The organism is Desulfofundulus sp. JL263-se (assembly GCF_056316025.1).
Map to the genome: position 1 here is coordinate 1,998,698 of NZ_CM149993.1, position 57,671 is coordinate 2,056,368.

Sequence of the window (57,671 nt, forward strand, 5' to 3'; positions counted from 1 at the left end):
GGGAAATGACCTTAACAGCTTGGCAGAACTGGTAGAAAAGATTCACGGGCTTGGATACAAGCAGCTGGTTATCGATTCCGGAAGTCGTGAATTAAGCAAGGTACTGGCTGACCAAACACAAATACGGCGTCAGGCTTTGCGCAGGTTCCGTCCTTTCGGCTATCCTACCCTGACTGTGGTAACCAATGAAGATCCCATCCAGGCAGTTGCAGAGGCAAGTGTTTGTATCGCTAAGTATGCCGGCATAGTTGTTTACCCATCTGCCGATCCGGCTGAAATTTTACCATTGATTACCTTACGCCTGAATATTTATACCGACCCACAAAAGCCCATAGCTGTTGAATCTAAGGTTTATGAAGTTGGCACACCGGATGAAAATTCACCGGTATTTATTACAACTAACTTCTCCCTCAGCTACTTCTGCGTACAGGGCGATGTTGAAGCAGCCAGAATTTCCGGTTACATCCTCCCTGTTGACACCGACGGCATTTCCGTCCTGACCGGATGGGCAGCTGGTAAATTTACTCCTGAAAAAATTGCTGAAATGCTAAAAGAAACCAATATGGAGGAGAAAGTAAAGCATAAGACTGTAATCATCCCCGGAGGCGTTGCTGTTATGAGCGGAAAACTGCAAGAAATTAGTGGGTGGAACGTAATGGTTGGCCCACGGGAGTCCTCCGCAATTCCCAGCTTTATTAAGCAGCGCTGGAATGTTAGCTAATTATTAACTTCAGCGCATAAAAACCCTGTTCCAAAAATGCAGAAATATATGCAATAAGCTTCGGAAAGGATGTGACGATATGGCATTTAATATAGCTGTAGCCGGAAAAGGGGGTACAGGGAAAACCACTCTGGTTTCACTGATCATCAGGCAATTAATTAAAAACGGTAAAAAACCCGTTCTGGCTGTAGATGCAGACGCCAATGCCAATTTAAATGAAGCATTAGGTATGGAAATCGAAGATTCCATCGCTGAGATTCTGGCAAGCTTATATAATGCCACCCAATCCCTGCCAGCCGGTATGACTAAGGACCAATACATGGAATACCGCATCCATGAGTCTTTATCAGAAGGAGATGATGTAGACCTTCTGGTTATGGGCGGACCTGAGGGACCAGGGTGTTACTGCTACGCAAATAACTTACTCCGCAACTATATGGCAGAACTCAGTGCAAACTATCCCTATTTGGTAATGGACAACGAGGCAGGCCTGGAACATCTCAGTCGCCGCACTACCCAGAACGTAGACCTCCTTTTCGTAACCAGTGACGCCAGCGCCCGGGGAATTCGTTCGGCCAAGCGTATAAAAGAACTGATAGATACACTTAAGCTGGATATTAAACAAATTTATCTGGTAGTGACCAAGGTGGAACAAAATACTATAGAACCCTTAATGCCTGAAGTCGAACGTACCGGCTTGAAGTTAGTGGGTACCATTCCATTAGACAATCAGGTTTACGAATATGACCTTTACAGCAAGCCATTAATTGACCTGCCGGATAATTCACCTGTGGTAAGCGCAGTTACAAATATATTGAGAAAAACCGGAGTCCTATAATAACAGCCTTGCCTCTTTAAATGAAAAAGATTTATGTGTTAGCAGAAAGGAGCGGAACAAATGCCTGTTAACATAGTTAAAGAAAAATGGACCAGCAATGTAGGAGAAGTGGTCCTGGGTACAGAACCCAATGTCGTAAAAGTAGGCGGCGAAAGCACATTGCCTTTCCTGCACTTCGAAGGCGAAATACCCCACAGGCCTGTTTTGGCCCTGGAAGTGTGGGATATGGAACCCACAGATTGGCCTGAGCCAGTGAAGGAGCCCTTTGCCGATGTCTTATCGGATCCCGTGGCATGGGCGAAAAAGAATGTTGAGTATGGTGCCGATTTGGTGGCCTTGCGTTTAATAAGTGCCAACCCTGATAACAAAGATACCAGTGGTGAACAGTGCGCTGAAATTGCCAAAGCTGTAGCAGAGGCCGTAAACGTTCCTCTTATCATTCTGGGCTGCGGCTCGGAAGAAAAAGACGCCGAAATCCTTCCGGCAGTAGCGGAAGCCCTTTCAGGCAAGAACTTCCTGCTCGGCCCGGCCACAGAAAATAATTATAAGACAATTACAGCTGCTTGCATGGGGCACGGGCACAACATCATAGCCGCCAGCCCACTGGATATCAACTTAGCAAAGCAGCTTAATATTTTAATTACTGAAATGAACATGAGCCCTAACAAAATCGTTATTGACCCGCTGGTCGGCGCACTGGGCTACGGAATAGAATATGCTTATTCCATCATGGAACGCGCCCGCCTCGGGGCACTTATGGGGGATAAAATGTTATCCATGCCCGTAATCTGCACCGTCGGACAAGAAGCATGGAAGACTAAAGAGGCTAAAAGTCCGGAAGAAGAAACTCCCGAATGGGGAGAGCAGAAGAAACGGGCTATCCTTTGGGAAATAGTTACAACCGTCGCCTTTGCCCAAGCAAGTGGTTCCATCTTTGTACTCCGTCACCCTGAATCCGTAAAACAATTAAAGGTTCACTTTGATCAACTCATGAAGAGTAATGAGTATTAAAATAAAGGGGAGGCTACAATATGATCCTTATAGGTGAGCGGATTAACGGCATGTTCAAAGATATTCGGGAAGCCATCCTGAACAGAGACCCCGAACCTATTAAGCAACATGCCATCAAGCAATATGAAGCAGGTGCACGTTACCTGGATATTAACACTGGCCCCACCGTGGACCCCAAGGATCAGCCCGCGGTTATGGAGTGGCTGGTTCAGGTTGCCCAAGAGGCCTGCCCGCTACCATGCTGCATTGACTCTACTAACCCCGATGCCATTGAGGCTGGGCTCAAAGTTCATAAAGGCAAAGCGATAATAAACTCCACTACCGCCGACCAGCATAAAATGGACCGGTATATTCCCCTTGCTGCAAAGTATAATGCGGCAATTATCGGCCTAACCATGAACGAAAAGGGAGTACCGAAGAGTGCCAGCGACCGTATCGCCCTGGCCATGGAGATTGTAGTAAACTGCGACATGCATGGCGTTCCTACCGATGACTTATATATAGACCCCCTTATGTTACCCTGTAACGTGGCCCAGGAACACGGCGTCGAGGTATTGGAAACATTGCGCCAAGTTAAAACCTTGGCCGACCCTCCTCCTAAAACAACCATGGGGTTAAGTAACGCTTCCCAAGGTTGCTCAAACCGCCACTTAATTAATAGAACATTCCTTGTTATGAGTATGGCTTGCGGACTTGATTCCGCCATTGCTGATGTTTATGATCCCCTACTTATAGAAGAAGTAGCAGCAGCCAGGATTTTATTAAACCAGGATATCTATTGCGATTCTTTTGTAAAAACTTACCTCCAAAGGTAAATATAAAAAAGGGCAGTTACCCTTAGAGGGGGCTCTGCCCTTTTTTATACACCATATATGGCGTTTTTCACGACCTTTTAAAAGAATTGACAGTCAAACGGAGAAATATTATACTAGGTACAAGATGTGATTATCCTGGTACCGTAGCTTTACATACAGTCCGTTCAGAAACATTCGTATTTTCAGCAATACAGCAGCGGAAATTACTAAAGAAAGCTCTAATCAATTCAGTACCTTCCTTAAATTCAATTATTTAATTAAATTTTAACTTAAACAATAAAGCTCCTTTCTAGCATTATTTGCACCACACTTCACATCATAAAAGTCCCCTTCAATTACAGTAGCAAATCCCCATTTATTCCAGCAGTTATTTTATTTTTGCACCGGGAGCAGTCACATCAGTTATATTATAATTTATCATAATTATTACTTTTTTAGCCAGAAGGCGGAATATTTTTAGATCCCCTTTGACCCCCAATTTTAGGAGGACGGATGTGATGCTAAGATGAGTGCCACGAAACCTGATAAGATTGGTGCTGTATTGGTAGTTGGTGCTGGTATTGCCGGTATACAGGCATCCCTCGATCTGGCCGAATCGGGTTATTATGTATACCTGGTTGACAAAGCACCGGCCATCGGCGGGACTATGCCCATGCTGGACAAGACATTCCCTACCAACGATTGTTCCATGTGTATTTTATCTCCCAAGCTGGTAGAATGCGGCCGGCACTTGAACATTGAAGTCATTACCAACGCCGAATTAGTAGACCTGCAAGGTGAACCGGGTAACTTTAAAGCCACCATCCAAAAATATGCCCGGTATGTTGACCCGGAAAAATGTACCGGCTGCGGATCTTGTGCTGAAGAATGTCCTGTTAAAGTAGACGATGAATTTAACCAAGGGCTGGGCAAGCGCAAGGCCATTTACAAACTTTATGCCCAGGCATATCCCAACGCCTATGCCATTGATGCAAGCAAGTGTTTAAAAATTAAAAAGCCCAAGGCCTGCGGTAAATGTTTAGAAGTCTGTCAAGCAGACGCAATCAACCACGAGATGCAAGACGAAACCATCGAAATTGAAATAGGCTCCGTCATTTTATCTCCAGGCTTTGAAAAGTTTGACGCTTCCAAGCTGGAATACTACGGCTACGGTAAGTTTGCCAATGTAATTACAAGCCTCGAGTTTGAGCGCATCTTAAGTGCTTCCGGACCTTACGGAGGTCATTTGCAACGTCCTTCCGACGACAAGGAACCTGAGAAAATTGCATGGATACAATGCGTAGGTTCCCGTAACTGCCGGGAAGAGCACGGCTATTGTTCATCTGTATGCTGCATGTATGCCATTAAGGAAGCCGTAATTGCCAAAGAACATGCCAGTTATCCCCTGGAAACAACTATTTTCTACATGGATATGCGCACCTACGGCAAAGATTTTGAAAAGTATTACGAAAAGGCTAAGAATGAACAGGGAGTCAACTTCATTAGATCCCGCATTTACGAAGTAACCGAAAAACCTGATAACAGCGGCAATCTTTTGATTCGCTATGCTGACGAAAATGGTACCATACATTATGAAGAGTTTGATCTCGTAATTCTCTCCGTTGGTCTGGAACCACCAGCTAATCTTGTTGAACTGGCAGACAAGCTGGGACTAAACCTGAACCAGTTCAATTATTGTGAACCCCAAAATCTTACCGGCGTAGAAACCAACAAGCCCGGCATTTATGTTGCCGGTGCATTCAGCGGGCCCAAGGATATTCCGGAAACAGTCATGCAGGCCAGTGCAGCTGCGGCCAATTCCGGGGCAATCCTGGCAGCGGCCCGGGGAACTATGACCAAAACCAGGGAATTCCCGCCGGAAAAGGACGTAGTAGGGGAAGTTATCCGTACAGGCGTTTTCGTCTGCCACTGCGGTATTAATATTGGAAGTGTAGTTAACGTTCCTGAAGTTGTTGAATTCGCTAAAACGCTGCCCGGCGTTGTTTACGCTACCGAAAAGTTGTATGCCTGTTCTCAAGACACTTCAGCCCAAATTAAGGAAGCCATCGAGGAATATAATCTAAATCGTGTAGTTGTAGCTTCCTGCAGTCCAAGAACCCACGAGCCATTGTTCCAGGAAACACTGAGGGAGGCCGGCCTTAACCCGCACCTGTTTGAAATGGCCAACATCAGGGACCAGTGTTCCTGGGTACACATGAATGAACCTGAAAAGGCAACGGAAAAAGCCAAGGACCTTATAAAAATGGCTGTGGCCAAGGCGGCTCTCCTCCAGCCCATCCAGGGCTCTGAACTGGGAATGAACCACGATGTGCTGGTTATCGGAGGCGGAGTCTCCGGTATGACTAGCGCACTAACCTTAGCAGAACAGGGCTATAAGGTTTACTTAGTTGAAAAAGAAGATAAGCTAGGCGGCATTGCCAACCGCATTCGCTACGGAATGAAGGGTGAAGACGTTCAAGCATATCTGGCAGATTTAATTCAAAAGGTAAATAATAACCAGTTAATTACCATATTTACCGGCACCAACATCAAAAACGTCACCGGATTTGTAGGTAACTTTAAAACTACATTAAGCAACGGCAATGAAATTTCACACGGGGTAACCGTTATCGCCACCGGGGCAGAAGAATATCAACCTAAGGAGTACCTTTACGGTAAGAGTGACCGGGTAATGACCCTCCTTGAATTAGAAGGTGCTTTGGCCGACGGCGATAGCAAGGTTACCGGTGCCAAGAATTACGTATTTATCCAGTGTGTTGGTTCCCGGGATGAGGAACGCCCTTACTGCAGCCGCATTTGCTGCACCAAATCTATCAAACTGGCCCTGAAGATAAAGGAAGCTAACCCTGATGCCAATATCTACATCTTATACCGGGACATTAGAACTTACGGCTTCTTTGAGGAAATGTACAGGGAAGCCCGCAGGAAGGGTATCATCTTTATACGTTACTCCCAAGAAAACAAGCCCGTTGTGGAGAATGCCGACAAGGGCATTAAGGTGACCGTAACCGACCATGTATTGGGAATTCCGGTAGTTATTGAAGCTGATGTGGTTGGTTTGGCAGCTGCAATTGTTGCTCCGGAAGAAAACAACAGCAAGCTCAGCCAGTTCTTCAAGGTTCCCATGAACCAAGAAGGATTCTTCTTGGAAGCTCATATGAAGCTTCGTCCTGTGGACTTTAGTACCGAGGGCGTATTCATGTGCGGACTGGCACATGGCCCCAAGAACCTGGAAGAAAACATTTCTCAAGCTAAGGCCGCAGCTGGAAGAGCTTGCACCCTTTTGGCCCGGGATACAGTTGCAGTGGAAGGCAAGTGCGCAGTGGTTAATAAGAGGAAATGTACCGGCTGTGGCACCTGTGAATCGGTATGCCCGGCACAAGCAATTTCCGTTGACGAAAAAGAAAAAGTAGCTGTTGTAAATGAGGCTCTGTGCAAGGGCTGCGGAGCATGTGCTTCCTCTTGTCGGTGCGGAGCGTTAAACGTCAAGGGATGCACCAACGAACAAATCGTAGCTATGATTAATGCGCTGTAGCAACTGGGGAGGGAAAACAGAGAATGGAAAGGGAACCTAAAATAGTGGCGTTCCTTTGTAACTGGTGTAGTTATGCCGGCGCTGACCTGGCAGGTATAGGCAGGATGCAATATCCTCCCAACGTCCGGGTTGTACGCATACCATGTACCGGCAGAATTAACCCATTGTTTATAATCAGTGCGTTGCGAAACGGTGCTGACGGCATTCTTGCCTCCGGGTGACATCCCGGAGAGTGCCACTATGTTAGTGGCAACCTGGTTGCACGGAGGAAGTTTGCTTTACTCAAAAACCTCTTGGAATACATGGGAGTGGAAGAAGGTCGTATAAACTTCACATGGATTTCGGCTTCTGAAGGTGCCCGTTTCGCCGAAGTAATTACTAAAGTAACCGAAAAAGTTAAGCAACTGGGCCCGAACAAAGGACTGGTTGCAAACGAATCGGGGTGTTGCGGATGCAAGGAATAGCAACTGCAGTCCAAAATGCGGCGAAAAAATTATTAGAAGAAAATAAAGTTGACTTGGTAATCGGCTTTGCCAAGGGCAGCCTGCCCCTCCGCAGTACTCCCGTCTTCATACGCAAGCCGGAAGATGCGGATAAGTTAACATGGAACTTAAACTGTGAAAATAACTTGGCTAACTATCTAAGAAAAAAGGACCAAAAAATAGGGGTAGTGGCAAAAGGCTGTGACAGTCGCTCTATTGTGGCTTTAATTAAGGAAAACCAGGTTAACAGGGAAAATCTATATATTATAGGTGTACCGTGCAATGGTATGGTTGACCGTAAGAAGATTGCAGAACTTTTAGAGGGCAAGGAACTTTTAGAAGTAGAAGAAAAGGGAGAAACCCTGGTACTTAAAGGGCGGGATTTCAATAAAACCGTTAATATTTCCGAAGTTCTTCATGGGTCGTGTAAAGCTTGCCGCCACAAAAACCCGGTAATTTATGATGAAATGATAGGAGAACCTGTTCCTGAAAAAACAGATGATGACTTTTCCGATATTAAGGAGTTCGAAGCAAAATCTATTGCCGAAAGGCGCAACTACCTTGTCGGGGAACTAAGTAAGTGCATTCGCTGCTACGCTTGCAGGAATGCCTGCCCGATGTGCTACTGTGAGGAGTGCTTTGTGGACTGTTCCACTCCTGAATGGATAGGTAAAAGTGCTACCAATGTTCAAGATAACCTTTTATTCCAGGCTGTTCGGGTATTTCACAGTGCCGGCCGCTGCGTAGACTGCGGCGCATGCGAACGCGCCTGCCCCATGGGTATTAATCTAAGCATTCTTACCCGTAAGCTGGTCAAGGACGCCAAGGAATTCTTCGGAGCCGAGGCAGGCGTAAACATGGAAGATAAGCCGGCCCTCTCCACTTTTGAATTGAATGACCCACAACCTTTTTTGGTGAAGGAATGAGGTGAAAATATATGATAATAACCAAAAAAGATATCGCAAATTTCCTGGACAGCCTAAAAGCCAATTATCAAGTATATGCACCCGTAAAGCAAAATCATTATGTAATGTTCAAAGAAATCACCTCCGGCTCAGATGTCTTATTGGATTATAGTAATTCCAAGATTCCACCTAAAGGGATTTTATTTCCTCAATCTGAAGAACTGTTTAGTTACAAGGTAGATAAACAAGGTGCTCAACTGGAAGAAAAAATCGACAGCCAGAAAAAAGTAATTTTTGGGATTCGTCCTTGTGACGCCAAAAGCCTGGCTTTACTAGACAATGTATTCAGTAATGATAAATATCAGGACCCTTATTATGTAACCCGCCGTAAAAACACCGTGCTGGTAGGGATAGGATGTAATGAGCCCCAAAGCACCTGTTTCTGTACATCCATCGGTGGCGGGCCCTTTGACACCAGTGCCTTGGACCTGCTTCTGACAGATGTAGGAGATAAATATGTAGTAGAGATTATTACAGATAAAGGTAAAGAACTACTAAGTGATGCCAATTGTGTCGAAGCAACTGATACTGACAAAGAGGCTGCCTCCAGAGCAAAGAGCAATGCAACCCTTATTAATGCTATCAATATAGACGGTCTTAAGGCTAAATTGGACGTTAATTTTTACGACGAAATTTGGGATTTTATATCTGAAAAATGCTTGGGTTGCGCTGCTTGTACCTATTCCTGTCCTACATGCCACTGCTTTGACATTGTGGACGACGCCGTGGACACCAATGGATGCCGTGTTCGCAATTGGGACTCCTGCATGTTCCCGTTGTTTACGTTGCACGGTTCCGGCCACAACCCGCGGCCCAGCGGCAAAGAACGTTTCCGCAATCGTATTATGCATAAATTTAAATACTTCGTGGATAATTTCAATGCCACGGCCTGCGTAGGTTGTGGCAGGTGCATCCAAAACTGCCCTGTAAACTTGGATATCCGGGAAGTTTTGGCGGAGATTAAGGCGTCGGAAGCGAGGTCGGTAAGCTAATGAAGAATCCATATCTGCCGCTACCAATGAAACTGGTTAAAAATTTTACAGAAACTGAGGATAAACTTATTCATACTTTTACTTTCGAATTTCTCAGCGAAGAAGATGAAAAAAGTTTTACCTATACACCCGGCCAATTTGCTGAAATATGTGTTTTTGGTAAAGGAGAAGCACCCTTTGGCATCGCCTCATCCCCAACCGAGCCAGGTCACTTAAAGTTCTCAGTTGCTAAGGTAGGGGTTGTGTCCACAGCTCTTCACTTAATGGAAGAAGGAACTATCGTAGGAATACGCGGCCCACTGGGTAATAATTTTCCCATTGAAGAATTAAAAGGTAAAAATATTGTTATCATAGGCGGGGGTTTTGCTTTTACCACCTTACGTGCCCTTACCACTTATATACTACACCCCGATAACCGCGGCGATTTCGGTAATTTAACCGTAATTTACGGTGCCAGGAATCCTGGTCTCTTACTCTACAAGGATGAGTTGGCCGAATGGGAAAAGCGCTCCGATATAGAACTTGTTACTACTATTGACAGGCCGGTGGAAGGTTGGAACGGCAAAGTAGGTTTTGTTCCTCAGGTAACCGAAGAGGTGGCACCTAGTGCGGATAACGCCTATGCCATCATCTGCGGTCCTCCAATTATGATTAAATTCACCATACCAGTACTGGAAAAGCTAGGATTTAAGCCCGAGTACACCATAATGTCGCTGGAGAACAGAATGAAGTGTGGAATCGGCATGTGCGGCAGGTGTAACGTTGGAAATAAATATGTATGCAAAGACGGTCCTGTTTTTACCAGAGCTCAACTTTTAGAGTTGCCTAACGAATACTAAAACACGGAGTTAATTGTAAGGACAGACTATTCCATTTTGAGTTGAAAGGAATAGTCTGTCCTTACAAAAGAATAAATTTATACTAAAAACACCGTACTGTAACGGTGGACTCCAAATGAGAGGGTGGATGTGGTGCCATGAGTGCTGATAAGGTCGGCGCCGTAATGGTGGTTGGTGCAGGAATTGCCGGAATACAGGCATCTCTTGACCTTGCCGAGTCGGGCTACTATGTGTACCTCGTAGAACAATCACCGGCCATTGGCGGGACCATGCCTATGCTGGACAAAACATTTCCCACCAATGATTGTTCCATGTGTATTCTTTCTCCCAAGCTAGTTGAATGCGGAAGACACCTAAACATTGAAATCCTTACGTGCTCCGAAGTGACAGAAGTAACAGGAGAACCTGGCAATTTTAAGGTTACGGTAACCAAGCACCCCAGGTACGTTGATATTGACAAGTGTAAAGGCTGCGGAGACTGCGCCGGAGAATGCCCGACCAAAACCCCGGATGAATTCAACCAGGGCTTAAACAACCGCAAGGCCATTTACAAGCCTTATGCCCAGGCATACCCCAACGCCTATACCATTGATGCAAGCAAGTGTTTAAAAATTAAAAAGCCCAAGGCCTGCGGTAAATGTTTAGAGGCCTGCCAGGCGGATGCCATTAACCACGACATGGGAGAAGAAATAGTTGAATTAAATGTCGGTTCTATCATTTTGTGCCCCGGCTTTGAAAAGTATGACCCGGCCCAATTGGAATATTATGGCTACGGGAAATATCCCAACGTACTTACCAGCCTTGAATTTGAGCGGATTCTTAGTGCTTCAGGCCCGTTCCAGGGACATCTAGTAAGACCCTATGATCATAAAGAACCCAAGAAAATAGCTTGGATTCAATGCGTTGGCTCCAGAAACGTACGGGAAGAGAAAGGTTACTGCTCTTCCGTATGTTGCATGTACGCAATAAAAGAAGCAGTTATTGCCAAAGAGCATAGCGAGGACGACCTGGAGACAACCATCTTCTACATGGATATGCGGACTTACGGTAAGGGATTTGAAAAATATTATGAAAGGGCTCGTAATGAACACGGAGTTAAATTCGTGCGCTCACGGATTTTTGATATTTCTGAACTGGATGACGAAAGCAAAAATTTAGTCATTAGATATGCTGATGAAGCAGGGACCATCCACTACGAAGAATTCGACCTGGTAGTCTTGTCCGTAGGCCTTAAACCTTCAGAAAGTGTAATTGAGCTGGGTAAGAAACTGGGCCTGGACCTTAACAATTTCGGTTTCGCAGAAACCGAGCCTTTAACTGGTGTAAATACATCAAAGCCTGGCATTTACGTTGCCGGTGCCTTCGGCGGGCCAAAGGATATCCCCGAAACGGTAATGCAGGCAAGCGCTGCTGCTGGGGCATCTGTGGCTCTTTTAGGTGACGTCCGGGGAACCGCTGTTAAGGAAAAAGAGTTTCCGCCGGAAAAGGATACCAGCGGTGAAGAGCCACGTATAGGGGTATTTGTCTGTCACTGCGGTGTTAACATTGGAGGCGTGGTTAATGTACCTGAAGTTGTAGAAATGGCCAAGAGGCTTCCTAACGTTGTCTATGCCGGTGAATTCCTCTACGTTTGCTCCCAGGACAGTCAGGCAGCCATTAAGGAAGCCATTGAAGAACACAAACTTAACCGGGTAGTCGTCGCCTCCTGCAGCCCCCGCACTCACAAGCCGCTTTTCCAGGAAACCATACGGGAAGCCGGTTTAAATCGTTATTTATTCGAAATGGCCAATATCCGTGACCAGTGTTCGTGGGTCCATATGAATGAGCCGGAAAAGGCCACTGAAAAGGCGAAAGACCTGGTTAAGATGGTGGTTGCCAAAGCAGCCCTCCTCGAACCGGTGAGGCAAATATCCGTGGGAGTAACCCCCAAGGCATTAGTTATCGGCGGAGGCATATCCGGTATGACCAGTGCCCTAAGCCTTGCTGAACAGGGCTATGACGTGCACATCGTAGAAAAAGCTGCTCAATTGGGAGGTAATGCCCTTCGCATTAAGCAAGGTTTCCGGGGCGAAAATGTTCAGGCATTCTTAAGCGAACTCATTGAAAAGGTAAAATCCAATTCCAAGATTCAGGTTACCACAGGTACCGAGGTAACCGAAGTGTCCGGTTATGTGGGCAACTTTGTAACCACCCTGAGCAACGGTAAAAAAGTAGAACACGGCGTAACGATTATTGCCATTGGCGGACAGGAGTATAAGCCCACAGAGTACCTTTACGGTAAACATGACGCCGTATTTACACAACTGGAACTGGAGGAGGCCTTGACGGCAGGCGACTTACGACTTAAAGAAGCCCAAAATATTGTTCTTATTCAGTGTGTGGGCTCCAGGGAGCCCGAGCGGGCATACTGTAGCCGCGTTTGTTGTAACAAGTCCGTTAAACTGGCCTTAAAACTTAAAGAAATTAACCCCAGTGTTAACGTATTCGTTCTTTACCGTGACATCAGGACTTACGGCTTTAACGAAGAAAATTACCGCGAAGCGCGCAGAAAAGGAGTTATTTTTGTCCGCTACAATACCGATAATAAGCCTAAGGTTGAGACCAGCGGGAGCGGTTTGAAAGTTACCGTTATCGACCACGTTCTCGGTGAACCCATTATCATTGATGCGGACGTAGTCGGTCTGGCAGCGGCAATATTACCGCCTGAAGACAACATCAAAATGAACCAACTGTTCAAGGTGCCTCTCAACGAAGACGGCTTCTTCCTTGAAGCTCACATGAAGCTGCGTCCCGTGGATACCGCCGCTGAAGGTGTGTTTATGGCCGGTTTGGCGCACGGGCCCAAATCTCTGGAGGAAAACATTGCCCAGGCAAAAGCTGCAGCGGGTAGGGCCGCCACCATTTTAAGTAAGGGTTCCATCGAATCCTCCGGCGTTGTGGCCGTTGTTCAGCCGGATAAGTGTGCAGCATGCCTTACCTGTGTCAGGTTGTGCCCCTTCAACGCGCCGCGGATTAACAATTACGCAGCAGAGATCCAGCCGGTTATTTGTCAGGGATGCGGCACCTGCGCCGGCGAATGTCCCAATAAAGCAATTACCTTGCAGAGTTATAAAGATGTTATGCTCATGAACATGGTTAACGGGTTGTACAAGGAGGTGCTTTAGGGTGGCGGAATTCGAGCCGAAAATTGTAGCCTTTTGCTGCCATTACTGAGCATACTCGGCTGCGGACCTGGCAGGTTCGATGCGACTCCAGTATGCTCCTACCGTAAGAATTGTTGAAATGCCGTGCTCAGGCACCATTGATCACCGCGTAATCCTACAAGCTTTTGAAGATGGTGCGGATGGGGTGTTTGTAGCCGGTTGCATGGAAGGCGATTGCCACTTTTTAAAAGGAAACATTCGCGCCAAGAAACGCGTGCAACATGTTAAGAAAATTCTGGATGAAATTGGCTTCGGCGGGGAACGTTTGGATTTCTTTAACCTGTCCGCCGCCCAGGCACAGCGGTTTGCCGAAATTGTTGCGGAAATGACCGAGCGCATCCGTAAACTAGGACCCAATCCCCTTAAAAATTCTACCCAGAAAGAAGGTGGCGCAGCTTGATTATTGCCCAACAAAAACCTATACAAGACATTGCCGAGATGATTAGTGATTGCAAAAAGGTATTGCTAGTTGGCTGTGCCGGTTGCGTTACCGTTTGCCTGGCAGGGGGCGAAAAAGAAACAGAAGTACTGGCAGCTGCCCTGCGCATAAAGCGCAGGATGGAAAACAACCCCTTAGAAACAGTCACTTACGTGGCCACTCGCCAGTGCGACCCTGAATATATAACATCTTTGGATAATTATGTAAAAGACGTGGATGCAATTATCTCCTTGGCCTGCGGTGTTGGGGTCCAGTACGTTGCCGAACGTTTCTCCGATAAATGGGTGGTACCCGCACTGGATACCAAATTTATCGGTGGATCGATTGTTCATGGAGAATGGGAAGAGCGCTGTGGTCTCTGTGGCGACTGCATTCTACATCTTACCGGCGGCATTTGCCCCATTATCCGTTGTTCCAAGAGTATTTTGAACGGACCCTGTGGAGGTTCCCAGTACGGGAAGTGTGAAATCAGCAAGGATGTGGACTGCGCGTGGCACCTTATCTACGAGCGCATGAAGGCTTTGGGTAAGTTGGATAAAATAATGAAATACCAGCCTCCCAAAGACTGGTCCAAGTCCCGTGACGGCGGTCCTCGAAGAGCTACCAGGGAGGATGTGATGATAGATTGAAAACTGAAAGCAAGCTGGAAAAGCTCTTAACCAAGGGTGAATTTGTTGTTACGGCAGAAATTGGCCCACCAAAACATGCTTCAGCAGAGGGCATAATACATCATGCTGACATGCTAAAGGACTATGTTGATGCCACAAATATAACAGACTGTCAAACTGCCATTGTGCGCCTGTCAAGCATAGCCAGTGCTGTGCACGTATTGAGTAGAGGCGTGGAACCTATTGTCCAGATGACCTGCCGTGACCGAAACAGGATTGCCATACAGGCAGATTTGCTTGGTGCATACAGCCTCGGTATGAGAAATGTACTTTGCCTTTCTGGTGACCATCAATCGTTCGGTAATCATCCAACCAGTAAAAATGTGTACGACATTGATTCCATACAGCTTATCCACCTGGTACGCAGAATGCGCGATGAGAAAAAATTCTTCTGCGGTGAAGAAATCAAAGAACATGAACCTCGCTTTTTTGTGGGAGCAGTGGCAAACCCCTTTGCCGATCCCTTTGAATTCCGCGTGGACCGCCTGGAAAAGAAAGTAGAGGCTGGGGCTGAATTTATTCAAACCCAATGTATATTTGACATGGAGCGCTTCGAGCGGTTCATGGAAATGGTTCGCGAACGGGGCATCCATGAACGCGTATATATATTGGCCGGTATAACCCCGATAAAGAGCTGGCGTGCTGCCAAGTACATCGGTAACAATGTCAGTGGTATGATTGTTCCTGACGAACTGGTAGAGCGCCTGAAGAACGCCGAGGATCAAAAACGAGAGGGAATTGAAATTGCCATTGAGCAAATTAAATACATTAAAGAGAACGTTAAAGGCGTTCACGGGGTTCACATTATGGCCATTGCATGGGAAGAAGTCGTTCCCGAAATTGTTGAGCGTTGCGGCTTGTATCCCAGACCTAAAGTTGACTAACTGTAAAAACAATTCTAAAGATCAACCCCCACGGTTTAAAACCCTGGGGGTTCTTTTTTCTTCCTAAACTTTAATTACTTGTAATATTTTTTTGCATTTTGAAAATTGAATTATTATTTGTTATTTTTACTTGACATTTTTAAAGTAATGCAATATATTTGTTAACAATAAAACGATATTAATTCAGGATTTACCCTCTTCTTTTGGAGTCACCCCAAACAGTACTTAAAAAAAGTTAACTAATTAATTAAGTTTTTTATGTTTCCTAAAGCCTGAAAGTTTTAAACTACCCGACTAAAGTTTAACTATTTAAAAAAGATACAAAAAAACCTAGAGTTTTAATATCAACTCAGGTTAATCGTGAGAAAACCAAAATATCAACTTCACTTTTATTGCACGAACGTGAAGGGGGCCTTTCTTTATGGAAAAAGCCGAGAGAAAGTTCCAAAAGCTTCAAGAAATTATTGACAAGTACGAAGGAAAAGTCTCCCACCTGATTTCTATCTTGCAAGAAGTACAAGGAGAGTACCGCTACCTCCCCGAGGAAGTTCTTACTTACATCGCCACTGTCATGAACCTTTCTCCGGCAGCGGTTTACGGAGTAGCCACCTTTTATGCGCAATTCTCCCTGGTTCCAAAGGGTAAATATATTATCCGGGTATGTGACGGCACCGCCTGTCACGTCCGCGGTTCCGGTCCCATTAATTTTGCCCTGCGCAAAGAACTTAAATTGCCTGAAGGTCGTGAAACTACTGAAGATTTACAATTCACAGTGGAAACCGTTTCTTGTTTAGGTGCCTGCGGCCTGGCTCCGGTAGTTACCATCAACGACGAAGAAGTGTACGGACAAATGACCCCGGAAGGCATTTTAGAAGTCATAAAAAAACTCAAGTCAGCGGAAAACGCGCCAGAAACTATTGGCGAAAACGTTTAAAAAACGGGGGTAAGTTAAAATGATAAAATCAAGGGAAGACTTTATCAGGCTTGCTGAAGAGTCCCGGTCCTCTTTAACCAGGGAAAAAATACGCATACTGGTTTGCGCCGGTACCGGCTGTGTAGCCAACGGCTCGTTAAGGGTTTATGAAGCATTAAAAGAGCAACTGCAAGCGAAAGGCTTGGCTGTCAAAGTTCAACTGAAAGAAGAAGTGGAAGAAAAAAATCATGCCGTAAATATCAGCGGGTGTCACGGTTTCTGCCAAATGGGACCCCTGGTACGCTTTGAGCCCGAAGGAATCCTTTACTGCAAAGTAACACCGGAAGACATCCCGGAAATAGTTGAATCCCATATATTAAACGGCAAACTGGTTGAAAGGTTATTATACCATCACCCACAAACCAACAAAACCGTCAAAACCCAGGACGAAATACCCTTTTACCAAAAGCAAACTCGCGTGGCGCTGGAGCATTGCGGGCGAATTAATCCGGATGACATATATGACTACCTGGCCCACGGCGGATACCAGGCAATCACCAAGGTCTTGTTTGAAATGACCCCTCAGGAAGTCATAAATGAAGTTCTCGCCTCGGGATTACGCGGCCGAGGCGGCGGGGGATTCCCTACAGGCAAAAAATGGCAATTTGCCCGCGATGCCGAGAGCGACAAAAAATATATAATCTGCAATGGTGACGAAGGAGATCCCGGTGCCTTTATGGATCGCAGCCTTATGGAAGGAGACCCGCACCGCGTCCTGGAAGGCATGATAATTGCCGGCTATGCCATCGGGGCAGATGAAGGTTACATCTACGTGCGGGCTGAATACCCGCTTGCCGTCAAGCGCCTGCGCAAAGCAATAGCGGAAGCCGAAAAACTGGGAGTTTTAGGAAATAACATTATGGGTACCGGCTTTTCCTTCAAAATCAATTTAAAAGAAGGAGCGGGAGCCTTTGTCTGTGGAGAGGAAACGGCACTGATTGCATCCATTGAAGGCCAGAGGGGCATGCCCAGGCCAAGACCGCCATTCCCCGCTAACAAAGGGCTTTGGGGATATCCCACCATTATTAATAACGTGGAAACCCTGGCAAACATTGCACCCATTATACTTAAAGGCGGAAAATGGTTTAAGAACTTCGGTACCGAAACAAGTCCCGGCACCAAAACCTTTGCCCTTGCAGGTCAAGTGTCTCATACCGGCCTGGTGGAAATCCCCATGGGCATGTCCTTGCGAGAAGTGGTATTTGACATCGGAGGCGGCCTGCGTGAAAACCATAAGTTTAAGGCCGTTCAAATAGGCGGCCCCTCGGGAGGGTGCCTAACCGAAGAACACCTGGATCTCCCCCTTGATTACGACCAACTGCGCAAGGTCGGGGCAATGGTTGGTTCCGGCGGCCTGGTAGTAATGGGTGAGAACACCTGTATGGTAGAAGTGGCCAAATTCTTTATGGAATTTGTGCAAAATGAGTCTTGCGGTAAATGTGTACCCTGCCGCGAAGGAACCAAGCGCATGTTAGAAATATTGACCTTAATTACCGAAGGTAAGGCGACCAGTGAAGATTTGGTCCTTTTGAAAGAACTGGCAGAGATTGTCCGGGACGGCTCCCTTTGCGGCTTGGGTAAAACAGCACCGAACCCGGTGCTTACAACACTCCGCTATTTCCGCCATGAATACGAGGCTCATGTTCTTAACAAGAAATGCCCGGCCGGAGTATGCAAAAACTTACAGGATTATTTCATTGACCCCGAAAAATGTAAGGGATGCGGCCTTTGTGCCAAGATATGCCCGGCTGAAGCAATATCCGGGAACAAGAAGGAACCCCATAAAATTGATACCAGCAAGTGCATAAAATGCGGCACATGCATTGAAAAATGTAAATTCGACACCGTATATACCACATAATCCGGCAGGGGCCAGATACTTCGTAAAGGAGTGTATACCGGCATGAGTACAGGGAAAGTCACCATTGACGGAAACCTGGTAGATATTAACGGAGAGAAAAACATCTTGGAACTGGTGAGAAAAACCGGCATTGAATTACCCACATTTTGTTACCATTCCGAGCTTAGCGTCTATGGAGCTTGTCGTTTGTGCATGGTTGAAGTGGAAAACATAGGCCTGGTGGCATCTTGCTCAACCCCGCCCGCGGACGGCATGGTCATAAGAACAAATACCGAGCGCACCCGCAGGCTAAGAAAAATGATCCTGGAACTGCTCCTGGCCAACCATGACCGGGAGTGCACAACCTGCTACAAAAGCGGCTCATGTAAACTGCAAAAACTGGCTAAACAATTTGGGGTAGATAAAGTCCGCTTTGGCCATCGGGACGAAAGGTTGCCTGTAGATGATTCCGGCCTTAGCATTATTAAAGACCCCAACAAGTGCATCCTCTGCGGTGATTGTGTTCGGATGTGTAAAGAAATACAGGGCATTGGCATCTGGGAGTTCGCCTTCAGGGGCAGCAAAACCCAAGTAACCACCGCTTTCGGTAAGAATATCTCCGAGGTAGCCTGCATCAATTGCGGCCAGTGTGTGGCTGTTTGTCCCACGGGGGCACTTACCGTTAAACCGGAAATAGATAAGGCCTGGGAAGCCATACATGACCCCAGTAAGACAGTGGTAGTGCAAATTGCCCCTGCGGTTCGCGTAGCCCTCGGGGAAGAATTCGACCTGGGAGCGGGAAAAACAACAACGGGCAAAATTGTTGCTGCCATTAAGAAACTGGGCGTGGATAAAGTTTTCGATACCGTATTTACCGCAGATATGACCACCATTGAAGAATCCATGGAGTTCTTAGGCAGGTTAAGAAACGGGGGCAGGCTACCTTTATTCACCTCTTGTTGTCCCGCATGGGTTAAGTACTGTGAACAATTCCATGCAGACCTACTTGATAACTTGTCCAGCTGCCGCTCACCACAGCAAATGTTCGGCTCACTAATTAAAAAGTACTATGCCCGGAAAAACGGCCTGAAACCAGAAGAAATAGTTTGTATATCAGTGATGCCCTGTACGGCCAAGAAATTTGAGGCCAAGCGGCCCGAATTCATGACTGAAAACGTTCCCGACGTGGATATTGTCCTGACTACCGTAGAATTGGCTCAAATGATCAAAGAAGCGGGAATAGCGATTAACGAAATAGAGCCCCGGTCATTTGACAACCCGCTGGGCATGGGCTCGGGAGCAGGCTTGATTTTCGGAGCCTCGGGGGGCGTAATGGAAGCAGTGATTCGCTTCGTGGCCGGGTATACCGGCGGCCCTGACATCGGCAGGGTAGATTTCGAGCAGGTACGGGGTATTGAAAGAATCAAGGAAACGGAATTGGAAGTGGAGGGACAAAAATTAAAACTGGCCGTAACTCACGGCCTGGCCAACGCAGAAAAGCTTCTGCAGCGAATAAAATCCGGTGAAGCAGAGTATCACGCCATAGAAATAATGGCCTGCCCCGGCGGATGCGTAGGCGGCGGCGGTCAGCCGGATACCAACGACATGGCGGCACGCATACGCAGAATCAGGGATATTTACAACCTGGACTCGGTAGAACAGGTACACAAGGCCCAGGATAACGTATTTGTTAACAAAATACTGGTTGAGTGGTTCGGCGGACCTGCAAACAAGCAAACTCACCACGACCTGCATACAAGCTATATACCCCGCCGGAGAATCACCGGCAAGCCCATCGAGGTTAACGGGATAAAAGATACCGAGACCGTTAATGTATCGGTACAATTAAACCTGGAAAATTACATCAGGTTAAATGGCACCTTCTGTGTCGGTACCGGTTGCTATCTCAGGGGCGCATATGATGTATTAAGTAAATTTATAGAATTAACAAATTGCTTGGAACATTGTGATGAAGGCGTATCGGTAAAAGTTGATGATGAAATAATCACCGGTATCACCCCGGAAAATGCCGAGCAGGTATTTAAAGCCCGAATAGCTATGAAAACCGACCCCCCGTGGGCTAACTAACTTCTTGTAACAACTCTCCCCATCGGATAATGTTCCAACCCCGTTAACACCCGTTGGTTTTGAAACCCTAAGTTGGTGAAAGGAATTTCGAAAGTGATTATCGAAACACCCTTTAGGGCACCAAACCTCGCGGTGTTTCTTTTTTTAAATCCTATTGGAAAGAGGAATGCATATGGATCTCATAATCACCAATGAGGCAAAATGCCAGGACTGTTACCGGTGTGTCCGTACTTGCCCGGTTAAGGCCATTAGAATAAAATCCGGGGAAAAGGAACAGATTCACGCTCAAGTGCTGGAAGAATTCTGCGTGATGGACGGCAGGTGTATTCTGGCCTGCCCGCAAAGTGCCAAAAAGGTTGTATCTGACCTGGATAAAGTAAAGGAGCTTTTAAACCGGGGCGTCCCCCTGGCGGCTAGCGTTGCCCCTTCCTTTGCCGCGGCACTGCCCCTGGAGAATCCTGCAATTTTTCCTTCCGTTCTCAGGCACCTCGGCTTTAGCCTGGTTCAAGAAACCGCCCTGGGGGCGGAACTCGTGGCCAGGGAAGTAAGGCGCAGGGGCTTTGAAAAGCCAGTTATCGATAGTTCCTGCCCTGTAATCGTAAACTTGGTAGAAAAGCACTATCCTGAACTTATCCCCCGGCTTTCTCCTGTGGTTTCACCCATGATTGCCCACGGACGCTACATAAAAAAGGAAAATAACAATATTCCCGTGGTTTTCATAGGCCCCTGCATAGCTAAAAGAGAAGAAGCAACAAACCCGGCTGTGGCAGGTGCTGTTGATTATGTTCTGGGATTCGACGAAATATGGGAGTGGATTAAAAGATCTTTAGTCAACCTAGATACCTTTGAGCCGACACCCTTTGACAAGCCGTGGCCCGACATAGCCCGCCTCTTCCCAGTGGAAGGGGGCATGTTGCGAACTTTTTCCCTTAATACCGATATGCTGGATATTAATATCGTTTCCATCACCGGCCTGCACAACTGTATAAATTTTCTAAGACACCTGTCCTCTGGAAAGATTGAGCACCCCCCGAAATTAATGGAACTGCTGGCTTGCAGCGGCGGCTGTATAGGGGGACCGAGGACAGTTACGAACGATGACATTTTAGTCAAGCGCCGGAAAATAATAAACTACTACAAATTGAGCCCAGGCAGGCAGAAGGACACCGTTTTCATATCACCCCATTTACTTGAGCGCGGGTATACCAACAAACAAATAAAACGCCAAATCCCTAATGAAGAAATAATCAAGGAAATTTTAGCCCAAACAGGTAAATATCGCCCGGAAGACGAATTAAATTGCGGGGCTTGTGGCTACAACTCTTGTCGAGATAAAGCTATCGCCGTATACCAGGGAATGGCTGAAGTACAAATGTGCATTCCTTACATGCGCAAGCGGGCGGAATCCATGTCTAACCTAGTATTGAATTCCATGCCCAACGGTGTTCTAATTGTAGATAACAACATGGACATTTTGGAAATAAACCCCAAGGCCGAAGAAATGTTTAACTGCCGTGCCGATGAAGTAACTGGTAAAAAACTGGACAACTTAATTGACCCCCGAAATTTCCAATTGGCCTTTGAAAAGAAACAACTGCTCAATGTTCTTGCTAAATATCCCAAATACGGAATTGTAACCAGAGAGATTATTTTTCCCCTGGAAAGGGAACAAATCGTGGTGGGAATATTGGTAGATATAACCGAGGAACAACGCCATAAGGAAACTCTGGACCAAATGAAAAAGCAAACCATTGAAAGAGCCCGGGAAGTCATTGAAAAACAAATGAAAGTAGCCCAGGAAATAGCAGGACTCCTTGGTGAAACAACTGCAGAAACCAAGGTACTTCTCAGCAAACTCATTCAATTAATGGAAGAGTCCCCGGCACTGGACGAAAGGAGACCGGAAGGGCGATGAAAATCCACCTGGATATAAGCACCTCACAACTCATAAAAGCCGGGGAAGAACTATGTGGTGATACCATTGAAATACAACAGACGGAAGATTCGCACATCATTGTACTCTCCGACGGGCTGGGAAGCGGAGTAAAAGCCAATATTCTCTCCCAGGTTACCGCTAAAATTGCCGTTACTATGCTCCGGAAGGGCGGCAAGATAGATGAAGTTATCGAAACACTTGCCCATACCTTGCCCGTATGCCAGGCCAGGAAGCTATCCTATAGTACTTTTACCATAGTGCAAATATTCCAAGACGGCCAGGTTTACCTGGCTGAATACGATAACCCGCATGTATTCTGGGGCCATAAGGGAGAAGTTTATACTCCGCCATACCAGGAAAGGATCATTGATCGAAAGATTATTAAAGAATCTTACTTTACAGTAACCGGCGGAGATTGGCTTGTCTTGATAAGTGACGGCATCTTGCATGCCGGAATGGGTGGCTTATTCAACTTTGGGTGGGGGTGGGAAAGGGTAAGCAAATTCTTAGAAGAAAGTACAGTTAAGGATAAAAAGGCTGCAGAATGGGCCGAGGACATTACCAGGATATGTAACCACTTGTATGGCGGCAGGCCTGGAGACGATGCCAGCGTAGTAGTAGTAAAGATACGTAATCCTCGTTACCTCACCGTACTCATCGGTCCCCCTGCCCGGAGAGAACACGACCGGGAAGTAGTGACCAAATTAATGGAATCCAAGGGACAAAAGGTGGTTTGCGGGGGCACCACCGGTAATATTGTAGGACGGCATCTAGGAAAAAATGTAGCCGTTGACCTAAAGTCCAATGATGAAAAAGTACCTCCAATGGGAATAATATCTGGCATTGATTTGGTAACCGAAGGCACCCTAACATTGGTGTATGCCCTGGAAATTTTGCGGGCCGGCCACAGCACTCCGGCTGATTTGGCCCGGAAAAACGATGGTGCAAGTAAGCTTGCTGCTAAACTTTTGGAGGCGGATTTCATACACTTTATTATTGGCACTGCTGAAAATCCCGCCCAAAAAAGCCCGGAAATTCCTGCAATTTTCGCTTATAAACAACAAATCATAAAAGACCTAATTCAAGTCTTAAGGGAAAAAAACAAAAGAATTACAGTAGAATATCACTAGGTATTCTAAAGGAGCTTTTATAAATCAGTTTTCAGTTTTTGTAAAGGAAGGAATAGCCAGTGTTTATATTGAAATTGTTATGAATAAGGAGGGAAAGTTAAATGGGCAAAAGGGTTTTGTTGGTAATTGATATGCTGCGGGACTTTATAGAGCCAAACGGTGCCTTGAGCTGCGGGCCCGCTGCTCAAAAGATTATTCCTTATGTGGTGGAAAAAGTAAAAGAATTTCAATCGGAAAACAATACGGTAATTTTTATAAATGATGAACACGAACCGAGCGATCTGGAATTTAACCGTTTCCCCACCCACTGTGTAAAGAATTCCCCGGGGGCTAAATTAATTCAGGAACTTGAAGCCCTGCGGGAAAAAAATAACCCCAACTGCTATACCATTCCCAAGAACAGGTACAGCGGCTTCTATAACACTAACCTAGAAAAAATTCTTGCCGATCTTAAGCCGGACGAGATTCACGTTGTGGGAGTGTGCACAAATATTTGTGTACTTTATACCGTGGAAGAACTCTGTAACCGGGATTATCTTACCTTTATCCATAAAAACGGAGTGACCAGTTTTGACTCTGAGGCCCATTCCTGGGCTCTTAAACAAATGGAAACGGTACTTGGCGCCAAAATAATTTAAAACTTTAAAAAAACCTGAAAACCAGTTCTATAAATTTTTTAAGATTAAGATTTAATGTCTGTGGATATGAGTTTGAGAAATTGAAGGGAACAAACAGGAGTAAACCAAAAAGAAAAAGGCTGGACAACCCCCCCGGCATTGCCATAAAATAATGACATCACCGAGCTGGGGAGGGGCTAATCCAATGGTCCTGAGGAATTTCAATAAGACTGTAAAAAAATATCGTCATGGCAATGTAACTTCAGCCTTTGGAACAGAACTGCTTACTTTAGGATCAACGGCAATTCCCAACTTACTACTTAGATTTTATAAACAAATTGGAATAACAGACGAAGAAATGATGATATTAATACAATTATTAAGGCTAAGAACCGAAGAAAAAAATCTAAAACCTACACCAAGTCAATTGACGGAATGTCTCACCAGCTCTGTAGAAAAGATAAGAGATTCATTAAATAATTTATTGGAAAAAGAAATTATCTCCCTAACACAATATTATGACGAGGATCTGGATGAAATTCTTACCGGTTATGACCTTGAACCATTGATGGAAAAGTTATCTGAAATATGGGCCTGCGCCAAAATGGCAGAAATTGAAAAAACCAGGTTCTTATTAGACACCCAGAGCAAGAAAAATGCCCAAACAACCAATAACCTTTACCGCATCTTTGAAAAGGAATTCGGCAGACCCCTCTCGCCCATTGAAATTGACCAAATAGAAAAGTGGCTGGAAGATACTGAACATGAGGAACTTGTATTGGAAGCACTTAGGCGGGCAGTTTTAATGGGCAAGCATAATTTTAAATATATCGATAGTATTCTTTTGGAATGGAAAAAGAATAATTTACGCACCCCACGCGACATTGAAAAGTACGACCAGGAATTCCACTATAGAAAAGCTAAATCTACTACTAGTAAAAAAACCAAATCAACCAGTCATGATGATAAGAAAAAAGAGTTTATCAAAACCTTATATATGGGTTAGGAAGGTAATGCCATGGATGGCTTTACATGTGACATTTGCAAAGACAGGGGTATTATTATTAAAGGAAATAATGCAATACCTTGCAGTTGCTCGAAAAAAAGATCTCTTTACAACCGCTTCAAAAATTCCCGTTTGCCTGTAGCCATGAAAGAGAATACATTTGAAAACTTCTCTTTCAAGTATTATTCAAGAGAAAAAGTGGATCCTGATAAAAATAAATCATACTTTCAGTTAGCTAAAGTGGCCTATGATGCCGCTAAAAAATTCGTAATGGACTTTGAAAAAAATCAACATATTGAAGGATTGCTGTTAACCGGCCCAGTAGGCAGTGGCAAAACTTTTTTGGCGTGTTGTATAGCAAATGCTTTAATAAGTAAAGGTAAAACAGTATTGTTCATGGTTGTTCCCGACTTGTTGGATATGTTAAAAGCTACATATAACACATTACGGAACGAAAATGCATATACCGAACAGGAACTGCTGGATACGGCCAGAGAAGTTCCCTTATTAATATTTGATGACCTGGGAGCCCATAATTATACAGATTGGACCATAAATAAGCTATATTCCATAATCAATTTTAGATTGAACCACAAACTTGCAACCATCATTACTACAAATATAAGTTTAGAGAATCTTGAAGAGTACCTGGGAGAACGTACCACTTCACGTATATATGAAATGTGTCGTCCCTATAAATTACTGGTCGAAATGGACATCCGCGCTTTAAAAAGGAAATATTCCTTGCCACCCATTTCTAAGGCAAAATTATAATGTGATAATTAAGTTATTTCTTCATCAGCTATAGCCTATAAGTATATTTTTTGAAAATAATTGTAATTTTTTGACTTAAAAGTAATTAATTTCATGTATAATATTATTGTGCTGGAGGAAAAAATTTTTATTGTGGAGAGGAGGAGGTCATGTTTAAAAAGCTTTTCTTGATTTTTTGCTCAGTGTTTTCCTTTATTACAATACAGGCTAAAACCCCCTGTATAGACGCCTGGGCCTCTATAGAAGCATCAAGCGACAAAACCCCCATAGTTTGTTATACGGTTCAACCCGGCGACACTCTTTTCGAGATCGCTCAAAAATTTCAAATACCCCTTTCAAAACTTATAGAAGCAAACAACCTAAAAAGTAATATCATACAACCCAACGATATTTTAATTATTCCAGATAAAACAAACTCATCGTCTATTTCCAGGGGAAATGTATTACGGGATGATATAATGTTACTGGCAAAGGCTATATATGCCGAAGCCAGGGGTGAATCGTTCACCGGACAGGTAGCAGTTGGGGCTGTAATATTAAATCGTGTTAAAAGTAGCAACTTTCCCAATACCATACGTGAAGTAATAATGCAAAAAAATGAACATACAGTACAATTTACTCCGGTGGCTGATGGAACAATTAATCTTTCTCCTGATGAAACAGCTATCAGGGCAGCTTTAGAAGCGTTAAAAGGTGTGGATCCCACCGGGGGAGCACTATTTTTTTATAATCCAGAAATAAGTTCCGACCGTTGGATTACTACCTTACCGGTGGTAACTAGAATCGGCAATCATGTTTTTGCAACTAAAGCTTAAAGATAAAAATATGGTAAAAGGGTGATATTTCTTCTCACCCCTTAATTTCTTTCTACTAATTATTCTCCCGCATTCGAATGGCAGTTACAATTACATTAACAGCTTTTACAAACAACCCGGTCATATTCTCCATTTGCTTCTTTACCGCAAGTTGAACATTTCGACTGATGGCATCCATCCGATTAACCAAGAATAATACCAGTTCCATTTCCAATATTATTCCATTATCAGTACGATTTAAGTGCACTCCCTTTACGGCTTTAACTCCTTCCACTTGTTCCGCTGCTAAAGTAGCAATAGATACCAGGGCATTTTGAGATATGGTAAGTTTACCATAATAGGTAAAGGTAGGACGCACCACCGACTGCTCAAGCCAACTTTTGCTACCCGTCTTACCCTTACGCCGCAAAAATACTTGAAGAGGATCAATTAGGGTTTCGGGTAAACTCTTTCGGACCTCTACTGTAGGTGCCGGAATAACATGTTTACTATACTGGCTGCGCATTATGCGTGCTTTACGAATCTCTTTAAAGGAAGCAATATCCTCAATCCATAAAATTTTAGTAATTGGCGGTAACTCCAGTCTGGAAGCAATCCTTTCTACCATTTCCTTAGAGGTACCTAAAATTAATATCTTTTCCACATCTAATTCAGATAAAATTTGTTTTGCCTTCCTTGCCTGCTCATTATCCATAAAAAGGGCAGTTTTTATGGCACCGATACGGGTGGGCTGACATTTTGCCGAAATACCGGCAAGAATTCTGTTATCTTTAATTAATAAACCATCATCTATTATAATTTCCGCTTCAATATTATGGGCTACTATATTGGCCCTATGGCTTTTACCCGTACCGCTAGGACCTACCAAAGCATATACTTCCAAAGCGACCACTCTCCCCGAAATACTTTTGCATAGTTGATGGATTTCCCTTTAAGTATTATTATACTATTTATGGAATTTTTTACTTCTCCATTTTAAACTTTTAAAAAATATTAAATTGAGGAGGAACGTTAGCAAAGAAAAAGAATAGAACATTCATCGGTTAATTGGGGGGAGTTAACATGCAAAACCAAGTAATATCCCTTTTAGAGAAAAATTTTATTCTTACTTCTATGGATAAGGAAATTTTAAATAAAAATACCAGGGAATTAAACCGTTATGAACGCCGATATTATTTTCAAAAATTAAAACCCAGGGAAAGGGAGTTTAAAGAATATTTTAAGGAAATGCTGCATTCTTCAAATAAAGAAAAACAAAACCAATTAAAAAATATGGTTGTTACCAGTCTTTTGGCACGTAAAGGAGAACCTACCATAGCTGATGGATTGTTTATGGACATTCTTGGCAGACTGGAGGTTTACAAACAGCTAAGAGAACAAGCGGAAAAAGAGGGTGTAAAGTTAAAAGCCTTAACAAATTTCGGCGGTATGGGCATGCTGATAATTTTAGTGGGAGTTATATCGGCAATTATTTTATATTTTGGGGCCCGCTAAAATCAATGATTCTAACAATTAGGATTAAAGTGGGGACCTAATGCCCCCACTTTGTGTTATGAAATTTTATATATCCAGTTCATGCCATTATTATTATCCCAATTATAAATATTATCCCTAAAACAGAAATTTAATTGCCGGTCTTCCATTTTTACCGTTTGCTCCCATCCCTCTTCCGTAGGCTCCATCGGGATATCTTTAACATTTTTCCAATTGTTTGCACTACCAAATCCCATATGCATCCATATTTGCTGAGCTCCAGATTCTTTCAACAAACCTTTATACCGTATCCTTACGGTTGTCCCGTCTTCAGACATGGGTTTAACTTGTACACCTTGAATGGGGACAGAAAATTTATATGGTCGTAATGTATTCAATTCTAACACCTCCTAAGTCATTTATAATAGCATTCCTAGTTTAAGCAATTTATTGCTGAAAATTGCCTAGCAAAATATGAAAAAATTTTCATCCCCGGATAGTGTGGCCTTCTTGACGCAATCCTGCCAATAAGGCCGTGTAAAATTTCAGTAGGCACCAGAAGGAAATCAACCTCCTAGAAATAGAAATGAGACCTCACCCCAAAAACACTCCAACGGAAATTAAAGGAGGGCGAGGTCTCATGTTAAATATTCGCCACATAGTGGGGGCAGTCCTTCTATTCGGTTCTGGCCTAACTAAATTAATTGGCGAGTGCAAAGACTTTTATGAGCTTGAAAAAGGCATCCATGAGCTGTGCCAGGCAGTCTGCAACCAAATTTTCACCTGGGCCCTGGAACAGATCGATACCCGCCTGATGAATGAACGTGACCGGAGCACCTGGGAAGTGGTCGGCTTTCGGGCTAAAACAGCAGTAAGCACCTTTGGGGAATTTCTCTTCAAAAGGCGCCTGTACAGGAACAAAAAAACCGGGGAAACCAAATTCTTTTTAGACGAGCTGCTGGGCTGGCCAGCCCGGGCCAAGATCACCCCCCGTTTAAAAGAACTGGCCGTCAAACTAAGCACCGAACTTTCCTTTGCCCGTGCCGCCGAGATCTTAAACCACCTTGTTTCCGGCCTAAGTCCCATGACCGTCTGGCAGGCTACCCAAGAAGTGGGAGAAGTCTTGCAGCAAGAAGGAGAAGAAAAAAGGGCAGCGGTTTTTGAAAAGGGCGAAGCTCCCGGCGGGAAAGAGGTAACCCCGGAGCTGTGTATCGAAGCCGACGGAGTGATAATCCGCCTGCAGAAGACAAAAGAGAAAAGAGGAGAAATTAAGCATATGGTCGTCTACGAAGGGAAGGAACAAATTGGCCAAGGTCGCTTCGCCCTGAAAAACAAGCTTGTTTTAAGCAGCCTAAATGACGGTAAGGCAGCCTGGGAAGAAAACTATGCCGTAGCCGGGGGAAAATGGGACCTGAGCCAAACCGAAAGGATCTTCATCGGCGGCGACGGGGCAGACTGGTCCAAGCAGGGAATTGATTACTTTCCCGGCGCTGTGTATCGCTTAGACCCATACCACCTGAGCAGGCATTTAACCGAGGCCCTCTGGTACGACGAAGAAACCTACCGGAAGGTGGCCCTGGCCATTTCCCAGGGTAACTGGGAGGAGACCCAAAGAGTTCTTACGGAAGCAGCAAAAAACACCAGGGGCAACCGGAAGAAGAGGATCACCAAACTTCTGCATTATCTTGAGGAAAACTGGGCGGGGATCGCTGCCTCGCCGGGAGCAAAACGTTTGGGCACCATTGAAGGGCAGATTCAACACAACGTGGCCCGGCGGATGAAACGCCTGGGAGCCAGGTGGACAATCCCTGGAGGAGACCGGATGGCCCGTGTTTTGGCCGCTAAGGCAAACGGGGAGCTTGGCAATTATACTTTGCGCTGGCCGGTGAAACACCGGAAATTGAGAGAAATTGCGCAGTTAAAGCCAGTCGAAAAACAAAAAACAGAGGATGTGGAAAAATGGCTGCAGGCGTCTGTTCCGGCTTTAAAGGGTCCTTTTGCTGACCGGCTGTGGATTAAGTATGTTTTACGTGAACTTAGCCGTCCCAGCTTTTCTGCTCTTTTGTAAAAGCATGTTCCTTGGAGAGCCTTTGAGGTTTTCAGGCGGCGCCGGAGGGTAGCCTTGACAGCCGGGGTCCCCGCATGTGATAAAATGTACAAGCCGGCGGGGTATGCTAAAGTATGCAGCATGTTCCCCGGAGCCGCCCCGTCGGTACTGAAACTATATCACATGCGGGGTGGCTGTCAAGGCCGCCGCCGTAAAACTAATGTTTTAAGCGGTGAGGTCTCATGTTAAAAGATACCTACTGAATCTTGACACGGACTGCCAATAATCTACCCTTGACTTTTGCCTTTAATTAAGGCATAATATCTTTTGTGGTAACGGGATGTAGCTCAGTTTGGCTAGAGCGCTCGGTTCGGGACCGAGAGGTTCGCAGGTTCAAATCCTGTCATCCCGACCAAACCAGTAACCCGCGAAGCCAGTAAAATCAAGGTTTCGCGGGTTTTTTAATTCCAAGGGAGGGCCGGGCAAAATAGTTCCCCAAGTATCCCGTGAAACCCTTGATTTTCCTGGACTTTGCGGACAAAGTGCAGTGACGGAAGGGGGAAGGCCTGTAGGCCTTCCCCCTTCTTTTTTTAAAAAACCAGGGAGGAGATACTGTGCTATTATGGAAGAAAACCCCGGCTCCAGCAGGAGCAGGGGCAGGGGTAGGGCTATGGTAGCAACCCCCAAAGATTGCCGTATGCAGAATCCACTATACTTGCCTGCAAAAAATGCAGGTAATTCAAGGATTCTACGTGATAAACATGGCTGTGGGCTTGATGGATGACTCTGCGAATTACCCACAAAACCCACAGCCACTACTGCGACTACTATCAACCACCTCTCTCAATAAGGTTTTATAATCTCCGTTAATCTCACGATTTCAGCCATTTTCATTTTTAAAGCAAAGCTCGAAATGATAGTAATGCCCAGATATGCCGTTAACTGGCAGGTGATATGCGCACTCATACCAGGGCTGCTTGATGACAATTTTTGCGCGGTCTTCCCCCATACTTTACCCTGGCGATATACCCTCTCATGTCTCCCGGGATACCAGTGAACCGTGCCGGTTCCAGACTTTCCTTCGTCCCACCTGCCCAGGGGTGGAGACCATTTTGCGCTACCTAACAGGGTTTACTTGCCCTCACGGATTAATTTTTGACTCTCCGCGATACATATGTCAAGGTTCATGTAGAAAAGGCACTATAACGGTACAATGTTATGATGCAGCTAGCACCTTCCACCTGCAGCCCGCTGGAACGGAAGGAAAACCAAAGCAGGTTTATAGCCGTTACTCGGATACTGGCTTAAGCAGCTACTTTTGCGGCTAATCCACTCGGTCTGTTGTGTGCGAATGCGGATGCCGGATGGCTTTCAGGCAAAACCAAATCCCGGTTATACGCTATTTTCTTGCATACCAGGGTAAAGATGATGCGCAAAAGCCTGCAGCAAATGGCCACCAAGGACTGCTTTCCTTATTATATCAGCGGCGGTAGCTGCGTAAATATTTACCCTTGGCAGTAAGAGTAAATCACCGATGTAGGTGATAAAGGATATGGCTAATCCTGTCAATATGGCTTGAGTTACATTGATAACGGAAAACAGCGGTAGGACCAGCATGGTTGCCAGGGTAATAAATAATGTTTTTAAAACTATAATTGAAAATGTTAAGTTCAATATTTTTAACCTCCTGCAATTTATTATCTATTATCCCTTGTAAAGATAAAAAATATCGGGCCTAACCATTTGCAGGAGAGGTAAAATTTCCTAATTGAATGACTTTATCCTTAATTGTTAAGTTATTTCCACAAAAGTATTATTTATGCTATAATAGGTACAAGCCAGCATGCTTGTTAAATTTTTAACAATCCGGGAGGGATATTTGTGAACCTGCTTATCATGGGACCACCAGGGGCCGGTAAAGGCACCCAGGCGGAAAGACTGGTAAAGGAACTAAACATCACGCATATTTCAACAGGCGACATGTTCCGCGAAGCAATTAAAGAGGGTACGGAAATGGGCAAGAAGGCCAAAGAATATATGGATAAAGGTGCTCTTGTGCCTGATGACGTTGTGGTTGGAATGGTAAAAGACCGCCTTTCCAAGCCCGACTGCGAAAAAGGCTTTTTACTTGATGGCTTCCCCAGAACCCTCGAGCAAGCCAGAGCTTTGGATGAAACGCTAAAGGCCATGAACATTAACCTTGACGGGGTAATTAATATTGCAGTACCAAGGGAAAAATTAATGGAACGCCTGACCGGCCGCAGGGTTTGCCGCAATTGCGGGGCCAGTTATCATGTGATTTTTAATAAGCCCAAGGTAGAAGGTAAATGTGATGTTTGCGGCGGCGAACTTTACCAGCGCAGTGACGATAACGAAGAGGCAGTAAGCAAGCGTTTGGATGTTTACGAAGAACAAACAAAACCCTTGATTGATTATTACACCGACAAGGGATTACTGATAAATATTAATGGAGACCAAGAAATCAACAATGTTCTCGAGGATATCCTGGAAGCAGTGAAAAAATAAATTTTTACCCCCGGTACAAGCCGGGGGTTTTTTAGTTATGGTAAAATAAATTGCGATGCTCACCCTGATAAGGAAGGGGATTTGTTGATGAACCAATATAACGGGCTGGCCGCTGCATACGATTACCTGGTACTTGGCGTTGATTTTGAAGGATGGATTGATTACGTGGAAAAAATTATTAATAAATTAGAAGCCCCAGTGGAGGCAGTTGCGGACCTTGCCTGCGGTACTGGAAATACCACTATACCTTTTGCCCGGCGGGGCTATACCGTAACAGGGGTTGATATATCCCCCGCAATGCTTGCCCGGGCCTGGGAAAAAGCCCGAAGTCTGGGTCTTAATATTAATTTCATTCAGCAGGATATGAGGGCCCTCAACATCCCCCGAAAATTTGACTTAATCACCTGTTTTCACGATGGTCTAAATTATTTATTATCCATTGAAGATTTAATAAAAACCTTTAAAAGCGTATATAACCACCTTACTGAAGGAGGTATATTTATTTTTGATTTAAATACTTTAACCTGGCTTTCCGGTAGCGATACTAAAACCGCCTGTATTGATGAACCGGAACTCACAATTATTTGGGAGAGTTCATACAACCATAACGAATCAATCTGGCAAATTAACATGACTGGCTTTTTTAAACAAGGGGATTACTATAAAAAGTTTAAAGAAACCCATAAAGAAAAAGCATATACCCCCGAGCAGGTAAAGCCCGCCTTAAAACAATCAGGACTTACTTTACTTAATATATATGACGCCTTTTCCTTTGAGCCGCCTAAGCCAAACAGCCGCCGGCACTTTTATGTAGCCAAAAAAAATTAAATTGAGGTGAAACAAATGGACAATAAATCCATTCCAAAGGCCCAGATTGCCATAATTGGAGGTTCCAGCACCTTCTCCATAAATTTTCCGGAAGATTTTATTCACCACTATCCGAATATAAAGCTGGTTGAAAGCAATATGGTTTTCTCAACCCCTTACGGCATTAGTCCTCCATTTAAATGGTTTACTTTTAAAGATAAAGATATTTTAACGGTAAAACTCCACGGCTGGCGTCCCGACACTCCCAGAGGGCAGGCCTCTCAGCAAGTCTTTTGGGTTTTGGGCCAGGCCGGCGTTAAAAAGATTATAGCCGAAGGCGGCGTAGGCGCAATTAACCATCTTTTAAAACCAAGGGATTTACTGGTTCCCTCCGACTATTTGGATTTTTCCATGCGCAAAGACGTAAGTCTGGGCGGCCAATACTTATTGATAATGCGCCAGCCGGTGTGCCCGGAAATCAGGAAATCTTTGCTGGTGGCCATGGAAGAAAATAAGCCGGAAGGTAGCCGTATTTTTGACCGCGGCATCTATGCCGTAACCGATGGAAAGCACTTTGAAAGCAGGGCGGAAATTGACATGCTCAGGCGCATGGGCGCAGATATAGTGGGGCAGAGCATGTGCCCGGAAGTTTATCTGGCCAGAGAAATTGGTGCCTGTTACGGCAGGGTGGATATGGTGGTAAATTATGCGGAAGGTGTAGTGGAAAACTGGAAACATGATGAACTTAAAGAAATATATTATGGAGAGGCCCGGAAAATAGGTAAAATCTTGCTCGACGCACTGGCAACTGTAAAATTGAAGAAAAATTGCGGTTGCGACGAACTACGCAAGGAAACCCTTCTAAAAGAAAAGGTATAATATCCCAGTAATATCTTATTAACAACCCAGCATACAATTTTGCTGAAAGTGAGGTGGTGCTATAGGGAAAAAGAAATAAAAACTTCACACTTAACGCAAGTAAGACTAGGATGGCGGGGCCCCGCCATCCTTCGGTTTACGGGACTTGCGATTCTACACCATATTATTTATTCAAGGGTCCTTGCTCCTGCCTTAAAGCAGCAGCAAGGGCTTTTATTTAATATTGTGTGACTTTCTTTTTTAGAGGACAAATTAGCAATCTATTATTTAAACCTTCTTATCATCCCCTAATCAGTTTCAATATTAAGTTCACCCTCCAATTTATCAAGGTACTTCCTAATTTGACTTATCAGGCAAATATATAGTCTCAACTCGCTTTCCGGCCGTTCCCGTACCAGTGACAAAAGTTCTTGTACTAACAAATCCCGGGGAGAAACATCATTACCTTTTTCATTCTCTCTAATTAAATCTTCCACCTTTAAATTTAACGCCCTGGCTATTTTGGTTAATGTTTTTAAAGACGGTATCTTATTTCCCCTTTCCACCTGACCTACATAACTGTAATGAAGATTAGCCCTTGCGGCCAAACGTTCCTGAGTAAGACCTAACTTAAGTCTTGCATCCCTTACCCGTCTCCCAATTAAACCAACTTTTAAGCCGGGCAATACCATCGCCTCCAAATACATAGGGGTAAATTTTCTACACCTTGACGGCTATACTATAAAAAAGTTAACATTAAATTAATTGCTGCTCACTTTAGAAAGGAGTGACCGTATTGGAAAAGCAAGATTTAGTTATAATTGGTGGCGGCCCGGCGGGCCTTGCAGCAGGAATATATGCAGCCAGAGCCGCTCTCAAGGTTATATTATTGGAAAAAGGTATGCCAGGTGGTTTAGTGGCGAATACCGAATTTATCGAAAATTATCCCGGATTTGCCGAGGGTATTAGCGGGCCTGAACTCGTCATGCAAATGCAAAATCAAGCTATACGCTTTGGCTTACAGATAAAAAACACCAATGTGGAATCAATTAAACCTCTGGATAGCGGATTTGAAATACAAACAGAGGACGGAATCATAAATTCATCAACCGTAATTCTGGCCACCGGCGCCTCACCCAAAATGCTTAACGTAAGAGGGGAAAAGGAATTCCACGGGCGCGGGGTATCTTATTGTGCCACCTGCGACGGCGCATTTTTCAAAGATAAAAAGGTCGCTGTGGTAGGAGGAGGAGATGCTGCTGTAGAAGAAGCGCTATTCTTAACCAAGTTTGCAGAAAAAGTGTACATAATACACCGCCGGGGTGAATTACGGGCGACAAAAATTATTCAAGAAAAGGCAAAACAAAATCCCAAAATAGATTTTGAGTGGTATAGCGTGGTAGGTGAAATCAAAGGCTCTTCAACCGTTGAAAGCATTATACTGCGGGATACCAGAGATGATACCACCAGAGAACTTGCCGTAGATGGAGTTTTCATTTATGTAGGCACTCAACCAAGTTCAGAATTGATAGCCGGTATGGTAGAATTGGATCCCGATGGTTATGTAATAACAGATGAAGAAATGAAAACATCGCAACCAGGGCTTTTCGCAGCCGGAGACGTAAGAAAAAAAACATTACGACAAGTGGTCACGGCAGTTGCCGACGGGGCCGTTGCTGCCGTTTCTGCTGAAAAATACTTAGATGAAATTGCTAAAAAAAAGTAGCTGTATCCCTATGATACAGCAAAGAAAGGGAGAGGAGATCGAGTTTTCCCCTGGATTATTAAATATTTTATATCCTAAATTAAGTTAAGGGAATCTTTACTTGCTTAACGGTAATATTTAATCCATTAACGGATTTATTTATCGGGCTACAGACATACTTAAAGCCCACCGTCCAAGGTGGGCCTTTCAATTTTAAAAACAACCACTTACCAACAGGATTTTTACCGCTAACGGCGAACTTTTATTTTAAATATTCTAATTTTTTAAAACTTCCTTGGAGGTGCAATATTTTGCAAGATTTAATAGATAAATTTAAATCCGGAGAACAACGGGCACTGGCCCGTCTCATTTCTAAACTGGAAAATGAAGCTCCTGACCGGGAAGAAATTCTCAAAAAACTATATCATTTGACCGGTAATGCTAAAATTTTAGGGGTAACGGGCTCACCAGGTGCCGGTAAAAGTTCCCTCGTTGACCAACTTACACGCTTAATAAGGAAAAAGGGCGAAACTGTAGGAATTGTTGCAGTAGATCCCAGCAGTCCCTTTTCAGGAGGAGCCTTGCTGGGAGATAGGATCAGAATGAATGAGCACGCCTTAGATAAAGGGGTTTTTATTCGCAGCATGGGCACCCGCGGCAGTCTTGGTGGACTAGCCAAGACCACTAAAGAAGTAGTAAAGGCAATGGATGCCTTCGGTATGGACTGGGTGATTGTGGAGACCGTGGGAGTGGGCCAAGCTGAACTGGATATTATGCATGTGGCAGATACCGTAATAGTGGTACTCACCCCCGGGGCCGGAGATGCCATTCAAACCCTTAAAGCAGGCATTATGGAAATCGCCGACATTTTCGCCATAAATAAATCCGACTTACCCGGTGCAGACAAAATTGCTAACGATGTAAATATCATGCTGGACCAACAGTGTGATGAGATAAAGTGGAGGCCGCCGGTAATACAGGTTTCCTGTGTCAATAACCAGGGCCTTCCCCAACTGCTGGATGCTATTATCGAACACTTCCAATACCTTAAGGAAAATAACTTATTGGAGAAAAAACGCCGGGAAAGAGCCAAAGCAGAGACCCTAGAAGTTGTGGACTACCGCTGGCACCAGCTTTTAAAACAGCATACAAGTTCCCCCGGAAAGGTAAGCGAATTACTGGAAAAAGTTGCCAACATGGACATGAATCCCTACGAAGCAGCATCTTCTATATTGGAATATGTTACGGCTAACTTTGACTTGAATAAACATGGAAACCATGGTTAAAATTAGGTTAAGAAATGAAATACTAAAACCTATAAGAAAGGAGCGGAATATAATGAAAATTACCTTCCTTGGCCACGCGGGCTTCATATTGGAAGGAAGTTCAACTTTGATCATTGACCCCTTTATCACCGGAAACCCTTTGGCCACCGTCAATCCCGGTAACCTCAAGGCAGATCTCGTTCTTGTTTCCCACGGCCACGGAGACCATTTGGGCGATGCCGTGGAAATAGCCAAACAATCCAATGCCACTGTGGTATCAGTTTTTGAAATAGCAAGTTATGCTGCCCGCCAGGGAGCTAACTCCCACCCCATGCACATAGGTGGTAGCCACCAGTTCGACGGGGTAAAAGTAAAGCTTACCCCCGCCTGGCACGGCAGCGGCTTTTATACTAACGAGAACGGCCCGGCGGAATACCTGGGAACGCCCTGTGGATTTATTCTGGCCATGGACGGAAAAACTATCTATCATGCCGGGGATACAGGATTATTTGGCGATATGGAACTGATAGGGCGCAGGCATCCCTTGGACATCGCCCTCCTTCCCATTGGCGACAATTTTACCATGGGGCCGGATGATGCCTTGGAGGCGGTAAAACTTTTAAAACCGAATATTATAATACCAATGCATTACAACACCTGGCCGCTGATAGCCCAAGACGCTGAAAAATTTAAGAAAGATGTGGAAAGAGAAACGCCAGCAAAAGTAATTATTTTAAAGCCCGGTGAATCCTACCAGGTTTAAAAAACCGGATATCTTTAGTAGAAAGGGGTATAAGTAATTGTCTTCTGACCAAGAGCTGGCTGAAAGAGCTGTTTATCTATTGGATTACCTTGAGTTGGCTCTAGATAAATTACAAAAAATGTCAGTAAATAGCGCGGAAGAATATTTGGCCTTTGTTCACGGTCAAATTTACGGTATAGCAATGGCGTTGAAAATATTGTTCCCGGGCCCTGGGAATTGGGGTGAAAAGGCGGCATTTAAAGTCAGGCCGGTTCTCACCGAGCATAAATGTAAATGCAACGATAAAGAATTATAGGGCCAAATGTTGCCAAGAGGTAGCCCGGCAGCGGGCTACCTCTTTTTGCCGGGTAAAAAAATGTTTAAATTCCCCGTGGCCTTTAATAAAGGCACTGATATTTCCTTCAGGCAAAATCCCCGGCTATTTCTTTCCAAAAACGTGGCAGTACAGATGACATTAATATTAGGGCCATCACTTAACTTTTCCGTTAAAGACCGCGCCCTTTGCTTTAATCCTTTCCCTGGTTCCTCGCCCGGCACCATTTCGCAGTCAACATAATGGATTACCGTACCTGCCTGGCTGCCCCCCAGAGCCGGGGCTAATTTCAACTCCCGGACAATAGAGTCCTCATCCCCCGTGTCAAGGAGTTTATGGCATATTATTGAAAGGTCTCCCTTATTTGCCTGGAACATTCCCAAGTCCCGGCCAAAGGAAATTTCGTAGCTCTGATTCACATAGCCCGCAGCAATGTGAATTTCGTAGGCCGTCGGGGCGTAATGGAAAAAATCTTTTAAAGATTCGAGCCGCATGTCAAGGCCCGGAGAATGTTCCATACTTTTTATATCATCAACCAGGTCCCCTAAGAGTAGAGCCTCTGGGGAAGGGAGAAACTGCCCGGTCAGATGATATAAGGCCAGTTGTTCACGGCCTTTATACCACATTAAAACAAGGGGGGGAATACCCGCATCCCTGAGATTTATATACCGTCCCGTTGTGGTTTTTTCAGGGTCTAATTCCTTAATTTTATCAACCCAATTTTTTAACCAGCCCATCCCGAATATATTTTCCACAAAAGTTAGGGCATCTTCCAGGTGATGCCATTTCATATTTATTCCCCCTGTTTTATTTTTATCCTTTTGAATAAAGTGAAGGAATTGCCACTCCTGAAACGAATTATATCACAGAATTTTAGCAAGGTATAATAACCCCAAAGGCGTGATAAAATGCGGGAATTCGTGGTGTGCGACCTGGAAACCACCGGAACAGAACCCCATAAGGATAAAATAATCGAGATAGGGCTTGTTAAAATTCAAATGGGGAAAATTAAAGATACCTTTCAAACGCTAATCGATCCCGGAACCCGTTTGCCGGTAAAAATCAAACGTTTAACCGGGCTGGAAGACCACATGTTCGAAAACAGCCCACAGCTATGCAAAATAGCCGGTGAAGTTATAAATTTTATCGGCCATCTTCCCATTATGGGCCATAATATTCCCTTTGACGCTAATTTCCTTGAATATCACTTGGGTGTACACTTTCCCAGCCGGTTTGACACCTTGGAACTGGCCAAAATAGTTTATCCAAACGCCCCCGGACACCGCCTGGCCGACCTGTGTAAATATACCGGCATAGAATTTAACAATCAACACCGGGCCCTTTCAGATGCCCTGGCCACCACCCAATTGGCCCTAAAGTTAATGGGTGAACTTAAAAAACTTAGCCTGGGTTACCTTGTAAGGGTGGATGCTTTTCTCAAACAGGCAGGCTCGCCTTGGGCGTCCTTCTCCACTTCCATCATAAAAAACAAAACCAGCCGATTTTCAGGAGAAACCCTTAACCTGTACTACCCGCCCCCCGGGCCGGAAGAAGAAAAAAAAATACCTAGGAACCGGGAACAGTCCATAAATGAACCCGTCAGCATTAAGAAAATAAAACAAATATTTTCCAGTGAGGGACCGCTCAGTAAACAGTTAAAACACTTCGAAATAAGACCGCAACAAGTAAAAATGGCCACCACTGTTACCCGTGCCCTTAATGAAAATAAGTGTCTTTTAATGGAAGCGGGTACCGGAACGGGGAAAACCCTGGCCTATCTAATTCCTTCCCTTTTATGGACCCTGGCCAACGGGCAGCGAACCCTGGTTGCCACCCATACCATTAATCTTCAGGATCAATTATGGAACAAGGATATTCCTATACTTAAAAACCTGATGGGAAAAAGCTTTTCTGCCGCACTGGTTAAAGGCAGAAACAATTATCTATGCCTGCGCCGCTGGGAGGCCATTTTAACCAGGCAGCATCACCTTACCCCCCAAGAAGCGCTTTTCTTCGCCCGCATATTGATTTGGCTGGACATGACCAAAACAGGAGATAAAAATGAATTAAATCTCAATAAACAAGAAAATGAATGCTGGGCACAAATCTGTTCGGACCCTGAAATATGTCAAGGTTTCCAATGCAGGTGGTTCAGGCGCTATTGCTTTGTAAGCAGGGCCAGAAAAAGGGCCGAAAATGCAGATATTATTATTACAAACCATTCCCTGCTATTTTCGGACTTGCGCTCCACGCATAAAATTCTGCCCCCATTTGGCCCCTTGATTGTTGACGAGGCACACCACCTTGAAAATGCAGCAACATACCACTTCAGCAAACAAGTATCCCGCAGTATATTAAAGCAGTGGGTAAAATCAATTTATAAAACCCTGGGGAAATTATCCGAATTAGCCCCTCCCAGAAACACTGAACAATGGCATCAACTCCTGGATAAAGCAAAGCAGAATAGATCCCGGATATTAGAGCAGATTAACAACTTTTTTGATATTTTAAACAAGGCTGTTGGGCCATTTGACAATGAAAATTACGTAAAAACGTCTATTCGCCTCAAGCCCAATGAAAAGATACACCCATTATTCAGGGCCGAGGGGATTAATTTAATAATAAGTTTAAAATCGGCAATACAGAACTTGAAAGAAATGTCGGACTTGTTGGAAATATGGGGGGCCACAGATGAATTGTGGCTGGAACATGCATGGAATCTGAAGGAATTAATTATTTCCGGTAATACCATTGCCGACGACCTGAGTTTCATCACCGCCACTGCCGATGAAAATCACGTCTACTGGGTTGAAATAAGCGGTGAAGGTAATTTTAATTTAATTGCCGCTCCGGTAAAGGTAGGAGAATTACTTTTTGAAAACTTGTTAAAACAAAACCAAGGTATCATTTACACTTCGGCAACCCTCACGGCCAATGAAAGTTTTCAATATTTCATGGAGCGCACCGGAGTCGATTTATTACCGGAGGACCAGGTTTTATTGGAAGTTGTCCCTTCACCCTTTAAATACGAGCAGCAATGTATCCTTTGTATAGATAAAAATGTGGACCTGCCGGGAGAAGTCGGGGATACAATTTATTTTAACCGGCTGGCAGAGGCCCTTAAAGAATATATATTGGCCTTACAAGGGCGAACACTGGTATTATTTACCTCCCACCACGCCCTCCGGGAAATTTATTACAGGCTAAAAGATGCAATGGAAGAGAGGGATATTTGTCTTTTAGCTCATAAACTCGACGGTAACCGAACCCGTTTAATCGAGCAATTTCAAAATACTCCTCGTTCCGTATTGCTCGGATCCTCCAGTTTTTGGGAAGGCGTGGACATTCCTGGCCCGGCGTTAAGTAATGTTATCATTGTAAAACTGCCGTTTTGGCCGCCAAATATACCTGTGGTGGAAGCGCGGCTAGAAGAACTTAACCGTAACGGCCGTAACGGGTTTAACCAATTTTCACTCCCCCAGGCAGTAATTCGCTTTAAACAAGGTTTCGGAAGGTTAATCAGAACAGGCCGGGATAGGGGTTCAGTAATAATAATGGACAAAAGGTTAATAACAAAAAAATACGGAAAAATTTTTTTAAATTCTCTCCCTTTAAATACTCATATTCAGGGAGACACCAAGACAATTAAAAATAAAATTGTGAACTGGCTGAAAAATTCTGGGTATCAGCCTCAATGGACTAAAATTGAAAAGACAGCCGACGTAAAAAGATACTTGCAATATATAATCGAAGACACATTTAACATTAACCCCAAATAATATATATATATCAACGGCATTAAAAGGGGTGATTCACTTTGCGTGTATATTTTGTCCGGCTACCGTCATTCCTAAGAAATTTTCTATTAAAGTTTTGGAAGTAAATCATAAGGGCAGGTCAAAACAGGCCTGTCCTTCTCTAATTTTTTTTAGGACAAGTAGGAGGACTTTTAAAATCATTATCGAATAGCTTAACGTTTAAGGCTTTTTCGCAGAATTATACTTATGGCATAAACCCTTTTTAGTATCACCGTATTACTTACCGCAAAGAGGGGTACGCTATGCAAAACATTAACCTGACCAATAGTATAAAAAATAACAGAGATTTTACTTCCCTAATAAACAGGGAAAGCGGTCAAGAAGTGCAGCGGTGCTATCAATGCGGAAAATGTACCGCAGGCTGCCCGTTATCATCTTTTATGGATTTAATCCCGAATCAAGTAATTAGAATGGTCCAACTGGGGCTTAAGGATGACGTACTTAACTGCCAGTCAATCTGGATATGCGCTTATTGCTCTACCTGTTCAGCTCGCTGTCCCCGTAATATTGAATTAGCCGAGGTTATGGACGCCTTGCGGATTACGGCTCAAAGGGAAGGGATCCGTCCTTCAGGGAGGGCGAAAAAGGTTTTACTCTTTAATGAAAACTTCCTTGGTTCCCTGCGCAAATTTGGCAGGCTCCACGAGTTCGCTACCATGTTAAATTTTAATATTAAAAGTGGTAATCCATTTCGTGATGCCGAAACCGGCCTGTCCATGTTTACCAAAGGGAAATTAAAATTTATCATATCATCTCCCAAAGGGATGGATGAAATAAGTCGCATCTTTACCAAGACAAAGGAACTGGAGGAGAAAAAATCATGAAGTATTCATATTACCCCGGCTGCTGTTATCATACCAGTGCCAAGGAATACGATATTTCCTCCAGAGTGGTATGTGATAGACTGGGTATCCAGTTGAGCGACGTACCTGACTGGAACTGTTGCGGTTCAACGGCAGCTCACAGTACCAGCCATTTACTGGCTACCTCTTTGGCCGCGAGAAATTTATCCCTTGCCGAAAAAACCGGCCTTGACGTTGTAGCTTCCTGTGCCGCCTGTTACCAGCGCCTGGCCATGGCCAATTATCATCTCAATAATAACGAAGAACTTTTGGAGAAGGTTAACCAAATAATTGACCGGCCTTATCAAAAAAGTATAAAAGTGCGGTCCATGTTGGAAGTAATTTTTGAATCGAAAACGACCCTTGCCACAAATATCGTCAAGCCACTTAAAGGCTTAAAAATAGCAGCCTATTACGGCTGCCTTTTAGTCAGACCCCCTTCTGTACAAATAGATGACCCGGAAAATCCGCAAATGATGGATGAGCTTATGAAAATAGCCGGGGCCCAGGTAAGGGAATGGGGACATAAAACCGAGTGTTGCGGCGCATCTCTATCCATTTCTAACGAAGATATTGTCTTAAAATTGGTCCTAAACATTCTTGAATCCGCTCAACAAGCGGGGGCCAACTGCATTGTTACGGCTTGCCCCCTGTGTCATTTTAACCTGGATTTACGCCAAATAAAAGTAAATAAATCTTTTGGAACTAACTTTGAACTACCTGTATTTTATTTCACCCAGTTAATAGGGATAAGTTTGGGAATTTACCCGGAAGACCTCAGTCTAGGAACTCACTTCGTAGATCCTTTTAAACTCCTTAACAGAACAGTGAACGGGAGCGATGGGTAATGAAAAAAATCGGTGTATTCGTTTGCTGGTGTGGTTCAAATATTGGCGGAGTTGTAGATGTGCCAAAAGTTGCCGGTGAAATTTCCCAATTGCCCAATGTGGTTTATAGCACTGACTACAAATATATGTGCTCTGAACCGGGCCAGGAAAAAATACTACAGGCAATTAAAGAAAATAACTTAGACCGCATCGTGGTGGCCTCTTGCTCACCGCGCTTGCACGAAACAACATTCCGTAAAGTACTGGCCCGGGCGGGTTTAAACCCGTATATGCTGGAAATGGCCAATATTCGGGAGCAGTGCTCCTGGGTTCACCCACATGAGCCGGAAAAAGCCACTCAAAAGGCTATAGCTCTCGTTAGGAGAGCAGTTGCCAAGGCTTTACAGCTGGAACCCCTTTATGAGTCCCAAATACCGGTCACCAAAAGGATACTGGTAGTAGGAGGGGGAATTGCAGGAATTCAGGCCGCTTTGGATATTGCCGATGCTGGGCATGAAGTACTTCTCCTGGAAAGGGAACCAACTATTGGTGGTAAAATGGCCATGCTTGACAAGACGTTCCCCACACTGGATTGCTCGGCCTGAATAAGCACGCCTAAAATGGTTGCTGCGGCGCAGCACCCTAATATTAAACTGTTAACCTATTGTGAGCTTGAAAAGGTGGACGGTTATATTGGTAATTTCGAAGTTACGGTCCGCCAAAAAGCTCGTTACGTTGACCACGACAAATGTACCGGTTGCGGAATATGCTCCGAAAAGTGTCCAACCAAGGTGCCCAGCGAGTATAACCTGGGTATCGGTACCCGGAAAGCCATCTATATTAATTTTCCGCAAGCAGTACCTAATAAGCCTGTAATCGATAAAGAAAATTGCAGAAAACTAACCGCGGGTAAATGCGGCATATGTCAAAAAGTATGCCCGGCAGGAGCCATTGATTTTGAACAGAAGGATATCACCTTTACCGAATCGGTAGGTGCCATAGTAGTTGCCACTGGATTTGACCTTCTGGAATGGGAACAAGTATACGGAGAATATGGCTACGGGAAATATCCCGATGTAATCACCGGGCTGCAATTCGAGCGCATGTCCAATGCCTCGGGCCCCACCGGGGGCAAAATACTCAGGCCCTCCGACGGAAAAGAACCCAAAAACGTCGTCTTTATCAAGTGCGTCGGCTCAAGGGACGAAGCCAAGGGCAAAGAATACTGCTCCAGAGCATGCTGCATGTACACAGCCAAGCACGCCCACCAGGTGCTGGAAAAAATACCTGGCTCCCAGGTATTCGTTTTCTACATGGATGTTAGAACCCCGGGGAAAAATTATGAGGAATTTTACCAGCGCTCCATCCGGGAGGGAGCGCAATATATAAGGGGCCGGGTGTCAAAGATTTATCCTAAAGGTGATAAATTAATCGTTAAGGCGGCCGACACGCTTTTAGGCAGGCCCGTTGAAGTAGAAGCCGACCTGGTAGTTCTGGCCACCGCCATGGTCCCCAGTAAGGGTTCTGAAAAATTAGCCCAGATAATCGGTATTTCATCCGATAAGGACGGCTTCTTCCAGGAAGCTCACCCCAAACTGAGGCCGGTGGAAACCAACACTGCGGGGGTTTTTCTGGCAGGAACCTGCCAGGGCCCTAAAGACATTCCCGACACGGTGGCCCAGGCAAGCGCTGCCGCGGTCAAAGTATGTGCCTTAATGTCCCAGGATGAATTATCTATTGACCCAATGATTTCTACCATTGACGAAGCACTCTGTTCCGGGTGCTTGAACTGTCAATCCGCATGTCCTTATAAAGCTATTGAACCACGGACTATAACTTACCGTAAGGGCGGGCAAACCCTCGAACGAACCGTAGCCAGCGTAAACAGCGGGTTATGTCAGGGATGTGGCGCCTGTACCGTGATATGCCGGTCAGGTGCAGCAAACCTTAAGGGCTTTACCAACGAACAATTACTCGCAGAGGTGGATGCCGTATGTCTATGAACCAAACCAATAATGAGCAGTGGCAACCCAAAATAATAGGCTTCTGCTGCAACTGGTGCAGTTACGCCGGCGCCGACCTGGCGGGAACAAGCAGGCTCCGCTATCCTGCCAGTATCCACATTATAAGAGTACCTTGTTCCAGTAGAGTAAATCCCCAATTTGTTATCAGGGCTTTCCAGCGCGGGGCAGACGGCGTCTTGGTTTCCGGGTGACACCCCGGTGACTGCCACTATGGTAGTGGCAATTATTACGCCCGCAGGCGCTTCCAAATTTTTAAGCGCCTGATGGAATTTGTAGGGCTAGAGCCGGAAAGAATTCATTTAAGCTGGATCAGCGGTTCTGAAGGAGCAAAATTTAGTGAAACCGTCACTGAAATAACCAAACGGATACGCTCTTTAGGACCCAACAAGAAAATGAGGGATGACCAATGAGCCAATCATTTAAAGAAATAGTTGAACAGTTACAACAAATAGTACAAGAAATGTTAACCGAACAAAAGGTTAATATATTTATTGGGTATGGCCAGGGAACACAAGTAGCCAGAACAACTCCCTTGTTTATATCGGAACCTGTTGCTGCCAAGGAGTTAACCTGGTCCCCTTTTTGCGTAAATAACCTGGTTACCTATTTACTGGATTACCGTGACACCACTGAAAAAATAGGCTTGCTGGTAAAAGGTTGTGATTCCCGCTCGATTATTCGCCTGCTCCAGGACAACCAGATTACGCGGGAAAGGATTTATGTAACAGGTGTTCCCTGTCAGGGATTGCTGGATTCGCACAAAGTCATGAGGGAAATAGATCCTTACGCCAGGTTATCGGACGTACAGGACGGGGGTGACCATTTCCTTGTTATTACCAACAAGAAACAATACCGGTTTTCCAAAAAAGAATACTTGCTGCCCAAGTGCCTGGAATGTACCGACCCCAACCCGGTTTTGTCAGATATATTTGTAGGGAACAGGATTGATAATCAAACCCCTTACAAAAAACGTTACGAAGAAGTTGAGGCCCTGGAAAAACTGTCCCCCCCGGAAAAAAGCAGCTTTTGGGACAGCCACTTCCGTAGTTGTCTCAGATGCTACGCCTGTCGCAATGTTTGCCCGGCGTGCAATTGCCGGGAATGCATATTTGACCAGGCAGGGCCCGACTGGATATCCAAGCGCAATAATTTAAGTGAAAATACCGCTTTTCATATTATCAGGGCTCTACATGTGGCTGGCCGCTGCGTAGATTGCGGAGAATGCGAAAGGGTATGTCCAGTAAATATCCCCTTACGCCACCTCAATCAAAAAATACTGAAAGATATTGAAGAACTTTATAATGCTCCGCTACCGGGCACCGATATGGAGCAAAAGCCGGCGCTGGGTCATTTCTCCGTGGATGACCCGGACGAGTTTAAATAAAGGTGGTGTTTCTATGGTCGTAAAAACAATAACCCAAGATAACATTAAGGCGCTATTGAACAACCTGCTGTCGGACTATACCCTGATTGCCCCCGTACAACAAAAGAAAGATTTGATCAGATTTGCAGAGGTAACCAGAGCGGAAGATGTGACACTAAAATTCCACAATAGCGATATTTCTCCCAAGGAACATTTCTTTCCTCAAACAGAAGAATTATTTAGTTTTAATCAAAACAAGGAAGAAATAAAACTGGATTTTCCCCAACAACAAGCCAAACAAGAGAGAATTATTTTTGGAATCCGCCCGTGTGATATTAAAGCATTAGAAACGCTGGATCCTGTTTTTAACGGTAAAATAAAAGACCCTCATTACTTAGCCAAGAGGGCGAAAACCATTATCATTGGCATCTCATGCGAAGAAGCACTTCCCACTTGTTTCTGCAACGCCTTTAACATAGACCCCGTGTGGCAGCAAAGAGCGGATTTAATGCTCATCGGCCATAACGGCGGCTTTGTCGTTGAAGAAAATACCGATAGGGGAAGCCAGTTAGTAAAACGTTATGAAAAACTATTCACCACGGAAGATATTGATCTCGAGCGTATTAAAGAAGAAAAGCGAAACCATTTAAAGAAACACCTAATACACAATATTTCACCGGCCAAGGCAAAAGAAACTGTAGACCGAAATTTCGATTTGCCTTACTGGGATAAAATTTCCCGCAAGTGCCTGGGCTGTGGAATATGTACCTATATTTGTCCTACTTGCCACTGTTTTGATATATTTGATTTCACCCCTAATAAAACGGAAGGCAGCAGATACCGCTGCTGGGATTCCTGCATGTACGGTGATTTTACCAAAATGGCGGGTGGGCATAACCCGAGGCCCACAAAAAAGGAACGAGTTCGCAATCGGTTCATGCATAAGTTAAAATATCACCTTGACCGCTACGGCATAGACGGGTGCGTGGGCTGCGGGAGATGTATAGTAAAATGTCCTGTAAATATGGACATAACCAGGATTATCGCCGACCTTGAGGAGGTAGGATAATAAATGGAAAATAGCCCTCTTATGCCTTACCCGGCCACAATAACCGATATAATTGACGAAACAGGAGACGTAAAAACCTTTCAAATGGTGTTCGACGACCCGGAGGTACAAAAAAATTTTCGCCAGAAGCCCGGTCAGGTGGCCCAAATTTCTGTTTTTGGAACAGGAGAGGCAACCATTAGTATAACTTCCTCGCCTACCAGGAAAGGTATCCTCGAATTCAGTGTAAAAAAGGTAGGTAAATTAACTTCAGCCCTGCATGAACTGGAAGTAGGTTCAAAAGTAGGTATCCGCGGCCCGTACGGAAATTATTTTCCCTATGAAGACATGAAAGGTAAAGACCTCCTTTTTATCGGTGGCGGTATAGGACTTGCCCCCTTGCGTTCGCTGATTGATTTTGTATTGGATGAGCAAAACCGAAATTCCTATGGAAAAGTCACCATTATTTACGGCGCCCGCTCCATGGGTGACTTATGTTTTAAGCGCGACCTTTTTGAAAAATGGCCCCGCCACCCCCGTACCAAAGTTTATACTACCATTGACCGGCCAGAAATAGCATGGACCGGGCACGTAGGATTCGTCCCCTCCTATCTTGAAGAAATTAACCCATCCCCGGAAAATAAAGTGGCTATTACATGCGGCCCGCCAATAATGATAAAATTCGTTTTACAAGCACTGGAAAAAATGGGATATAGGGATGAACAAATAATTACCACCCTAGAATTAAAGATGAAATGCGGCATAGGAAAATGCGGTAGATGTAACATAGGCAGCAAGTATGTCTGTGTGGATGGGCCGGTATTTAATCTCGCCCAGTTAAAACAATTACCACCGGAATTTTAAAAGGACTCACTCCAATGGGTGAGTCCTTTGCATATAATCTTTGCATATAATAAAATAAAAAAATAAGGAGGAAGATAAAATAGGTGGCTAAACTTAAAAAGCCGCTTAAGATTTACGCAGGCGTAATTTTCCTCTGCATTGGCCTTATATTATTAAGTGTCACCTTATTAATTAAATAACCGCTTATTCTCTAGGAACTCAGCCCTACTCCCAAAATACCTCCCAGCCCGCCAGCTATTGCAGTCACCAAAAATTTTTGTAAAACACTTAAAAATACCGTGTTTCCGGGAAAAAATAAAACTACCAATAGCCATGATGCAACAAAAAAGGAAAGACCAACGGCCAAACCGTGATAAATTCCCCTACTACCAGCACTGTAGGCAGCCAACAATCCTCCAATAAAAACACTTAAAAACAATATACAAACAGCTGCCAAGGGCATAATCTTTTCCGATAAATTGGAAAGATAAAACACCAAGCCCAAAGCGGCAGCTCCCAAAATTGAAACTATTAGAGCAATAACAGTGCCACGAAGTACAGCAGGAAAATTAAATACCAAGCTATTTGAAGAATCATTTTTTAAAAAAGACATCATGTGCACCCCCTATATATCATTTATATCACTTATTAGTATCTATACGCCGGAAGTCATCAGTAAAGACCTAGAAATGACCGCTTTTAGCGGTCATTTCTAGGTCTTTTTACCTTTTCATTTTCTGCCTCGGACGGCTCTTTGTCGTCTACAAAATCGTGCTCCCACTTGCCATCAAGGTTAATCAAAGTGGCCGACCCGGTAGGTTCTTTTACAAAAGCATCACCTCTATGGAACTTGTTAGACACCCAATCCCTCCTTATGATTGTTCTAGCTAATAATATTATTTTGTTTCATTTTAAGAAATAAAATCATTCCCAACCGGGATTAATTTATATTTATTCTAATAATTTGGCAATATTTGTTGCCAAAGAGAGTAGATATTTGTTGAACGATTTTTTTATATATCTGGCAGGAAAAGGTAATTTAGAAAAGAAATTACTTCAAAAATGGCAACTGCGAAGGGGGTGTAACGCAGTGTGGCCATTAACCAGAAAGCTGGCGGAAAACGCGAAGGTACGCCTAATGCGGTTGTCAGCGCACTTTTTTGAAGCCTTAGGTGCTCATAATTATGCCCTTAACATAATAGACAGGGCCATTAAAATTGACACTAAAAGGGCTAATCCTAATCTACACTTGCAGGCCAGCCGTTTATACCTGAAAAAAGGCCAGGTGGACCGGGCCGTATTACACTGGAAAAAAGGCGCCGGCGCTGAAAATATTGGCAGTTTTCTTTATTGGTTTAATAAAACATACAGGTCATCCTCCAAACTAAATAAAGAAAATTACACGGAAAATATCTACCAGAACCCCAAAAAAGTTAAAGAATATACAAGGGAAAATAAAATGTCAATGCAGAACGGGCAAGTTGAAGAATTGGCACTCAACAACATAGGAGTGGCCCTTCTGGAAGCGGGAAAACCCAGTGAAGCCCTCTTAATTTTCGAGCAAATATTAAAGAATGGTAAGGCGGATACATACGTTTACTTTAATGCCGGCCTGGCTCTAAGTAAGCTGTCACGACACGAAGAAGCCGTTCATTATTACTCCAAGGCGCAGTCCTTAGGTTTAAATTCCCTGGAATTATTGAATAATAAGGGGTACAGCCTGTTTTATTGTGAAAAATACGAAGAGGCATTGGCCTGTTACGAACTAGCCCGGGGCATGGTCCCAACGGATGTCACTGTTTTGAACAACCTAGCATCATGCTACCAGTGCTGTGGACAGTATAAAAAGGCCATATCCTGTTTTGAATCGGCACTTAAAGCTCACCCCTATGATGATACCCTTGAAAATAATTTCGGCATTTGCCTGGAAAATACCGGTGACTTAGAAACCGCCCTCCTTCATTATGACCGAAGTTTAAAATTAAACTCCCATAATATAGCTGCTAAAATGAATAAGGCCAATTGTCTAACAAAGATGAATAGGTTAGAAGAGGCTTTGAACATATATGAAGAGATATTACGCACCCACTCGGATAATCACCAATTATGGGGCTTAAGGGCAGAATTGCTTTTGGAGTTGGGCCGAACCAATGAAGCCACTGAAAGTTACAGGCGGGCTCTAGGCCTAACGGGATAAAAACGGACTAATTGTCCGTTTTTTGTTTCTAATGAACACAATTTCATATTTTCAAGAAGGAGCTTTATATCATAATGAAGAATTATTAAAAGATTCGTAATCCTGAGTTATAATAGATTTGTGGGATTATAATATTATGATGACTTACCACCTCACAAAACATTATCCTGCAGGCCCGGGCTCCAAGTAAAATATCTTAAAAACAAGATTGAACTGGCTGTAGTGGTCGTAGGGAGGGATAGAAACCAAATGATTGACGCCCCCAAGATAGAAGAGGCAGTAAGGATGATTCTTGAAGCCATTGGAGAAGACCCAGAGCGGGAGGGCCTGCGAGGTACCCCTGCCAGGGTAGCTAGAATGTACCAGGAAATTTTTTGCGGTCTTTGGGAAGACCCGGAAGAGCACCTGCAAAAGGTATTTTCGGAAGAACATGAGGAAATGGTGCTTGTCAAGGATATTCCCCTTTATTCCATGTGTGAGCACCACCTTTTACCTTTTTACGGAAAAGCTCATGTAGCCTATATACCCAGAAACGGAAATATTACTGGTTTATCTAAGCTTGCCCGGGTTGTTGAGGGATATGCCAAAAGACCCCAATTGCAAGAACGGCTGACTAGCCAAATTGCAGATAGCATAATGAGACGCTTAAACCCCCAAGGGGTATTGGTAGTAATTGAAGCCGAGCATATGTGCATGACATTACGAGGGGTAAAAAAACCCGGGTCAAAAACGGTGACTTCGGCAGTAAGGGGATTGCTAGCCAAAAATGATGCCACCAGGGCGGAGGCATTTGCACTTATAAAAAATAGTTAAGGAGGAATGAAATTGGGTCAAAAATCTCAAAACAAATTGGAATTAATTGCAACGAAAGAATTTAAAACCTATTCAGATATGTATAAAGTGGTTGATTTTCTAAACAAAAATCTTAAAGATAAAAGACTTTTATTTGGCCTGTCAAAAACAAATAACGGGAATATGCTAATATCGATTTACGAAACATAAGGAAGCCGGAGGGAACCAATGCGCATTCTTCTCAGCAACGACGACGGAATTTTAGCCGAAGGCCTGAAGGCCCTAAAAAACACTCTATCGCCCCTGGGGGAAATATATATAGTAGCCCCTGACCGAGAAAGAAGCGCAACCGGACACGGCATCACCATGCACGCCCCCTTAAGGCCTAAACAAATCTCCATGGACAATGTTAAAGCTGCCTGGGCAGTGGACGGAACCCCAGCAGACTGTGTAAAATTAGGAATTGAGGCACTGTTACCCGGCCCGCCTGATATGCTGGTTTCCGGGATAAACTGGGGGCCTAATTTAGGAACTGATGTTTTATATTCCGGAACGGTATCGGCGGCAATAGAAGGCCTAATTAATGGCATTCCTTCCGTGGCTATTTCCCTGGCTACCCATAATGAGCCTGATTTTTCCCAGGCCACGGAATTTATAAGAGAAATAGTTCTTAAAATAATGAAGCATGGCCTTCCAGAAGACTGCCTTTGCAACATAAATATACCAGAAGGAATACCAAAGGGGGTCAAAGTCACCTCACTGGGCCGGAGAAAATATGAAAACGTGTTTCATAAACGCAGTGATCCCCGGGGTCAACCATATTACTGGATGGGAGGAGAGCCAAGAGACGAAATTCCGCAGAACCAGTGTGATGGCTATATAACCGATATCGAAGCTATAAAAAAGGGATATATATCCGTTACTCCCATTCATTTTGACCTTACCGATTATAAATCACTAAAAAAACTTTGCCAGTGGTTTGATGCAAAGGAGATCGAATAATTTTTATTTGTTACTTTATTTTTAACAAACTTTTAAACCTTTTAAGATCATGACTTTTAATTCCACCTATAATGAACATTATAATCATATAGACCGGAATGCCAAATAATAATGAAATTATGGTACATACCTTCCCAGTTCCAATAAGGATAGTCAATATGGAACAAATATTAATAATAAAAACCATGCAAATAGAGGCAAATAACGGTTTAATCAGCCACTCGGTCAAGTGCAGCTTTACTCCCGTGAGGATACGTAAATCGCGATAATTGAGCAGGGCGGAAACGGCATATGAAAAGGATAACGAATAAGCTGTACCAACAATTCCCAGGGTGGGAATAACAGTAAGGTAGTAAACACCCACTACTTTTACTACAGAGCCTATAAGCAGATTCTTTAAAGGTTTTTCAGCCTTTCCAAACCCCTGTAAAATTGCAGTTGCCGTCTGGGAAAAATATAAAAACGGCCCGCCCAGTGCCAGTGCCCTCATAATAGTTCCTGCCCCTGGATAACCAAAAAACAAATCGCAAATCTGTTCAGGCATGATCAATAGTAATAAAGTCGCCGGCATCCCGGCCAGCATGGTAAGACGTAAGGATTCACTTGCCCGGCTTCTTACCAGGGAATAATTTTTTATAGCTATAGCATCAGATACGGCGGGTACCAAGGCCGTGGCCAGGGCAAAAGTAATTATTCCCGGAGTTAAAACCAGGGACATGGCTATGCCTATTAACTCACCGTATGCAGCTGTGGCTTCCGACAGGGAAAGCCCCGCCGCATATAACCGCCGAGGGATTAGTATGGCATCAACAGACATGAATCCCGTAGCAACCAATCTAGTGAGGGTTACGGGAACAGCGAGGTTAAAAATACGCGCTGTTTCTTGCCCTATGAAACTTTCTACGGGATTATAAGGTTGTTGAACTTGGGGGCGGCTTGAAAAGTAAATGATAAGCATTAATAAGAATCCTGTAAATTCACCCAATATAACTCCTAAGGAAATACCTATGGCAGCATATTCAACTCCCTGGGGAAGTAAAAAATAAGCTATGCTTAAACCTGCAACCACTCTAATCAGCTGCTCGGTAGCCTGAGTAACGGCAGTTGGCACCATTTGATGCAACCCCTGGAAAAATCCGCGAAAAGAAGAACATAAAGACACAATTATTATGCCGGGAATCAAACTAAGAAAACAATAGTATACCTTTGGATTGAGAAATACATGTTTTTTTAACAGTGGTGCCCCTACCAATAAAACCACCGTAAAAAATATGCTTAGCGTAAAAATATACAAAAAGGATATCCTGAATACCCGGTATGCTCCTGCCAGGTTGTTTTTAGCTACTTCTTCGGCCACCAGCTTTGCTATGGCTACGGGAATTCCAGCAGTTGCAGCAACCAGAACCAAAACATAAATAGGGTAAACCATATTGAAAAGCCCGACACCTTCGGGACCAATTAAGCGGATCATTAAAATTTGGTAAACAAATCCAACAACACGATTGAAAAAATTAGTTATTAATAATATGATTGCCCCATATATAAAAGATTGCCGCACCATGGACATACCTCTTTTCTTATCGTTAAATCGGGACTAGTAAAATGTATGTTCACAGGGCAGCGACTATGTGGAATATTATGTCAACAAGTTGTTAAAAAAAAGCTGCCCTAATTTTTTTTATTACAAGGATTTTATAGTCTTTATGTAGAATTACATAGAAAGCCCAATGTATTTTTAAGGCTGTAGGGCTCTTTTTGTATTTATGCCAAAATCGCCCAAATTTGGCTGTTGTTAAGTATAGAACAAGGGCTTTTAGGGAATCCATTATTTACAAAAGGAGGTACGAAATTTTGAAGAACTATCCAAGCAACGCGCTCAGAAATATCGCTCTAGTAGCTCACGGTGGCGCCGGAAAAACCTCGCTGGTTGAAACAATGCTTTATAATACTGGAGCAATTAGCAGGATTGGTAAAGTAGAAGATGGCACCACCACATCTGATTATCATCCGGAAGAAATTGATAAACAAATTACTATCCATACCAGTTTAGTTCCCTGTGAATGGAATAAAACAAAGATTAATTGCCTGGATACACCAGGATATTCCGATTTCATCGGAGAAGTAAAAGGAGCGCTAAGGGTAACCGATGCGGCTTTATTTGTTATATCGGCAGTTGACGGAGTGGAAGTACAAACGGAAATTATTTGGAATTTTGTGGAAAAAGCAAACTTGCCCAGGGCCATTTTTATTAATAAAATGGACCGGGAGAATGCTGACTTTTATGAAGTAATGAACCAGATTAAAGAAAAATTGGGAGCCAATCCCGCCCCCATGCAACTACCCATTGGGATGGCCCTAGACTTTAGCGGTATCGTAGACCTAGTGGAACAAAAAGCCTACAAATACGATGATAAGGGTCAACCCCAGGAAATACCAATACCGGAAGAATTAAACGATAAAATAGGTGAATATAGGGAAAAGTTAGTAGAGGCTGCTGCCGAATCTGACGATGAATTATTAATGAAATACCTTGAAGGTGAAGAACTCAGCCAGGATGAAATTAAGGAAGGTCTAAAAAAAGGAATAGGAGAGGCAAAAATCACTCCGGTATTTTGCGGCTCAGCCACTAAAAACATGGGTGTAACAACATTAATGGACAATATAGTGAATTACCTTCCCAGCCCTAAAGTAGATCCCGATGCTCCATTTTCGGCCTTGGTATTTAAAACCCTGGCCGACCCGTATGTTGGCAGGATGAACTTTATCCGTGTTTATGCCGGTAAACTTACCTCTGATACAAATCTTTACAACAGCACCAAGGAAAAGAATGAAAAAGTCGGCCAAATCTTTTATGTCCGGGGTAAAAACAGCACCCAAACCCAGGAAGTGCCTGCCGGGGATATGGCGGCTCTTGTAAAACTACAAGTAACGGAGACAGGGGATACCCTTTGTACAAAAGGAAACCCCGTTAAACTGGAAGGTATCGTTTTCCCCGAACCTACTTACACCGTAGCCATCCATCCAAAGAGCAAGGGAGACGAAGATAAACTAAGTAACGCCATATCCCGTATCTTGGAAGAAGACCCGGTGCTAAGAATGGAAAAAAATACCGAAACAAAGGAAACCCTTCTTACTGGAATGGGAGACGTCCACCTGGATATTGTTGTTAGCAAGCTGAAAAACCGCTACGGGGTGGACGTGGATGTCAAAACTCCCAAGGTTCCTTATCGGGAAACCATCCGCAAAGAAGTCAAGGTAGAAGGTAAACATAAGAAACAAACAGGCGGCCACGGCCAGTACGGTCACGTCTGGATTCGTTTCTACCCGACAGAAAAAGAATTTGAATTCAGTGAAAGCATATTCGGCGGTGCCGTACCCAAGCAATATATACCGGCTGTGGAAAAAGGACTCCAGGAAGCAATGCAAGAAGGAGTTTTGGCCGGTTATCCCGTTACAGGATTAGGTGCCGAGCTTTACGACGGCTCCTACCACCCGGTGGATTCCTCAGAAATGGCCTTTAAAATAGCTGCTGCCATAGCTTATAAAAAAGGGGTGGAGCAAGCCAACCCGGTATTGCTGGAGCCAATCATGGAAGTGGAGGTCACCGTACCGGAGAGTTTTATGGGAGACATTATAAGTGATTTTAACGGTAAGCGTGGAAGAATTCTCGGCATGGATCCAGCCGGTAATGAAACCAAGGTAAAAGCCATGGTACCTTTAGCCGAAATGTATACTTACGCCATAGATTTAAAGGCTATGACCCAAGGACGCGGTTCATTCTCCATGAAATTCAGCGGTTATGAAGAAGTACCGGAACGCCTGGCTCAAGAAATTATTAAGAAGGCCCAAGAGGAAAAAGCTAAGTCTGAAAAGTAAACATGTAAAAATACAATAAAAAGTCGGGATTAATAAATCCCGACTTTTCTTTTTTACCTTTCTCCCACCAACAAAGCAATGGGAAAATTCTGAAATACTCAGCATTAAGGTAAGTTCCTGGCCTTCCAGTATCTTGCCGTAAGGGGCACCTAAAACCGGGAGCAAAACCTTGTTTTCCAAACCCGGCCTGGGTTGGGCACCAATCAATATCGAAGTAGGGAGGATAGGGAGAATCCGGGCCATTTTGAAGAACATCCAGCCACCACGGATTCTCATCGCTGGCGGCCATGTGATTAAGTGCACTGCATCTAATTACAGCCCCATTCCATGTCGCTGTAAAGCACCAACCAGTGAAGTAAATGCCTTTTCTTCTCCCCGCTCCGGGCTTAACCGGGTTGGGTCTGTTACATCATACCCGTGGTGGGGGATTCCCCGCCTGGACTTTAGCAAGGGAGAGGCATAGAAATCGGTAATGCCCAGCGCGTGCAGATATGATACCAGGGCCTCGGCGTCGGCAAAACGAAATTCCCGGTTGAACTGAAGCCGGTAAGTGGCAGCGGGAATATGCAGGCACACCATCTCAAGTACCACCCCGCATCCGAAGCTTGTCACCAAGGGCCGAGAAGTGATCAACCCATATCTGGGCACTGTCATCCCCTTGCTGGGCCTTTCGCCTGAAATCCGGATAAACCGTTTTTAACAACCGGTAAT

General features: G+C 44.3%; 55 protein-coding genes and 1 tRNA gene (2 of these 56 running past the window's edge). 46 read left to right on the forward strand and 10 right to left on the reverse strand.

The annotated features are described in order from the left end of the window. From acsC to ACX4JR_RS10390, 22 genes are all read left to right on the forward strand, one after another. Positions 1-721: the 3' portion of an acetyl-CoA decarbonylase/synthase complex subunit gamma gene (gene acsC, locus ACX4JR_RS10285; RefSeq protein WP_476057977.1), read on the forward strand. The gene continues 620 nt to the left of window position 1, outside the view; the window shows 721 of its 1,341 coding nt (coding positions 621-1,341); its start codon lies beyond the left edge, outside the window; it ends in the stop codon at positions 719-721. 79 nt (positions 722-800) lie between these two features. After that, the gene (locus ACX4JR_RS10290) at positions 801-1,559 is read left to right on the forward strand and encodes an ATP-binding protein (protein ID WP_476057978.1); all 759 of its coding nucleotides are present in this window, start codon (positions 801-803) and stop codon (positions 1,557-1,559) included. A gap of 60 nt (positions 1,560-1,619) precedes the next feature. After that, on the forward strand, positions 1,620-2,570 hold the full coding sequence (locus ACX4JR_RS10295; protein ID WP_476057979.1) for an acetyl-CoA decarbonylase/synthase complex subunit delta: 951 nt from the start codon (positions 1,620-1,622) through the stop codon (positions 2,568-2,570). A gap of 20 nt (positions 2,571-2,590) precedes the next feature. Further along, entirely contained in the window at positions 2,591-3,385 is a 795-nt protein-coding gene (locus ACX4JR_RS10300) for a methyltetrahydrofolate cobalamin methyltransferase (RefSeq protein WP_476057980.1), read from the forward strand. 505 nt (positions 3,386-3,890) lie between these two features. Next, a complete protein-coding gene (locus ACX4JR_RS10305; protein WP_476057981.1) occupies positions 3,891-6,920 on the forward strand; it encodes an FAD-dependent oxidoreductase in 3,030 nt (1,009 codons plus the stop codon). Positions 6,921-6,943: 23 nt separating this feature from the next. Next, positions 6,944-7,384, forward strand: a complete 441-nt coding sequence (locus tag ACX4JR_RS10310) for a hydrogenase iron-sulfur subunit (RefSeq protein ID WP_476057982.1) — start codon at positions 6,944-6,946, stop codon at positions 7,382-7,384. After that, positions 7,372-8,328, forward strand: coding sequence for a 4Fe-4S dicluster domain-containing protein (locus ACX4JR_RS10315; RefSeq protein WP_476057983.1), 957 nt, complete (start codon positions 7,372-7,374; stop codon positions 8,326-8,328). The genes ACX4JR_RS10310 and ACX4JR_RS10315 overlap by 13 nt, the downstream gene beginning before the upstream one ends. 11 nt (positions 8,329-8,339) lie before the next feature. Further along, the gene (locus ACX4JR_RS10320; RefSeq protein ID WP_476057984.1) at positions 8,340-9,359 is read left to right on the forward strand and encodes a 4Fe-4S dicluster domain-containing protein; all 1,020 of its coding nucleotides are present in this window, start codon (positions 8,340-8,342) and stop codon (positions 9,357-9,359) included. After that, complete coding sequence (locus ACX4JR_RS10325; protein WP_476057985.1) at positions 9,359-10,198, forward strand: FAD/NAD(P)-binding protein; 840 nt, start codon at positions 9,359-9,361, stop codon at positions 10,196-10,198. The genes ACX4JR_RS10320 and ACX4JR_RS10325 overlap by 1 nt, the downstream gene beginning before the upstream one ends. Positions 10,199-10,335: 137 nt before the next feature. Further along, positions 10,336-13,362: an FAD-dependent oxidoreductase gene (locus ACX4JR_RS10330; protein WP_476057986.1), complete on the forward strand. Its 3,027-nt coding sequence runs from the start codon at positions 10,336-10,338 to the stop codon at positions 13,360-13,362. Between the two features lies 1 nt (position 13,363). After that, complete coding sequence (locus ACX4JR_RS10335; protein WP_476057987.1) at positions 13,364-13,801, forward strand: hydrogenase iron-sulfur subunit; 438 nt, start codon at positions 13,364-13,366, stop codon at positions 13,799-13,801. Then, positions 13,798-14,469, forward strand: a complete 672-nt coding sequence (locus tag ACX4JR_RS10340; protein WP_476057988.1) for a methylenetetrahydrofolate reductase C-terminal domain-containing protein — start codon at positions 13,798-13,800, stop codon at positions 14,467-14,469. Before ACX4JR_RS10335 ends, ACX4JR_RS10340 begins: the two co-directional genes overlap by 4 nt. Further along, positions 14,466-15,392, forward strand: coding sequence for a methylenetetrahydrofolate reductase (locus ACX4JR_RS10345; RefSeq protein WP_476057989.1), 927 nt, complete (start codon positions 14,466-14,468; stop codon positions 15,390-15,392). The genes ACX4JR_RS10340 and ACX4JR_RS10345 overlap by 4 nt, the downstream gene beginning before the upstream one ends. A gap of 421 nt (positions 15,393-15,813) precedes the next feature. After that, positions 15,814-16,326, forward strand: a complete 513-nt coding sequence (locus ACX4JR_RS10350; protein ID WP_476057990.1) for an NADH-quinone oxidoreductase subunit NuoE family protein — start codon at positions 15,814-15,816, stop codon at positions 16,324-16,326. A 19-nt stretch (positions 16,327-16,345) separates the two neighbouring features. After that, positions 16,346-18,226 (forward strand): NADH-ubiquinone oxidoreductase-F iron-sulfur binding region domain-containing protein, encoded by a 1,881-nt coding sequence (locus tag ACX4JR_RS10355; protein WP_476057991.1) that lies wholly within the window; start codon positions 16,346-16,348, stop codon positions 18,224-18,226. A gap of 42 nt (positions 18,227-18,268) precedes the next feature. Continuing rightward, positions 18,269-20,293, forward strand: coding sequence for an NADH-dependent [FeFe] hydrogenase, group A6 (locus tag ACX4JR_RS10360; protein WP_476057992.1), 2,025 nt, complete (start codon positions 18,269-18,271; stop codon positions 20,291-20,293). Between the two features lie 172 nt (positions 20,294-20,465). Next, positions 20,466-22,208, forward strand: a complete 1,743-nt coding sequence (locus tag ACX4JR_RS10365; RefSeq protein WP_476057993.1) for a [Fe-Fe] hydrogenase large subunit C-terminal domain-containing protein — start codon at positions 20,466-20,468, stop codon at positions 22,206-22,208. Then, entirely contained in the window at positions 22,205-23,359 is a 1,155-nt protein-coding gene (locus ACX4JR_RS10370; RefSeq protein WP_476057994.1) for a SpoIIE family protein phosphatase, read from the forward strand. The genes ACX4JR_RS10365 and ACX4JR_RS10370 overlap by 4 nt, the downstream gene beginning before the upstream one ends. Positions 23,360-23,460: 101 nt before the next feature. Continuing rightward, on the forward strand, positions 23,461-23,997 hold the full coding sequence (locus tag ACX4JR_RS10375; RefSeq protein ID WP_476057995.1) for a cysteine hydrolase family protein: 537 nt from the start codon (positions 23,461-23,463) through the stop codon (positions 23,995-23,997). Positions 23,998-24,181: 184 nt separating this feature from the next. Next, positions 24,182-24,982, forward strand: a complete 801-nt coding sequence (locus tag ACX4JR_RS10380) for a DnaD domain-containing protein (protein ID WP_476057996.1) — start codon at positions 24,182-24,184, stop codon at positions 24,980-24,982. 12 nt (positions 24,983-24,994) lie between these two features. Further along, the gene (locus ACX4JR_RS10385) at positions 24,995-25,756 is read left to right on the forward strand and encodes an ATP-binding protein (protein WP_476057997.1); all 762 of its coding nucleotides are present in this window, start codon (positions 24,995-24,997) and stop codon (positions 25,754-25,756) included. A gap of 149 nt (positions 25,757-25,905) precedes the next feature. After that, positions 25,906-26,571, forward strand: a complete 666-nt coding sequence (locus ACX4JR_RS10390) for a cell wall hydrolase (protein WP_476057998.1) — start codon at positions 25,906-25,908, stop codon at positions 26,569-26,571. 55 nt (positions 26,572-26,626) lie between these two features. Here ACX4JR_RS10390 and ACX4JR_RS10395 read toward each other — a convergent pair whose 3' ends face one another. Then, complete coding sequence (locus tag ACX4JR_RS10395; RefSeq protein WP_476057999.1) at positions 26,627-27,454, reverse strand: Asp23/Gls24 family envelope stress response protein; 828 nt, start codon at positions 27,452-27,454, stop codon at positions 26,627-26,629. Between the two features lie 179 nt (positions 27,455-27,633). Between ACX4JR_RS10395 and ACX4JR_RS10400 the strand changes: the two genes are divergently transcribed. Next, positions 27,634-28,065, forward strand: coding sequence for a hypothetical protein (locus tag ACX4JR_RS10400; protein WP_476058000.1), 432 nt, complete (start codon positions 27,634-27,636; stop codon positions 28,063-28,065). 56 nt (positions 28,066-28,121) lie between these two features. Here ACX4JR_RS10400 and ACX4JR_RS10405 read toward each other — a convergent pair whose 3' ends face one another. After that, the gene (locus tag ACX4JR_RS10405; RefSeq protein ID WP_476058001.1) at positions 28,122-28,451 is read right to left on the reverse strand and encodes a carbohydrate-binding protein; all 330 of its coding nucleotides are present in this window, start codon (positions 28,449-28,451) and stop codon (positions 28,122-28,124) included. A gap of 233 nt (positions 28,452-28,684) precedes the next feature. Between ACX4JR_RS10405 and ACX4JR_RS10410 the strand changes: the two genes are divergently transcribed. The 3 genes from ACX4JR_RS10410 to ACX4JR_RS10420 all read left to right on the forward strand — a co-directional run bounded on the left by ACX4JR_RS10410 (position 28,685) and on the right by ACX4JR_RS10420 (position 30,506). After that, positions 28,685-30,112 carry an ISLre2 family transposase gene (locus ACX4JR_RS10410; RefSeq protein WP_476057840.1) on the forward strand — a complete coding sequence of 476 codons (1,428 nt, stop codon included), beginning with the start codon at positions 28,685-28,687 and terminating at the stop codon, positions 30,110-30,112. Between the two features lie 54 nt (positions 30,113-30,166). Beyond that, a complete protein-coding gene (locus ACX4JR_RS10415) occupies positions 30,167-30,340 on the forward strand; it encodes a hypothetical protein (RefSeq protein WP_476057841.1) in 174 nt (57 codons plus the stop codon). A gap of 87 nt (positions 30,341-30,427) precedes the next feature. Beyond that, a tRNA-Pro gene (locus ACX4JR_RS10420) sits at positions 30,428-30,506 on the forward strand. 977 nt (positions 30,507-31,483) lie between these two features. Here the strand turns inward: ACX4JR_RS10420 and ACX4JR_RS10425 are convergent. Next, positions 31,484-31,765 carry a DUF2512 family protein gene (locus ACX4JR_RS10425; protein ID WP_476058002.1) on the reverse strand — a complete coding sequence of 94 codons (282 nt, stop codon included), beginning with the start codon at positions 31,763-31,765 and terminating at the stop codon, positions 31,484-31,486. A 207-nt stretch (positions 31,766-31,972) separates the two neighbouring features. On the opposite strand from ACX4JR_RS10425, the gene ACX4JR_RS10430 reads away from it, so the two are divergent. The 3 genes from ACX4JR_RS10430 (at position 31,973) to ACX4JR_RS10440 (ending at position 34,303) form a co-directional block, all read left to right on the forward strand. Beyond that, positions 31,973-32,617 carry an adenylate kinase gene (locus tag ACX4JR_RS10430; protein ID WP_476058003.1) on the forward strand — a complete coding sequence of 215 codons (645 nt, stop codon included), beginning with the start codon at positions 31,973-31,975 and terminating at the stop codon, positions 32,615-32,617. Positions 32,618-32,704: 87 nt separating this feature from the next. Further along, positions 32,705-33,445 carry a class I SAM-dependent DNA methyltransferase gene (locus ACX4JR_RS10435; RefSeq protein WP_476058004.1) on the forward strand — a complete coding sequence of 247 codons (741 nt, stop codon included), beginning with the start codon at positions 32,705-32,707 and terminating at the stop codon, positions 33,443-33,445. 15 nt (positions 33,446-33,460) lie between these two features. Beyond that, positions 33,461-34,303 (forward strand): MTAP family purine nucleoside phosphorylase, encoded by an 843-nt coding sequence (locus ACX4JR_RS10440; protein WP_476058005.1) that lies wholly within the window; start codon positions 33,461-33,463, stop codon positions 34,301-34,303. Positions 34,304-34,590: 287 nt separating this feature from the next. On the opposite strand, the gene ACX4JR_RS10445 is transcribed toward ACX4JR_RS10440, so the two are convergent. Next, on the reverse strand, positions 34,591-34,968 hold the full coding sequence (locus ACX4JR_RS10445; RefSeq protein ID WP_476058006.1) for a helix-turn-helix domain-containing protein: 378 nt from the start codon (positions 34,966-34,968) through the stop codon (positions 34,591-34,593). A gap of 110 nt (positions 34,969-35,078) precedes the next feature. Between ACX4JR_RS10445 and trxB the strand changes: the two genes are divergently transcribed. The 4 genes from trxB to ACX4JR_RS10465 all read left to right on the forward strand — a co-directional run bounded on the left by trxB (position 35,079) and on the right by ACX4JR_RS10465 (position 38,310). Then, positions 35,079-36,008 (forward strand): thioredoxin-disulfide reductase, encoded by a 930-nt coding sequence (gene trxB / locus ACX4JR_RS10450; RefSeq protein ID WP_476058007.1) that lies wholly within the window; start codon positions 35,079-35,081, stop codon positions 36,006-36,008. Positions 36,009-36,298: 290 nt separating this feature from the next. After that, complete coding sequence (gene meaB / locus ACX4JR_RS10455) at positions 36,299-37,273, forward strand: methylmalonyl Co-A mutase-associated GTPase MeaB (RefSeq protein ID WP_476058008.1); 975 nt, start codon at positions 36,299-36,301, stop codon at positions 37,271-37,273. 52 nt (positions 37,274-37,325) lie between these two features. After that, positions 37,326-38,015 (forward strand): metal-dependent hydrolase, encoded by a 690-nt coding sequence (locus ACX4JR_RS10460; protein ID WP_476058009.1) that lies wholly within the window; start codon positions 37,326-37,328, stop codon positions 38,013-38,015. A 37-nt stretch (positions 38,016-38,052) separates the two neighbouring features. Continuing rightward, positions 38,053-38,310, forward strand: coding sequence for a hypothetical protein (locus tag ACX4JR_RS10465; RefSeq protein WP_476058010.1), 258 nt, complete (start codon positions 38,053-38,055; stop codon positions 38,308-38,310). Between the two features lie 35 nt (positions 38,311-38,345). Here ACX4JR_RS10465 and ACX4JR_RS10470 read toward each other — a convergent pair whose 3' ends face one another. Then, the gene (locus ACX4JR_RS10470) at positions 38,346-39,119 is read right to left on the reverse strand and encodes a hypothetical protein (protein ID WP_476058011.1); all 774 of its coding nucleotides are present in this window, start codon (positions 39,117-39,119) and stop codon (positions 38,346-38,348) included. Between the two features lie 117 nt (positions 39,120-39,236). On the opposite strand from ACX4JR_RS10470, the gene ACX4JR_RS10475 reads away from it, so the two are divergent. The 8 genes from ACX4JR_RS10475 (at position 39,237) to ACX4JR_RS10510 (ending at position 49,114) form a co-directional block, all read left to right on the forward strand. Continuing rightward, the gene (locus ACX4JR_RS10475; RefSeq protein WP_476058012.1) at positions 39,237-42,107 is read left to right on the forward strand and encodes a helicase C-terminal domain-containing protein; all 2,871 of its coding nucleotides are present in this window, start codon (positions 39,237-39,239) and stop codon (positions 42,105-42,107) included. Between the two features lie 281 nt (positions 42,108-42,388). Next, positions 42,389-42,970 carry a 4Fe-4S dicluster domain-containing protein gene (locus ACX4JR_RS10480; protein WP_476058013.1) on the forward strand — a complete coding sequence of 194 codons (582 nt, stop codon included), beginning with the start codon at positions 42,389-42,391 and terminating at the stop codon, positions 42,968-42,970. Further along, on the forward strand, positions 42,967-43,836 hold the full coding sequence (locus tag ACX4JR_RS10485) for a CoB--CoM heterodisulfide reductase iron-sulfur subunit B family protein (protein ID WP_476058014.1): 870 nt from the start codon (positions 42,967-42,969) through the stop codon (positions 43,834-43,836). Before ACX4JR_RS10480 ends, ACX4JR_RS10485 begins: the two co-directional genes overlap by 4 nt. Further along, positions 43,836-45,818, forward strand: coding sequence for a 4Fe-4S binding protein (locus ACX4JR_RS10490; protein ID WP_476058015.1), 1,983 nt, complete (start codon positions 43,836-43,838; stop codon positions 45,816-45,818). The genes ACX4JR_RS10485 and ACX4JR_RS10490 overlap by 1 nt, the downstream gene beginning before the upstream one ends. Next, the gene (locus tag ACX4JR_RS10495; protein ID WP_476060529.1) at positions 45,815-46,249 is read left to right on the forward strand and encodes a hydrogenase iron-sulfur subunit; all 435 of its coding nucleotides are present in this window, start codon (positions 45,815-45,817) and stop codon (positions 46,247-46,249) included. The genes ACX4JR_RS10490 and ACX4JR_RS10495 overlap by 4 nt, the downstream gene beginning before the upstream one ends. Then, entirely contained in the window at positions 46,246-47,223 is a 978-nt protein-coding gene (locus ACX4JR_RS10500) for a 4Fe-4S dicluster domain-containing protein (protein WP_476058016.1), read from the forward strand. The genes ACX4JR_RS10495 and ACX4JR_RS10500 overlap by 4 nt, the downstream gene beginning before the upstream one ends. 13 nt (positions 47,224-47,236) lie before the next feature. Further along, positions 47,237-48,271: a 4Fe-4S dicluster domain-containing protein gene (locus ACX4JR_RS10505; protein ID WP_476058017.1), complete on the forward strand. Its 1,035-nt coding sequence runs from the start codon at positions 47,237-47,239 to the stop codon at positions 48,269-48,271. Positions 48,272-48,274: 3 nt separating this feature from the next. Further along, a complete protein-coding gene (locus ACX4JR_RS10510) occupies positions 48,275-49,114 on the forward strand; it encodes an FAD/NAD(P)-binding protein (RefSeq protein WP_476058018.1) in 840 nt (279 codons plus the stop codon). A gap of 190 nt (positions 49,115-49,304) precedes the next feature. On the opposite strand, the gene ACX4JR_RS10515 is transcribed toward ACX4JR_RS10510, so the two are convergent. Continuing rightward, positions 49,305-49,706: a TIGR04086 family membrane protein gene (locus tag ACX4JR_RS10515; RefSeq protein ID WP_476058019.1), complete on the reverse strand. Its 402-nt coding sequence runs from the start codon at positions 49,704-49,706 to the stop codon at positions 49,305-49,307. An 86-nt stretch (positions 49,707-49,792) separates the two neighbouring features. Beyond that, positions 49,793-49,954, reverse strand: coding sequence for a hypothetical protein (locus ACX4JR_RS10520; RefSeq protein ID WP_476058020.1), 162 nt, complete (start codon positions 49,952-49,954; stop codon positions 49,793-49,795). A 229-nt stretch (positions 49,955-50,183) separates the two neighbouring features. On the opposite strand from ACX4JR_RS10520, the gene ACX4JR_RS10525 reads away from it, so the two are divergent. The 4 genes from ACX4JR_RS10525 to surE all read left to right on the forward strand — a co-directional run bounded on the left by ACX4JR_RS10525 (position 50,184) and on the right by surE (position 53,084). Next, positions 50,184-51,290, forward strand: a complete 1,107-nt coding sequence (locus tag ACX4JR_RS10525) for a tetratricopeptide repeat protein (protein WP_476058021.1) — start codon at positions 50,184-50,186, stop codon at positions 51,288-51,290. Positions 51,291-51,539: 249 nt separating this feature from the next. Beyond that, on the forward strand, positions 51,540-52,103 hold the full coding sequence (folE, locus tag ACX4JR_RS10530; protein WP_476058022.1) for a GTP cyclohydrolase I FolE: 564 nt from the start codon (positions 51,540-51,542) through the stop codon (positions 52,101-52,103). A 6-nt stretch (positions 52,104-52,109) separates the two neighbouring features. Further along, a complete protein-coding gene (locus ACX4JR_RS10535) occupies positions 52,110-52,292 on the forward strand; it encodes a YpmA family protein (RefSeq protein ID WP_476058023.1) in 183 nt (60 codons plus the stop codon). Positions 52,293-52,310: 18 nt separating this feature from the next. Continuing rightward, complete coding sequence (gene surE / locus ACX4JR_RS10540) at positions 52,311-53,084, forward strand: 5'/3'-nucleotidase SurE (protein ID WP_476058024.1); 774 nt, start codon at positions 52,311-52,313, stop codon at positions 53,082-53,084. A 10-nt stretch (positions 53,085-53,094) separates the two neighbouring features. Here surE and spoVB read toward each other — a convergent pair whose 3' ends face one another. Continuing rightward, on the reverse strand, positions 53,095-54,651 hold the full coding sequence (gene spoVB / locus ACX4JR_RS10545) for a stage V sporulation protein B (protein WP_476058025.1): 1,557 nt from the start codon (positions 54,649-54,651) through the stop codon (positions 53,095-53,097). Between the two features lie 284 nt (positions 54,652-54,935). On the opposite strand from spoVB, the gene fusA reads away from it, so the two are divergent. Beyond that, positions 54,936-56,960 (forward strand): elongation factor G, encoded by a 2,025-nt coding sequence (gene fusA / locus ACX4JR_RS10550; RefSeq protein WP_476058026.1) that lies wholly within the window; start codon positions 54,936-54,938, stop codon positions 56,958-56,960. A gap of 312 nt (positions 56,961-57,272) precedes the next feature. Here fusA and ACX4JR_RS10555 read toward each other — a convergent pair whose 3' ends face one another. Together ACX4JR_RS10555 and ACX4JR_RS10560 are read right to left on the reverse strand one after the other, a co-directional pair. After that, positions 57,273-57,539: an alpha-amylase family glycosyl hydrolase gene (locus tag ACX4JR_RS10555; protein WP_476058027.1), complete on the reverse strand. Its 267-nt coding sequence runs from the start codon at positions 57,537-57,539 to the stop codon at positions 57,273-57,275. A gap of 1 nt (position 57,540) precedes the next feature. After that, a protein-coding gene (locus ACX4JR_RS10560; protein WP_476058028.1) for a DUF3536 domain-containing protein crosses the window boundary here: on the reverse strand, positions 57,541-57,671 show its 3' portion. It continues 2,302 nt past the right edge of the window; only the last 131 of its 2,433 coding nucleotides appear in the window; its start codon lies off the right edge, out of view; its stop codon occupies positions 57,541-57,543.

What these genes read in the sequence shown, in the direction of transcription:
- ACX4JR_RS10400 (WP_476058000.1), top strand. Translation starts at nt 27,634, where the DNA reads ATGCAAAACCAAGTAATATCCCTTTTAGAGAAAAATTTTATTCTTACT.
- ACX4JR_RS10460 (WP_476058009.1), top strand. Translation starts at nt 37,326, where the DNA reads ATGAAAATTACCTTCCTTGGCCACGCGGGCTTCATATTGGAAGGAAGT.
- ACX4JR_RS10480 (WP_476058013.1), top strand. Translation starts at nt 42,389, where the DNA reads ATGCAAAACATTAACCTGACCAATAGTATAAAAAATAACAGAGATTTT.
- ACX4JR_RS10305 (WP_476057981.1), top strand. Translation starts at nt 3,891, where the DNA reads ATGAGTGCCACGAAACCTGATAAGATTGGTGCTGTATTGGTAGTTGGT.
- ACX4JR_RS10300 (WP_476057980.1), top strand. Translation starts at nt 2,591, where the DNA reads ATGATCCTTATAGGTGAGCGGATTAACGGCATGTTCAAAGATATTCGG.
- ACX4JR_RS10505 (WP_476058017.1), top strand. Translation starts at nt 47,237, where the DNA reads ATGGTCGTAAAAACAATAACCCAAGATAACATTAAGGCGCTATTGAAC.
- ACX4JR_RS10535 (WP_476058023.1), top strand. Translation starts at nt 52,110, where the DNA reads ATGAAATTGGGTCAAAAATCTCAAAACAAATTGGAATTAATTGCAACG.
- ACX4JR_RS10485 (WP_476058014.1), top strand. Translation starts at nt 42,967, where the DNA reads ATGAAGTATTCATATTACCCCGGCTGCTGTTATCATACCAGTGCCAAG.
- ACX4JR_RS10435 (WP_476058004.1), top strand. Translation starts at nt 32,705, where the DNA reads ATGAACCAATATAACGGGCTGGCCGCTGCATACGATTACCTGGTACTT.
- ACX4JR_RS10330 (WP_476057986.1), top strand. Translation starts at nt 10,336, where the DNA reads ATGAGTGCTGATAAGGTCGGCGCCGTAATGGTGGTTGGTGCAGGAATT.
- surE (WP_476058024.1), top strand. Translation starts at nt 52,311, where the DNA reads ATGCGCATTCTTCTCAGCAACGACGACGGAATTTTAGCCGAAGGCCTG.
- ACX4JR_RS10320 (WP_476057984.1), top strand. Translation starts at nt 8,340, where the DNA reads ATGATAATAACCAAAAAAGATATCGCAAATTTCCTGGACAGCCTAAAA.
- ACX4JR_RS10360 (WP_476057992.1), top strand. Translation starts at nt 18,269, where the DNA reads ATGAGTACAGGGAAAGTCACCATTGACGGAAACCTGGTAGATATTAAC.
- ACX4JR_RS10410 (WP_476057840.1), top strand. Translation starts at nt 28,685, where the DNA reads ATGTTAAATATTCGCCACATAGTGGGGGCAGTCCTTCTATTCGGTTCT.
- ACX4JR_RS10315 (WP_476057983.1), top strand. Translation starts at nt 7,372, where the DNA reads ATGCAAGGAATAGCAACTGCAGTCCAAAATGCGGCGAAAAAATTATTA.
- ACX4JR_RS10375 (WP_476057995.1), top strand. Translation starts at nt 23,461, where the DNA reads ATGGGCAAAAGGGTTTTGTTGGTAATTGATATGCTGCGGGACTTTATA.
- ACX4JR_RS10515 (WP_476058019.1), bottom strand. Translation starts at nt 49,706, where the DNA reads ATGTCTTTTTTAAAAAATGATTCTTCAAATAGCTTGGTATTTAATTTT.
- ACX4JR_RS10475 (WP_476058012.1), top strand. Translation starts at nt 39,237, where the DNA reads ATGCGGGAATTCGTGGTGTGCGACCTGGAAACCACCGGAACAGAACCC.
- ACX4JR_RS10355 (WP_476057991.1), top strand. Translation starts at nt 16,346, where the DNA reads ATGATAAAATCAAGGGAAGACTTTATCAGGCTTGCTGAAGAGTCCCGG.
- folE (WP_476058022.1), top strand. Translation starts at nt 51,540, where the DNA reads ATGATTGACGCCCCCAAGATAGAAGAGGCAGTAAGGATGATTCTTGAA.
- ACX4JR_RS10390 (WP_476057998.1), top strand. Translation starts at nt 25,906, where the DNA reads ATGTTTAAAAAGCTTTTCTTGATTTTTTGCTCAGTGTTTTCCTTTATT.
- ACX4JR_RS10325 (WP_476057985.1), top strand. Translation starts at nt 9,359, where the DNA reads ATGAAGAATCCATATCTGCCGCTACCAATGAAACTGGTTAAAAATTTT.
- ACX4JR_RS10370 (WP_476057994.1), top strand. Translation starts at nt 22,205, where the DNA reads ATGAAAATCCACCTGGATATAAGCACCTCACAACTCATAAAAGCCGGG.
- ACX4JR_RS10365 (WP_476057993.1), top strand. Translation starts at nt 20,466, where the DNA reads ATGGATCTCATAATCACCAATGAGGCAAAATGCCAGGACTGTTACCGG.
- ACX4JR_RS10555 (WP_476058027.1), bottom strand. Translation starts at nt 57,539, where the DNA reads ATGGTGTGCCTGCATATTCCCGCTGCCACTTACCGGCTTCAGTTCAAC.
- ACX4JR_RS10295 (WP_476057979.1), top strand. Translation starts at nt 1,620, where the DNA reads ATGCCTGTTAACATAGTTAAAGAAAAATGGACCAGCAATGTAGGAGAA.
- ACX4JR_RS10350 (WP_476057990.1), top strand. Translation starts at nt 15,814, where the DNA reads ATGGAAAAAGCCGAGAGAAAGTTCCAAAAGCTTCAAGAAATTATTGAC.
- ACX4JR_RS10470 (WP_476058011.1), bottom strand. Translation starts at nt 39,119, where the DNA reads ATGAAATGGCATCACCTGGAAGATGCCCTAACTTTTGTGGAAAATATA.
- ACX4JR_RS10380 (WP_476057996.1), top strand. Translation starts at nt 24,182, where the DNA reads ATGGTCCTGAGGAATTTCAATAAGACTGTAAAAAAATATCGTCATGGC.
- ACX4JR_RS10500 (WP_476058016.1), top strand. Translation starts at nt 46,246, where the DNA reads ATGAGCCAATCATTTAAAGAAATAGTTGAACAGTTACAACAAATAGTA.
- ACX4JR_RS10510 (WP_476058018.1), top strand. Translation starts at nt 48,275, where the DNA reads ATGGAAAATAGCCCTCTTATGCCTTACCCGGCCACAATAACCGATATA.
- ACX4JR_RS10440 (WP_476058005.1), top strand. Translation starts at nt 33,461, where the DNA reads ATGGACAATAAATCCATTCCAAAGGCCCAGATTGCCATAATTGGAGGT.
- ACX4JR_RS10385 (WP_476057997.1), top strand. Translation starts at nt 24,995, where the DNA reads ATGGATGGCTTTACATGTGACATTTGCAAAGACAGGGGTATTATTATT.
- spoVB (WP_476058025.1), bottom strand. Translation starts at nt 54,651, where the DNA reads ATGTCCATGGTGCGGCAATCTTTTATATATGGGGCAATCATATTATTA.
- ACX4JR_RS10290 (WP_476057978.1), top strand. Translation starts at nt 801, where the DNA reads ATGGCATTTAATATAGCTGTAGCCGGAAAAGGGGGTACAGGGAAAACC.